The organism is Kitasatospora sp. SC0581 (genome assembly GCF_048159585.1).
Lineage (GTDB): Bacteria > Actinomycetota > Actinomycetes > Streptomycetales > Streptomycetaceae > Kitasatospora.
The window spans coordinates 111,668-169,338 of sequence record NZ_JBLRWA010000006.1; the positions used below are offsets into that span (position 1 = coordinate 111,668).

The window sequence follows — 57,671 nt, forward strand, 5'->3', positions numbered from 1 at the left end:
GTGCCCTGCATGGCGAACGAGCCCGTCGCGAACGTCACGTTCTGCGCGCCGCCCGTCCCGCCGACCCCGTTCCAGGAGCACTTGTCGGCGTTCTCGTACCCGGTCGAGTCGGTCCAGCCGCCCGCCGGGTTCTGGTCGGTGATGGTCTCCGAGTACTCGTGGCCGTACACGATGGTCACGCCGTCCAGGGTGCCCGCGCTGCCGCTGTTGACGTAGTTCTGGCCGCAGGAGCTGCCCATGTCGGTCACGTACGGGTCGTTGGTGAACGCCACGTCGCCGTACGGGGAGGAGGCCGCGCCGCCGCTCAGGGTGGTGTCGCCGTTCCAGTCGTGCCAGGCGCAGAAGCCCCCGTTCGGGGTGTTGAAGCCGTCCGGGTGGGTGCCGGTCGGCGACAGCACCACGTACTGCACGTTGCGGTTGGAGGCGGCGGTGGTGTTGCCGAAGTGCCCGGCCGCCTTCACGGCCTCGGCGGCCAGCTGGTTGCCGCTGGCCTGGCCCGGAGCGGCGGCGGACCCGTCGACCCAGACGCCGGCCAGCGCGCCGCCGGTCGGGTAGCCGACGTGCGTCGAACCGGTCGGGCAGCTGGTCGCGCCCGCGGCGACGCCCTCGCAGTACTGGGTCATGACGCCGGACCAGGTCTCGCTGTTGGTGCCGAGGCCCTTGAACAGCTGCTGTGCCCGGACGGCCTCGCCCTTCGGGTCGCCGGTCAGGGTGGTGTAGCCGCTGGAGTTGGTGCCCTGGGTGCCCCACTGGGAGCCCCAGAAGACCAGGTAGACCTTCGGCGCGCCGGTGGTGACGCCGATGCCGTCGACGCCACCGCCGTAGCTGAGGTTGTTGCCCGCGGCCTTCGCGGAGTTGCCGGCCTCCTTGGTCGGGTGCGCGCCGTGCCGGTAGGGGTGCGGCTGTCCGGCGAACTCGCCGGCCGGCCGGTTGTCCTGGGCGGCCTGGGCCGCCGGGGCGGCCGCGAAGCCGGCGGCGGCCAGCGCCAGGGCGCTGAGCCCGGTCAGGGCCCGCAGTCGCATCCGGCGGGAGGTGGGGGAGATGCCCATCGTGAGGGTTCCTCTCTGGTGCCGGCCGCGGCCGGGTACGGCGCGGCGGCACGGTGGGGGACGAAGGGGGAGGAGCACGACGACGGCGAGCCGGACCTGCCGGCGGCCCGTCAGGGACGACCAGCGGGGTGGGATGGGGGACCGGTTCACCGCCGACCGCCGGAAGCAAAGCACCGCCGCCGAAACCGCTTCAAGCACGCAAAGGGTAAGACCCGCCCCAAGGAACGCCCGGGCGGACGTAGCGAACGTCAAAAGCCCGCAGCTGGACGTGGGTTGATGCGCGTAGCGCAGCCGAATGCCAACAGTTGAGAGGCGCTTCTACACCGTATGCGCCGTCAGGTCGTCGCCGAAGGTCGACTCAGGGGCCCTCGACCTCGCCGATCCGCATGATCCGGCCGTGCGAGTCCAGCACCACGTCGTAGGCGTTGCCGTGGCAGCCGTACGGGTCGGCCGGTTCGCGCTCGGCCAGGCAGTCGTCGATGTGGGCGATCAGCTCGTCGAGGCGGACGGTCCTGGCCGGTTCGTCGTGGGTGACGTCGACCAGGGTCGCCGCCACGCCCGCCCCCGCGAAGCCGTAGTGGACGGGGCTGCCGACGGGCTCGTAGCGGGCGGAGCCGCAGCTGAAGCGGGCGGACCGGGCGGTGAGTTCGGCCGGTCCGGCGGAGACGACGACGAGGAACTCGTGGCCGGGGCGGCCGGTGGGAACGGCGCACCCGGGCCCGGCGGAAGACTCCGTGGAGGGCTCGGCTGAGGGTTCGTCGGGAGACGCGGGCGCGTCCGGCGAGTCCGGCGAGTCCGGCGGGGCGGGCACGTCGGGCGAAGCGGACGAGTCGGGCGAGGCGGAGGAGAAGGCGGCGGACGGCTCGGCCGAGCCGGAGTAGTACTCCTCCTCCTCGTAGAAGAGGCCGTCGTCCTCGTCCAGCAGGTCGTCCGCGCCCTCGTCGGCCAGCGCGGCGGCGGAGGCGGCGGCCACGGTGGGGCCGGAGTCGGCGGGCGTGCAGCCGGTGAGGGCGGCGGCGGCGCCGCAGGCCAGCAGGGCGGCGGCGAGGAGCATGCGGGGGGTGGCCATGACACAAGTCTCCCCGGGCGGCGGCGGTTGGCGGTACCCGCTTAACACGACCGGAGCCCGGCCCGTGGTTCCCGCCAGGGCCCCTCCCCCGCCGGATGTGCGGATCCGGCGGGGGAGGGGAGCCGATGAGCGGCCGTCAGGCGGCGGCAGGGGAGCAGGTGGCGGCCGTCAGGCGGCCACCGGCCGGCCCGCCTCGTACGCCTCGCGCACCCGGGCCTGCGCCCGCGCGCCCGCCGCCAGGTGGTCGAGGCCGAGCAGTGCCGCGCCGAGCACCGGCGGGGCGACGACGACGCGCGGCTCGGCCAGCGGCGCGGCCTCGGCGAGCCGCGCGGTCACGTTGTCCAGCAGCAGCGGATGCCGGGAGGCGAGAACGCCGCCGCCCAGCACCACCGGGGTGGGGGCGTCCAGCAGGTCCAGGCGGCGGAGCGCCACCACCGCGAGCCGGACGATCTCGTCGGCCTGGCGGTCGATCAGCCCCCGCGCCACCTCGTCGCCCTCGTCCGCGACGGCGAACAGCACCCGGACGATCTCGTGCAGCCGCGCGTGCGGCAGGTGCCCGAGGTGGACGGCCTCGGCGACGGCGCCGGCGCCGGGCAGGCCGAAGTGCTCGGCGATGGCGCGGGCGAGCCCGGTCGGCCCGCCGCGCCCGTCCTCCGCGCGGACGGCGTGCCACATGCTGGCGACGGCGAGTCCGGAGCCGCCGCCCCAGTCGCCGGTGAGCTCGCCGAGGGCGGGGAAGCGGGCGGTGCGGCCGTCCGGCAGCAGGCCGACGCAGTTGATCCCGGCGCCGCAGACCACCGCGACCCCGCGCGGGCCGTCGGTGCCGGCCCGCAGCAGGCCGAAGGTGTCGTTGACGACGGTGTTGCCGGCGCCCCAGGGGTGGGACTCCAGCGCCACCCGCAGCGCCTCCTCCTCGACCGGCAGGTCGGCGTTGGCCAGGCAGGCGCTGACGTGGCCGGTGAGCACGCCGCTCCAGGACGGGTGGCCGGCCTCGGCGGCGGCCTGCTCGACCAGCGGGGCGAGGCCGGCGACGGCCGCCGCGCCGCCGATCTTCTGCGGTTCGAAGCCGCCGCCGCGGGCGGTGCCGAGGATGCTGCCGTCGGTGCCGATCAGGGCGACGTCGGTCTTGGAGTTCCCCGCGTCGATGGCGAGGACGCCGGGCAGGAGTGGTTCGGGCTGGTGGGTCATCAGGTCCCCGCGGCTCGTACGTGGCCCGGGCCGTTGGTCGTCGGCCGGGTGCCCGGCGGTGGTCCCGGCCGGGTGGCCCGGCCGAAAGGTCCCCGGCCGGGGGTGGACGGTCTCCTCGCGGTGCCCGTCCGGCGACCGGGGGCGGTCGCCGGACGGCGCGGAGCGGGCCGGGTCAGGCCCAGGCGAGGTGCTCGCGGTTGTGGGCGAGCAGGCGGTCCGTGAGCTGGTCGGCGAGCTCGATCTGGCCGACCAGCGGGTGGGCGAGCAGGGCGTCGAAGACCCGGTCGCGGCCGCCGCGCAGGGCGGCGTCGAGGGCGAGCTGCTCGTACGAGGTGACGGCGGCGACCAGTCCGGCGTACAGCGGCTCGACGGGCCGCTGCGGCAGCGGGCGCACGCCCCGCGCGTCCACCTCGGCCGGCACCTCGATGACGGCGTCGTCCGGCAGGAACGGCAGCACGCCGTCGTTGCGGGTGTTCACCACCTGGACGGACGTGCCGCCGCCGGTGCCGAGCAGCGCGGCGATCAGCTGGACGGCCGCCTCCGAGTAGAAGGCGCCGCCGCGCTTGCCGAGCAGCTCGGGCTTGGTGTCCAGGGCCGGGTCGGCGTACAGCTCCAGCAGCTGCCGCTCGATCTCGGCGACCTGCGCGGCCCGCGAGCCCTGCTCCCTCAGCTCCGCCACCACGGCGTCGTGCTGGTAGAAGTACCGCAGGTAGTAGGACGGCACGACGCCGAGCCGCTCGATGACGGCCTGCGGCAGGTGCAGGTCCTCGGCGATCTCCTTGCCGTGCGAGGAGAGCAGCTCGGGGAGCACCTCGCGCCCGGTCGTGGCGCCCGGGGCGTCCAGCAGGGTCACCCCGCGCTCCCAGGTCAGGTGGTTGAGCCCGACGTGGTCCAGCCGGACCAGCTCCGGGTCCACGCCCAGGTGCCCGGCGAACTTGCGCTGGAAGCCGATCGCGACGTTGCACAGCCCGACGGCCTTGTGGCCGGCGGTCTGCAGCGCCCGGGTGACGATGCCGACCGGGTTGGTGAAGTCCACGATCCAGGCGTCCGGGTTGGTCCGGCGCACCTGCTCGGCGATGTCCAGCACCACCGGGACGGTGCGCAGCGCCTTGGCGAGCCCGCCGGCGCCGGTGGTCTCCTGCCCGACGCAGCCGCACTCCAGCGGCCAGGTCTCGTCCTGGTTGCGGGCCGCCTGCCCGCCGACGCGCAGCTGGAGCAGCACGGCGTCGGCGTCCGCGACGCCCGCCGCCAGGTCCGTGGTCACCGTGACGACCGCGGGGTGGCCCTGCCGGGCGAAGATCCGCCGGGCCAGGCCGCCGATCAGCTCCAGCCGCTCGGCGGCCGGGTCGATCAGCACCAGCTCGCCGACCGGCAGGGTGTCGCGCAGCCGGGCGAAGCCGTCGATCAGCTCCGGAGTGTACGTCGAACCCCCGCCGACGATTGCCAACTTCAGTGCGGACATCAGCCCTTGACCCCTGTCAGTGTCACGCCTTCGATGAAGGCCTTCTGAGCGAAGAAGAAGAGGACGATCACCGGGGCCATCACCATCATGGTGGCGGCCATGGTGAGGTTCCAGTTGGTGTGGTGGGCGGCCTTGAAGGACTCCAGCCCGTAACTGAGCGTCCAGGAGTCGTGGTTGTTGCTGGCGTAGATCTGCGGGCCGAAGTAGTCGTTCCAGCAGTAGAAGAACTGGAACAGCGCGACCGCGGCGATGGCCGGCTTGGCCATCGGCAGGACCACCCGCAGCAGGGTGCGCAGGTCGCCGCAGCCGTCGATCCGGGCGGCCTCGATGTACTCCCTGGGGATGGTCATCAGGAACTGGCGCAGCAGGAAGATGGTGAACGCGTCGCCGAAGGCCATCGGGATGATCAGCGGCCAGAGCGAGCTGCTCAGGCCCATCTGCTTGGACCAGAACAGGTACATCGGGATGACGGTGACCTGCGGCGGCAGCATCATCATCGCGATGACCGCCATCAGCGCCAGGTTGCGGCCGCGGAAGCGGAACTTGGCGAGCGCGTAGGCCACCGGCAGGCTGGAGACCACGGTCAGCACGGTGCCGGCCACGGCGTACAGCAGGGTGTTGCGCCACCAGGTGAGGAAGCCGGGGGTGTCCCAGACCTTGCCGTAGTTGCCCCAGTTCCAGCTGGTCGGCCAGTAGTCGGTGGTGAGCGCCTGCCGGTCCGACATCACCGAGGTGAGGAAGACGAACACGAAGGGCAGCAGGAAGAACAGCGCGGCGGCGATGGCCAGCGCGTGCACGGCCACCCAGTTGAGGGCCGCGCGGCGGCGGGCGGCCCGGGCGGCGGGTCCGCCGGGGCGGGAGGGGCCGGCCGCGGCCGGGGCCCTCGTGAGCGTGGAGCCAAGAGTCATGATCAGGTCCTCACGGGCCGCTAGTCGTCGCTCGCCATGAAGCCGGACCGGCGGCGGAGCAGGATCGAGGTGACGGCCATCGAGATGGCGAACAGCACCAGGGCGACGACGCAGGCCGCGCCGTAGTTGAAGCTCTGGAAGCCGAGCTTGTAGACCATCTGCGGCAGGGTCCAGGTGGAGCCGTTCGGGAAGCCGGGCTCGAAGGGCTGGCCGGAGCCGCCCGCGATGCCGCTGGCGACCTTCCCGGCGACGATCGCCTGGGTGTAGTACTGCATGGTCTGGATCACCCCGGTGACCACCGCGAACATGATGATCGGCGAGATGTTCGGCAGGGTGACGTACCGGAACCGCTGGAACGGGCCGGCGCCGTCCAGCGAGGCCGCCTCGTACTGCTCCCGGGGGACGTCCAGCAGCGAGGCCATGAAGATGACCATCAGGTCGCCGACGCCCCACATGGCGAGCAGGGTGAGCGCGGGCTTGGACCAGTCCGCGGAGGCGAACCAGCCGGGCTGCGGCAGGCCGAGCTCGCCCAGCAGGTGGTTGACCGGGCCGGTGCCGGGGTTGAACAGGAAGGCGAAGGCGACGGTGGCGGCCACCGGCGGGGCCAGGTACGGCAGGTAGAAGGCGGTGCGGAAGAAGCCGGCGCCGGTCTTCACCTTGGTGATCAGCATCCCGATGCCCAGGCCGAAGACGACCCGCAGGGTCACCATCACGACGACCAGCCACAGGGTGTTGCGCAGGCCCTGCCAGAAGGTCGGCAGGTGGTTGAAGACGTAGTCCCAGTTCTTCAGGCCGCTGAAGGTCGGGGCGCCGAAGCCGTTGTACGAGGTGAAGGAGAAGTAGGCGGTGGAGACGAGCGGGTAGGCGAAGAAGACGCTGAACCCGATCAGCCAGGGGGAGAGGAAGGCGAGGGTGCGGGCCGCCTCCCGGCGGCGCTTCCGGCGCAGCAGGTGCTGCGTGGAGGGCGCCGCCGGGCCGGTCGGTCCCGCGTCGGCCTCGTCGCTTCCCTTGCGGGTGCCGAACGCGAGTGACATGGGAGCTCCGTGGACCGTTCCCCGGCCTACTTGGCCTGGGCGATGTCGGTGTCGATCTGCTTGGCCGTGGCGGCCAGACCCGCCTGGAGGTCGCCCTGCTTGCCGGACTCGTAGTCGTAGCCGAGGTTCTGCAGGGTGATGAGGTAGCTGCCGCCGTTGACGGCCGGCGGGGTGGTGCCGGAGTGGGCGTTCTTGGCGACGTCCAGGAAGGTCTTGAAGTTCCGGTCGCTCACCAGCTTCGGCGAGTCCAGCGCCTCGAAGGTGCTCGGCACGTTGTGGATCGCGTTGGAGAAGTTCACCACCGCGTCGGTGTCCGTGGTCAGGTACTTGACGAACTCCCAGGCGGCGGCCTGCTTCTTGCTGGTGCTGGCGATGCCGATGATGGTGCCGGTCTGGTAGCCGCGGCCGTAGGTGTCGGCCTGGTCGTCCGGGACGGGGAAGGCGGCGGTGGCCCACTCGAAGTCGGGCTTGTCCTTGGCGAGCGAGGCGGTGCGCCATTCGCCGTCGAGGGCCATCGCGACCTGGCCGGTGTGGAAGGGGTTCTTGGCGCTGAACTCCTCGCCGAAGGTCGCGCGGTACTTCTCCAGCTTGTCGTAGCCGCCGAGCTGGTCGACCAGGCCCTTCTGCCACTTGAACATCGCGGCGACCTTCGGGTCGGTGGCGATGTTCGACTTGCCGTCGGCGCCGAAGTAGGTCGCGCCGTACTGGCCGAGGAAGTGCTCGGTGGTGGACTCGTAGCCGTGGTACAGCGGCATGTAGCCGAGCTGCTTGTACGAGTCGCCGTCGGCGACGGTCAGCTTGGCGGCGTCCTCGGCGAACTCGCTGAAGGTCTTCGGCGGGTTCGCGATGCCGGCGTCGGCGAAGGCCTTCTTGTTGTAGTACAGGCCGTACGCGTCGCCGAGCAGCGGCAGCGAGCACTGGTTGCCCTGGAACTGCGTGTAGTTGAGCATCGCGGCCGGGAAGGTCTTGACCGGGTCGATGCCGCTCTTCTGGAGCATCGGCTTGAGGTCGACGAAGGCCTTGGTCGAGCAGAACATGCCGACGTTGTTGGTGGTGAAGGAGGAGACCACGTCCGGCGCGTCCGAGCCGCCCGCCCGCAGGGCCTGGTTGACCTTGTCGTCCTCGAGGCCGTCCACGGACTTGACGTGGATGTTGGGGTGGGCCTTCTCGAAGGCGGCGATGTTGTCGTTGATCGCCTTCTTCTCGTTCTCCTGGCTCCAGCCGTGCCAGAAGGTGATGGTGACGTCCTTGCCGCTGGCCGAGTCGTCGGAGCCGCCCGAGTCGCTGGAACCGGTGCAGGCGGAGGCGAGCAGGGCCAGGACGGCGCTGCCGGCGACGGCGGCGATCGTGCGGCGGCCTCTGCGGGAGGTGGTGGCGTGCACTTCGGGATCCTCCTGGGGGTGCGCGGGCAGGCCTCGTTGCCTCGGGTCCCGCGTTCGGGGGTTGGGGAGAGGTGGGTGCAGGTGGCGAGGTGACAGGGGGAGCGTCAGTGGGGGCGTCGAGTCGATCGGGGGCGGGCGTCAGTGGGTGGAGAAGACCGCCTCGCGGGCGTCGGACAGGGCACGTTGCAGGGCGCCGAGCAGGACCGGCGAGCCGGACAGGGCGGTGCTGCGGACCTCCGGCCGGGCGATGGAGATCCGTGCCAGTTCGTCCTCGACCAGCGCGCGCAGCCGTTCGCCGCCCGCGCTCGGCACCACACCGGAGAGGACCACCAGCTGGGGGTCGACGACGGCGACGATCACCGCCAGCCCGACGGCGAGCCGCCCGGCCAGCTCGGCGAGGAAGGCGTCGCCGGCGCCGGGGGTGGCCAGCGCCCTGGCGATGGACTCCTGCGCGGTGGCCGCGCCGAGCCCGTGCTCACGGGCCAGCGACCGGACGGCGGGCGCGCCGACCAGCGCCTGGAACCCGCCGAACTTGCGGCGGCGGGCGTCCCACTCGACCGGGGAGTCGGGCAGCGGCATGTAGCCGACCTCCCCGGCGCCGCCGGTGAAGCCGCGGTGCAGCCGCCCGGCGATCACGATCGCCGCGCCGACCCCGGCCCCGGCCCAGAGCAGGACGAAGTCCTCGAAGCCGGCCGCGGCGCCCGAGGACCGCTCGGCGACGGCGGCCAGGTTCACGTCGTTCTCGATCGACACCGGCGCGCCGATCGCCTCGGTCAGCTCCTCGACCAGCCGCGGCGAGTGCCAGCCCGGCAGGTGGGAGGCGTAGCGCAGCTTGCCGGTGACCGGGTCGGGGGCGCCGCCGACCCCGATCGCGACGGTGCGCAGGGCGCCCTCCGGCAGACCGGCGGCCCGGACCGCCTCGGCCACCGCGGCGGCGACGGTGGGCACGGTCGCGGCCGCCGGCACGCCCTTGGTCGGCACAGTGTGCCCGGCCAGCGTGGTGCCGGTGATGTCGGCGACGGCGACCTCGATGCCGCTGTTGGTGACGTCCAGTCCGGCGACGTATCCGGCGGCCGGATTCACCTGGTACAGCCGGGCGTTGGGGCCGGGCCCGCCCGCCGTGGTACCGACCGGCAGGACCAGCCCGGCCGCCTCCAGCCGGGCCAGCAGCTGGGAGGCGGTGGGCTTGGACAGCCCGGTGAGGGTGCCGATCTGGGTACGGGAGAGCGGCCCGTTCTCCAGCAGCAGTTCGAGGGCGGCGCGGTCGTTGATGGCGCGCAGCAGACTGGGGGTGCCGGCGAGGGGGGCCTTGGCGGTGCTCTTGGTCATGCCCGGCATCCTCCTCTTCCGGCTGGTCGTCGACGTCCTGCGGGTGTCCCCGGTGTGGGGAGCGGGCGGGTTTCGGACGAACTGTTAGGAAACTTTCCAGTCGCTAGGGAAGGACCGTAAGCGCCCTGTCGTAGGGGTGTCAATGGTGGGCGGAGCGGAGGATGCCGAAGCGTTACCCGACACCACGAAGCCCCGCCCCCACCCAGACGGGAGCGGTGCCGACACCCACCCAGCCCCACACGGAAATCCGTATGAGGAAGAAAAACAAGCGCGTCACCCTCCCCGGAAGAGGAGGGTGACGCGCCAATGAATCAGGATTGAAAGCAGCGGAGATTCTGGTGTGGCCCCTCGATGATTCGAGGGGCCACACTGGAAGGGAAATGCTTCAACAAGATCGGGAAGGAGGAGGATTCTTGTGTTGCCCGCCTCGCTTGGGCGGCGAGGCGGGCAACACAAAAGGCATTCCGGCTATTGAGAACAGGTGCGGTGGCTTGCCTCGATGAGGTGTGGCCTGCGGATTCCTTGAGGAAGAAAGATGAGAATCTGGGTTCCGCTCCTCGACATGTCGAGGAGCGGAACCCGGAGAAAGTGCTGGATAGGGGTGGCACAACGGGGCCGGGGTGGCGGTATTTCTTGCCTTCTGCACAGGAAGTCGGCCCGATCGACTTCCTGTGCAGAAGGCAAGAAAGCGTGAGAAGACCGCGGTTTCTTGTGCCGTTCCGCCGCGATCGTGATCGCGGCGGAACGGAACCAATGCGGGGTGAACAGGGAACAGATGAGGAATGGGGCGTCCTGGTCCCGGTGCGAGACCGCAGCGGCTGACCGTTCCAAGTACCGACGAGCCGGTCGGCGCGGCACGGCGGAAACTACGGAGTGGCCAGGGCCTCCTCGAGGCGGTCATGTGCTGCCCCGGGCAGGACTTGCCGCAGGGCTTCGGCGCGGGTGCGGATCAATCCGCCGCGGTACGCGGGAGGCAGCTTCTCCCAGACGTCGACGGCCTTGTCCACGGCGCTGGTGGGGTCGCCGTCGGAGCACAGGCACGTGGCGGCGTCCATCTCCAGGAGCGCCCGGACCATGATCGACGGGGAATGGGTGAGTGCGAGTGCGGCTTCCTGCTCGGCGTAGGCGTCGCGGGTGTGGCCCATGAGGGTGAAGGCTTGGCTCAGGTGCACGTGGTGCTTCTGCATCGGGTAGCCGAACCAGGTGTCGGCAGCCTGGGTTCCGTCCAGACGCTCGGCGATGGTACGGGCGTCTGCGACGGCTTGCAGGGCGCCCTGGTGATCACCGGCGGAGGCGAGGGCGCGGGCGGTGACGGCGGCGGCCAGGGCCGCCGAGGCGGTCGGTGCGTCGCCGCTTTCGGCCCGCGCGCGGGCGGCGAGGTTGGCTGCGGCGTTCGAAGCGCCGTAGTTCAGGGGGACCATGGCGTGGCGGGCGAGTACCCAGGCGAGCATCTGCTTGTCACCGGATTCACGGGCGGCCTGCTCGGCGGTGGCGAACCAGCCGTGCGCGTCGCGCTGGTCGCCGCGGTCGTGTTGGATGATCGCGACCAGCCCGGTGATGCCGGCCGCCGTGCGCGCGAGGTCGGTACGGATGCCGGCGGGGTGCGGGCGTCCCAGTACGTCGCGCAGGAGGTTGAGGTCGGCCTTCATCTGGTCGAGGACGACGACTGGTGAGCGCCCGTGGTAGCCGCCGCGGTGGCGCTCGAAGGCCCCGTCGAGATAGGCGAGGTCGCCGGCATCGGAGCCGGAGAGTCCCGCATTGATACCCGTCCGCGCTTCGGCGATGCCGGGCACCGCCGTGATTCCCGTTGCCAGTGCTGCCACACTGAGAAAGCTCCGCCTTTTCACCGCTGTCTCCTCCTCTCCGTCAACGCCGTCAGCATGACGGGTTGCCCTGCGCCAGCGCCTGGAGGCGGTCACCGCCCGGACGATCTCCTGGACCGTCAGTTCGTAGCCTTCGGCGAGCAGTTGGTACCACCGGGGAGTCGGAAGCCGCTTCTCCTTCTCCCACCGCTTCAAGTTCCCCGCGTCGAACGGTTCCCCGTCCTGGAGCCGCACCAGGAACAGGGCCTGCTCTTCGCGCGAACGGCCAGTGGCTTCGCGGCGCTCCCGCAGCAGTACGCCGATGCCGTCCGGTGCCATCATGCCTGCTCCCTGCGCATCTGACTGTCCAGTGCCCGAACCTGGCCCCCCTAAGCGGCCCCCGCGGAGAAAATGGCCCCTTCAATGGCGCCAGCGCTGTTGGTGGATCCAGGAGTTGACTGTCTATCAGTAAGTCGGGCCGTCGAGCGAAGCCCTTGGCTTTCCCCACCCCGGGCCCGTTGACGCCTCCCGTCCGACCCTGCCCCTCGAAGGGTTTCCTCGCCATGCGCGTACTCGCCACCGCCTTCTCACCCATGCCTCGGATCGCCGCCGACCCGCTCGCCGGCGCGGCGCTTCTGCCCGGCACCACCCTGACCAGCGGTGTGTGCGGTCCCGCGCGCCCTGTTCCCGCCGACCACGACCGCCTCGGGGCGTTCGTCACCGTGTCCTGGGCCGCACTCAACGTCGTTGCCCTCGGTGTGCTCGGACTGCTGGTCCACCACGCCGAGACCCACCTCGAAGGGGCGGTCCCGACCAGCGCGCCGGACTGGTTCGTCGAGGACGGCCGCCGGTGAGGGCCCGTCCACTCGCCGTCCCCGGGACGTTCGCCTTCGAAGCGAACGCCCACCACGACGTCCGCGGCGAACTCCAGGAGTTCTTCCGGGAGGACGCGTTCCGTGCAGCCACCCGCCGGACATTCCGCCTGGCCCAGGTCAACACCGTGGTGTCCCGCCTCGGCGCGCTCCGCGGCATCAGCGTCGCCACCGCCGGCCACGCCAAGTACCTCACCTGCACCGACGGAGCGGTCCTCGACGCCTTGGTGGACCTGCGGACCGGATCGGCCGCATTTGGCAGCTGGCACCTGGAACGCCTCGACGCCGAGCGGCGGACCTCGCTGTTCGTGCCGCCTGGCGTCGGGCACGCCACCCTCGCTCTGGCGGACCGCTCCAGCGTCACCTACCTGCTCAGCGAGCTGCACCGTCCTGAGAAGTTCCTGACGATCGACCCGCTCGACGCGGACCTCGCCATCGAGTGGCCGCCCGAGCCCGCCTCCATCGTCGTGGGCAACAGCCTGAGCCTCGTCGAGGCCCTCGACCGCAACCTGCTGCCCGCCTACTCCGCCTGACCCTCGCGATACCTCACCCAGATTGGTGACTCCCATGGAGAACATCCTCGTCACCGGCGGTGCCGGCTTCATCGGATCGCACTTCGCCCGCCGCCTCGTCGACGCCGACGACATCGCCAAGGTGACCGTCCTGGACGCCCTCACCTACGCGGGAAACCTCGGCAATCTCGACGGCATCACCGACTCCAAGAAGTTCACCTTCGTCCAGGGCAACATCCTCGACCGCACCCTGGTCGACGCCCTGATGGAGACCCACGACGCCGTGGTCCACTTCGCCGCCGAGTCCCACGTCGACCGCTCCCTCACCGATGCCGGGAACTTCGTCTCCACCAACGTGCTCGGCACGCAGACGCTCCTCGACTCCGCCCGCCGCATCGGCACGCGCAAGTTCGTCCACATCTCGACCGACGAGGTGTACGGCTCCTTGCCCACCGGAACCGCCTTCGAATCCGATCCGCTGAACCCCACCGTGCCGTACTCGGCGTCCAAGGCCGCCTCCGACATGATCGCCCTGGCCTACCACTCCAGCTACGGCGTGCCGGTGTGCGTGACCCGCTCCTCCAACAACTACGGGCCCCGCCAGTACCCGGAGAAGCTGATCCCGCTGTTCGTCACCAGGTTGCTGGCCGGGGAGAAGGCCACCGTCCACGGCAACGGCGAGCACGTCCGCAACTGGCTGCACGTCACCGACAACTGCGCCGGAGTGGAGCTGGTCCTCCACAAGGGCATCCCCGGGCAGGCGTACAACATCGGCGGCGGAACCGACCTGACCACCATCGAGCTGACCGGCATGCTCCTGCGTGCCACCGGCGCCACCTGGAACCAGGTCACCTACGTGCCCGACCGGGCCGCCAACGACATCCGGTACTCCATGGACTGGGGCAAGCTCGCCCAGCTCGGCTACCAGCCCCGGCAGGACCTGGCGGCCGGCATCGCCGAGACCGTCGACTGGTACCGCAGCAACCCCGACTGGTGGCAGACCGCCACCGCGCGGGCCGCCGCGTGAAAGGCGGCGAGGTGAACACCCCTGACCCGGCGGAGCTCCGCCGCATCCTGGTGACCGGCATCGGCGGGGCCCCTGGCCTCGACCTCGCGCTCACCCTCCTCAAGCTCGGCCACGAGGTCATCGGCACCGACTCCAACCCCCTCGCGCCGGGCCTGCTCGCCCCCGGCATCACCGCCCGCACCATCGCCCGCGCCGACAGCCCGCTGTTCGCCGCGGACCTGATGGAGCTGGTGCACGACCTCAAGCCGGACGCCCTGATCTGCTGCGTCGAGAACGAGCTTCCGCAGCTGGTCCACCTGCGCGGCCATCTGGAACGTGCCGGAGTACGAACCTGGCTGCCGCCCGCGGCCAGCGTCACCACCGCGGGCGACAAGTGGGAGTTCCACCAGGCGATGCGCGCCGCGAGGGTGCCCACCCCGCAGACCTGGCTGCCCGACCGGATCGGCCAGACCCCCGACGGCACCGAGCTGGTCGTCAAGCCGCGCCGCGGCCAGGGCTCCAAGGACGTGCACTTCTGTCGGACCCGCGAACAGGCCCGCGTGCTGTGCGAGCTCGTGCCCGCCCCGATCGTCCAGCAGCGCGTCCGGGGCGTGGAGTTCTCCGCCGACTGCCTGACGGACCGCAACGGTCGCACCTCCGCGATCCTGCGACGGCGCTTGATGGTCCAGGCCGGCATGTCGATGGTCGCTGTCACGATCGACGACCCGGAGGCCACCAAGCGGGTCGCCGAGGCGATCCGGGCGATCGGCGCCGTCGGCCCGGTGGACGTCCAGGGCTTCATCACCGACGGCGCCGACCCGCGCGTGGTCATCACCGAGATCAACGCCCGGTTCGCCGCCGGATTCCTGCTCGCCGAGGAAGCCGGAGCCGACCTGGTCCGGCAGACCCTGAACGGCCTCTTCCGGCAGCCCGTCGACCATCGGCGGCTCACCTACCGCGGCGGCGTCTTCCTCACCAAGTACGTCGCCGTGATGTCCACCGAGTCCCGTGCCGTCTCCGGCACGCTCTGACGAAGGAGCACCCGCCTTGGCCTCGACCACCACGCGGCCCCCGGGCGTCGAGCGCAACGCCGCGCCGCTGCTGCACGGCACCGAAGCCGCCGCACTGGCCGCCGTCCTCCCCGGCGGCCAGTGGGGCCACGGCCCGGCCACCGACCAGTTCGAAGCCGGAGTCGCCGACCTGATCGGCGTCACCCACACCGTCGCCGTGAACTCCGGCACCACGGCACTCCACCTCGCTCTGCGCTCGATCGGCATCGGCCCCGGTGACGACGTCGTCCTCCCCTCCCTCACCTTCTGCGCCAGCGTCCAGGCCATCACCTGGAGCGGCGCCGCACCCCGCTTCGCCGAGATCGACCCCGGCATGCTGGCCGTCACCCCGGACACCGTGCTCGAAGCCCTCACTCCGAACACCCGCGCCGTCATGCCCGTGCTGTACGGCGGCCGGGCCGTGGACCTCACCCCGATCCGCGACCACCTGGCCGACCGGTGCATCCAGATCATCGAGGACGCCGCCCACGCCTTCGGCTCCCGCCGCCCGGACGGAACCATGGTCGGCGCCGACCCCGCCGTGCTGACCTGCTTCTCCCACGACCCGATCAAGAACCTCACCACCGGCCAGGGCGGCACGATCATTCCCCGCACCCGTGAGGAAGCCGACACCCTCCGCAGCCTGCGCCTGTTCGGAATCGTCCAGTCCAATGACGCCCGGGCCGCCATGACCTCCTACGAGGTCCAGGGCCCCGGGATGCGCTTCGACATGTCCCAGCTGAATGCCGCCATCGGCGTCGCCCAGCTGAAGCACTTCCCGCAGACCGCCGCACACCGCCAGCACCTGTGGCGCACGTACCAGGCCGAACTGGCCGGCCTGGACGGCGCCCGCCTGGTCGACGTGGACGTGGTGAACACCGTGCCGTTCAACTGCGTGGTGGTCCTCGACCACCACCGCGACGAGGTCTTCCGCCACCTGCGGGAGCACGGCATCGGCGTCGCCGTGCACTACCCGCCCAACCACACCCAAGCCGCGTTCTCGGCCTGGCACCGGGACCTGCCGGTCACCGAACAGGTCGCCGGCCGGATCCTCGGCCTGCCGTTCCACCCCGCCATGACCCACGACAGCGTCCGCTACACGGTCGCCGCGCTCGCCGACGCGATCAAGGCCGCCGCGTGACCGACACCAAGGAGCCGAAGATGAGCGAGATGTTCCGCCACCCGAAGCGCCACCGCATCCTGGTGGTCTGCCTGGGCAACCACAACCGCTCGCCGCTCGCCGCCGCGGTCCTCGCCCACACCGGCGGGGAGAAGGTCGAGGTCCGCTCGGCCGGGCTGCGCGAGCGCCACGTCGGCGGTCCGGCGCACAGCAACGCGATCCGCGCCGCCGAGGACGCCGGGTACGACATCCGTGACCACCGCGCGGTCAAGGTCAACCACCGCATGCTCGACTGGGCGGACGCCGTGCTGGCCATGGACCACGCCGTCCTCGCCGAACTCAGGACCATGGCGGACGGAACCCCGGCCGCAGGCAAGCTCGACCTCTACGTCAGCGGCGAGGACGTGCCCGACCCCTGGGAGAGCGACTACGCCGCCTACCAGGTGTGCGTGGACACCATCCAGGCCGGCGCCGTCCGGCACCTGCCGGACCTGGAGAACTAGCGGCCCACGACCGACAGCAGTACGTCCACGAGGCGGTCGGCGGCGTCCGGCCGGCCGTGCTCGGCGGCCCGTCGCGCGATGTCCGCGCGGCGGGCCGGGTCCGTCAGCAGCGGGGCGATCGCCGCCTGGAGGGTGTCCGGGGCGGCCCGGCCGAGGAGAGCCACCGCCGCGCCGGCATCGGCCAGGTGGCGGGCGTTGTGCTCCTGCTCGTTCCCGGCCGACGTCGCCAGCGGGATGAACACCGCGGCCCGCCCCAGCGCGGTCAGTTCGGCCAGTGTTCCCGCGCCGCTGCGGGAGACGACCACGTCCGCGAGGGCGAGCACGTCCGGCAGTTCCGGGCCGACGAAGCCGGTCACCAGGTACCGGGCGCGCAGGTGTTCCGGCAGTGCCGCAGCCCGCTCCCGAAGCCCCGCCTCGTGGCTGGGCCCGCACTGGTGGACCACGTTGGCGTGGCCGAGCAGCCACGGCAGGATCTCGCTCACCAGCTCGTTGATCTGCTGGGAGCCCTGCGCGCCGCCGGTGACGTACACGGTCGGCAGGGCGCGGTCGAAGCCCCACAGGCCGAGCGCCTGGATCGCCTTCTCACCCTGCCCGGTCAGCACCTCCGGGCGGACCGGGTTGCCGGTCACCACGGCGGTGGCACGGGCGGATTCGGGCAGGTACCGGAGCGTCGACTCGGAGGAGACCGCGACCCGGGTCGCCATCCGGGCCAGGGCCCGGTTGCCCAGGCCGAGTCGGACGGTCTGCTCGTGGACCACCAGCGGCCGGTGGCACATCCGGGCGGCCATCCCGACCGGAACGGCGACGTAGCCGCCCGTGCCGAGTACCACGTCCGGGCCGAACCCGGCGATCGCGGAACGGGCCTGCGCGACGCCCAGGGGGACGCGGCCCATGTCCTTGACGTTGGCGGGCGACACCAGCTTGAGCGGGTTGGCGGAGCGCCGGATCTTCCCGGTGGCGACGGTCCTGAACGGGATGTCCTCGGCGGCGGTGACCTTGGCCTCAAGGCCGGTGGCGGTGCCGATCCACAGCACGTCCAGGGCGCCGTCGACCCCGGCGAGACGCGAGCGCAGGGCGCGGATCGCGGTGAGGGCCGGATAGGTGTGGCCGCCCGTTCCACCGCCGGTGACGATCAGCCGAAGAGGCCGGCCAAGGCGGGAGACGAGATCGCTGGTGTCGCGGTTCACGCCTGGAACATACCAGCGCCGACAGAGCCGTCCGCCCACTCGATCTGACGTCCGATCAGAGAAAGACGTACCCGCGGCTGCCCGATCGCGGGTACGGCAGACCGAGGGCGTCGGCGGTCGGAGTCCAGCGGCTCCGGTCCGGTGTCGAGAGTGCGAGGAGGGCTCTGGCCGGACACCACGAAGCCCCGCCCCCACCGTGGTGGGAGCGGGGCTTCGTCCGTGTCCGTGCGGCCGAACCGCTACGGCTTCGACGCGTCGTCCGCCGCCCGGGCCGCCGCCGGGACCGGGGCCTGGGCCGGAACGGGCTCGGCCACCCGGTCGGCGGGTGCGGCCTGTTCGGCGGCCGGGACCGGGGAGGGGGCGATCACCACGCCGGTCGCCCCGGCGGCCACCGCGGCGACCTCCTCCTTGACCTTGATCCCGGCCCCGTCGAAGGCCGCCTTCAGCCGCTGGCGCAGCGCCCGGGAGACGGAGGCGGCCTTGCCCGGGGCGGTCCTGGCCTCGACCCGCAGCACCACCGAGTCCGAGGCGACCGACTCCACGCCCAGGATCGACACCGGAGCCCAGATCAGCTCGTCGTACGGGGCCTCCTTGGCCATCTCCTCGGCCGTCGCCAGGATCAGGTCCTCGACCCGGATCAGGTCCTCCTTGTACCCGACCTGGACGTCCACCGAGGCGGTCGCCCAGCCCTGGCTCATGTTGGCGATCCGCTTCACCTCGCCGTTGCGGATGTACCAGATCTCGCCGTTCCCGCCGCGCAGCTTGGTGACCCGCAGGCCGACCTCCAGCACCGTGCCGGTGGCGACACCGGTGTCGATCTCGTCGCCGACGCCGTACTGGTCCTCCATGATCATGAAGACCCCGGAGAGGAAGTCGGTGACCAGGTTCCGGGCGCCGAAACCGATCGCCACACCGGCCACACCGGCGCTCGCCAGCAGCGGCGCCAGGTTCACGCCCAGCGCGGAGAGCACCATCAGCGCCGCCGTGCCCAGGATGCTGAAGGAGGCCACGCTGCGCAGCACCGAGCCGATCGCCTCCGAGCGCTGCTGGCGCCGTTCGGTGTTCACCACCCCGGTGTTGGCCAGCAGCCCGCCCAGCCGGCTCTCCTCCTGGTGCTCGGAGGTGCGCGCCATCCGCCCTATCAGCTGGGTGATGAGCTTGCGCACGACGGCCCGGAGGACCAGCGCGAGCACGATGATGAAGACGATCCGCAGCCCGGAGGCCACCCAGCCCTGCCAGTGGGTGTCGAACCAGCTGGCGGCCTGCCGGGTGGTGTCCGAGACCTCCTGCGCGCTGGTCGGGATCCGCAGGTCGAGCTCGGGCAGCTGCGCGGTGGGGCTGGGGGCCGGGGTCGGGGTGGCGAGCGTCGAGGACGCGTCGGACGGACCGGTGGCACCGGAGCTGAACACGTGCGGACCTTCCTGGCTGGGGTGCGTGGTGGGCCCGCACCGCCGGCAAGCGGCCCGCGGACCGTGGGCGTCAGCCTATCCGCCGCCGCGGGCTGGCCCGGACACGCCGGAACCCCGCACGGGTGTGCCCAAGGGCGTACGGAGCGTGTCGAACGCCCCGTCAACGCCCCCGTACGCTCCCCCCGAACCGGGGCTCCGGGGCCGTCCGGGGCAGGAGGGGCGCTGCTCCGGACGGCCGAACCGTGCCCCCGGCGGGCGACCCGCCGGAGTCACCGGGACCCGTCGCACCGCCACCCGGGTGCAACCCGACCTTCCCCCGGGCATACCGGCTATGACAGAGACCACACCCGGAGTTCGCGTCAGGTCCGTTACACAGGAGTGGTGGCGCCGTACAAAGGCGTAAGGCGACACTGGGGGAGATCGCGCACGAGTGGCGCGATCCAACCGCTCGTCCCGGCGCGAGCCACGCGCCGCAGGCGTCCAAGGAGGCATCCGTGCCGCATGTCCTGGTCCTCAACGCGTCCTACGAGCCACTCGGCGTCGTATCGATGCGCCGCGCACTCATCCTGGTCCTCAACCACAAGGCGGTCAGCCTGGAGGACTCGGAAGTCACTCTGCACAGCGCCACCAGCGCCCTTCCGGCGCCGTCCGTCGTCCGTCTGACCCGCTTCGTCCGGGTCCCGTTCTGCGGGCCCGTCCCGCTCACCCGCCGGGCCCTGTTCGCCCGCGACCACGGCCGCTGCGTCTACTGCGGGGCCGCCGCCACCAGCGTCGACCACGTCATCCCGCGCAGCCGCGGTGGCCAGCACCGGTGGGACAACGTGGTGGCGGCCTGCCGCCGCTGCAACCACACCAAGGCCGACCGCCACCTCACCGAACTCGGCTGGCGGATGAAACGACCACCCGCGCCGCCCAGCGGCCTGGCCTGGCGCATCATCGGCACCGGGATCAAGGACCCGCGGTGGCGGCCCTACCTGGAGCCCTACGGCGGCGCGGACCAGCTGCGCGCCCCGCAGTGGGGCGAGTACGAGCACCACGACCGCACCGAGCAGCCGGTCCACCCGGTCCCGCTCGGCCGGGCCCACTCGGGCCACCCCGCCCCCGTCCGCCGCGGTGAGCAGCCCGAACCGCTCTCCGCCTGACCACAGCTCCACAAGGGCCCGCCCGTCACACCGTCGGTACGCGCCTCATGGGCCGCCGAGCCCCCCGCACCGGGGAGCCGGCGGCCCGCCGCGTTTCCGCCCACCCGTGACCGGGCCCGGCAACGGCCACCACGGCCACGGCCACGGCTACGGCTTGGGCGCGGTCCCGCCCGCCGCCGCCGGAGGTGTCGCCGGCGTCCCGGGCGCGCCGCCGGGCTGGGCGGCCTGGCCGCCTCCCTGGCCGGCCGGGGGCTGCGGCGCGGCCGGCGGGGTCACCGCGTACAGCTCGACGCCCCACAGCGAGTAGCCGTACTTGGTCGCCCGCGCCACGCCCTGCACCCGGAGGTACCGGACGTTGGGCGCGTCGAAGCGCACCGTCTCGTCGCCGCCCTTGCCGTTGTCCACCGTCGCGGCGTCGGTCCAGGTGTTCCCGTCCGCCGAGACCTGGATCTTGTACGAGGCGGCGTACGCGGCCTGCCAGTGCAGCACCGCCGAGCCCAGCCTGGTCGCCTGCGGCAGCTCCAGCCGCACCCAGGCGTCGTCCTTGGCCGGGGAGGACCAGCGGGTCTTCGGGTCGCCGTCGGTGACCGCCGAGGCCGGGAAGTTCGCCGTCTCGTCGCCCGAGGAGGTGGCCTTGGCGCCGAGCGCCAGGTCCGGGCCGCCGGTGGGGGGCACCACGTGGACCTGGAGCACCTGCCGGACGGTGGTGCCGCCGGCCACGAACTGCACCGGCACCCGGTACGTCCCGGACGGCGTCTCCGCGGTGGCGCTGACCAGCAGCGGCACGCCCACCCGGCCGCCGCGCGGCACGGTCACCGGGCCGGCCGGGGCAACGGTCAGGCCCTTGGCGGCGGCCGGCACCTCGGTGCGCAGCTCGCCGGTGGTGCCCTCGGGGCGGCCGGCCTCCACGGTGGCCCGGGTGGTCACGGGCGCGGAGGCGCCGGTGACCACGTCCAGGGCCGGGTCGGAGAGGCTGAGCCGGGCCGCCGGGGCGTCCGCGTACCAGGGGATCACCTGGTTGACCACCGGAGGGTCGCCGCCGGGCTTCCAGGTCAGCCGGAACGCGTCGGCGGGCTGGCCGCCGGCCGACAGCTCGTTGTAGCCGGGCTGCACGGTGCCGATGTCGGCCCAGGTGCCGTCGGCCCGGCGCACCGCGAGGGTGGCGGTGGCGCGCACGGACGGGTCGGTCAGCACGGTGAGCCGGTCCAGCGGGCGGGCCGCGCCGAGCTCGACGGTGAGCGGCTCGTCCATCGCGGTCGGCGCCTTGGCGGCCCGGTACGCGGTGTCCGGGTTGCCGTCCAGCACGGCGGCGGCGGAGGAGCCGGGCACCGCGTCGGGGCCGCCGCTGACGCTGGCCGGGGAATCGTCCGGGGCGGTGACGGTGAACTCGCGCACCGCGACGGCGGTCTTCTGCGCGGCGGTGGCCCGCAGCCGCACCGCCCGGACCACGGTGCCCGGCGGGAGCTGGGCGCTGACCGTCTTCTGGTTCTTGACGGTGGCGAGCTGCTTCCAGCCGCCCTCGCCGGTGGAGTACTCCAGCACGCCGTCGCGGATGTAGTCGTCGGCGGCGGTCCGGGCGTCCGGGCCGTTGCCCCAGCCGCCCATCAGCACGGTCACGCCGCTGACCGGGCGGCCCGCGCCGAGGTCCAGGCCGACGGCGTCGCCGGGCTGCGGGGGAGCGGAGCTCCAGTAGAAGGTGTCGGCCACGCCGTCGGTCATCAGCGCGGGCAGGTGGTCCTGGGCGGTGCCCAGGGTGGTGGTCGGGGTGGCGGCGCCGCCGCCCACGCCCGACCAGTTGTCGGCGGCGCGCACGGCGCGGTCCAGGAACGGGCCGAGCACCCCGGCGCCGACGGTGGCCGGGGCCCGGTCCAGCTGCTCGCGCAGCCGGTTGAGCTCGACCCGGGCCTTCCAGGCCGCCGTGCCGTCGCCGCCGTGCTGCGCCAGCAGCATGTCGAGGGCGGACTGCCCGGCCAGCCCGTAGTCGCGCAGCGGGCCCAGCCAGGGCGCGGCCTCGCCGGCCAGCTGGGTGGTGGCCGGGGTGCCGGCCAGGGTCTGCTGGGCGGTGGCCATGGTGGCGAAGGCGTCCCGCAGCGGGGCGGCGGCCTCGATCAGCCGGGCGAGGTCGGGGGCGGCGCCGGAGGTCGGCTCGGCGGCCGCCCAGAACCGGTCCAGCAGCGGTGCCAGGTAGCCGGACTCCTGCTTGGACAGCGGGGAGGAGGTGCTGTTCCCGGCCAGCGCGGTGACGGCGGACAGCGCCGTCCCGACGGGCGTCGGGGCGGCGCCGGTCGGCCCGGCCAGCGAGCGCACGGCGGCCTGCCAGGACTCGTCCGGCTTGTAGCCGGCCGGGTTCCAGGCGAAGTCGCCGGCCGTCGACACGGCGATCCGGGAGGCCACCGGCTGCTGCATCGCGCCGGTCAGCAGCGCCGCCGAGCGGGTGGCCACCTCCGGGTCGCGCCCGGTGTAGGCGCCGAGGAAGAGCCGGTCCGGGGTGGCGTCGTTGACCGGGTAGTTGTCCATGGTGAGCAGCGGGTGCCCGTACAGCCCGGCGGTGTCCGAGGCCTGGGCGCCGGTGATCTTCTCCGGGATCACCCCGACCCCGCTCCAGGCCACCTGCACGCCCTCCGGCAGGGCCGCCGCCAGCGCCTTGCGGTACGGGGTGGAGCCCTGCTGGTGGTACTCGGTGGGGACGACGGACAGCGGCGCCAGGCCCGGGTTCCTCGCGATCAGCCGGTCCTGCACCTTCTTCACCAGCTCGGCCTGGGCCTTGGCGGCCGCGGCGGGCCCGGTGCCGTACTCGTCGCGGTCGTCGCCGCAGTGCCACTCGTCGTAGCTGACGTCCAGGAACTGCAGCTGGAAGGCGGTGAAGCCGAGCTTGCGCAGCCCGTCCAGCTTGTTCACCAGGGCGTCCACGTCCTTGCCGGAGCTGAAGCAGAGGGACTGCCCCGGGTCGAGCGCGTAGCCGAGCGTGACGTGGTTCTGCCGTGCCCGGAAGCCCAGTTCGCGCAGCTCCTCGGCCTGGGCCGCGGGGTAGGCGGTGCGCCAGCGGGAGAGCCGGTACGGGTCGTCACCGGGCGCGTAGAGGTAGAAGTTCTGCTTGGAGCGGCCCAGGAAGTCGACCTGCTCCAGCCGCTGCTGCGCGGTCCACGGGGTGCCGTAGAAGCCCTCCGTGACGCCGCGCACCGGGGCGCCGGTCGGCCAGTCCCGCAGCGTGATCCCGGGCAGGCCGAGCCCGGCCGCACCCGGCGCCTGCCCCTGCCCGGCCGGTACGGCGGCGAGCAGCTGACGCAGGCTCTGCGCGGCGTAGAAGGTGCCGGTGGCGTCCACGCCGGCCAGCACCACGGCGCCGTACGTCCCGCCGCCCTGGGCGGGCAGCTGACCGGCCGACAGCACGTACCCGCCGGCCGGCATCCCCGCGGTCGTCGGCCCGGCGCCGTCCTTGCCGCCCGCGGCGGCGGACAGCTGCCGCAGCACCCGGTCCACCTCGCCGCCGGCGCCCTCGGCGGGCCCGCCGACGTACACCACCAGCGTCCCGGCGGTCGGCGTCCCGCCGTCCGGACGCGGCGTCACCTCGCCAGCCCCGGCGACCTCCAGCACCTCCTGGACGGCCCGCACCGCGCCGATGTCCGCCTTGGGCGCGCTCACCAGCGTCACGGCGGACGGCACCGCGACGGGCTTGCCCGCCACGGTCTGCTGCTGCGGCTTCGGGAACACCTTCGGGTCGGTCACGCTGCCCAGCGGCGTCTGCGGCGCGGTGCTCACCACGTCCGAGGCCGTCGAGGCGGCCGTGGCCGCCGCGTACGCCGCCGACGGCAGCGAGCCGGCCAGCAGCCCGCCGACCACCGCCGCGGCCGCGACCCCGGCCGCGATCTGCATCGCCCGCCGCCCCGGCCGCCCGGTCCGGTCCGCCCGGTCCGCGCGCTCCTCGCGCACCGACGCCAACAGCGGCTCGGTGCCCTTGAGATCGGCGATCAGCCGGTCCGCCGTCCGCGGCGCCAACTGACGGCACGTCCGCGCCGTGGCCCGCCGCGCCGCCTCCGCCGCGGGGTGCTGCAGCACCTCCCGCAACGCCGGACTCTGCTCCAGTTGCGACCTGAGCCGCCGCCCGGCCGCTACGGACACTCGGGCTTGCACAGGAGCCTCCTCGCCAGGCCACGACCACATCGTCCGCAACCCCACCAGCTGGCCGATCCGGTGTCAACGCCGCCGACTGCTATGACCGTTTTGCGCCATTTCATTGCATGTCGGACCAGCCCGGAAACACCCGCGAGCGCCGGGCTTCACGGCACATCCCAGGTGGCGGCCGTCCCCAGCCTGTACGGTCGGCCCCCGCGCTGACCCCCCGTCGCCTGCCGCCGCGGCCCAGCTCCAGACCCGGAGCGGCTGAAGGACGGCGAGGTCCTCACCTATGGACAAGGAGGGCGGCGACACGACCACGACGAACGCCGACACCTTCCACGCCGACGCCCTGAAGTCCTGCCGACCCGCCCCCACCCCCGAGGGTCCGCCCGCTGGCGCCGACGTGTCGCGCTGGGTGATCGTGGTGTCACGCGGGTAGGACTGTGGCTGTCCTGAACGGGCGTTGCCGAGACATCGCAGGAGCCGCGAGTGGCCGCTTACCACGACAGTGACGGAGCCGAGCAGGTACCGGCGCAGGATGCCCCGCCGCCGCCCGCCGAACTGGTGGCGCTGGCGCGGGCGTACGGGGTGGACGTCCGGTATCCGGGGCCGGGCGGGCAGGCGGTGGGGGCGCGGACGCTGGTGGCGGTGCTGGGGGCGATGGGGGTGGCGGCCGGGTCGCCGCAGGAGGTGGGGGAGGCGTTGGAGCGTCACCGGGCCGGGCAGCGGGCCCGGTTGCTGCCGCCGTGCGTGGTGGTCCGGCAGGGGCGGCGGACGGCGCTGGACGTGCCGGCGGACGCCCGGTTGCGGGTGGAGCTGGAGGACGGGGGGAGTTGGGAGCTGCCCCGGGGGCACTCGCACTGGGTGCCGGGGGACCTGCCGCTGGGGCGCCACGTGCTCACGGCGGAAACCGGCACGAGGACCGCGCGGGCCGCGCTGGTGGTCGCCCCCGAGCGGCTGCCGCAACTCCCGGGCCGCAGCTGGGGGTTCCTCGCCCAGCTGTACTCCGTGCTCTCCGAGCGCTCCTGGGGCATGGGCGACCTCGGGGACCTCGTCGAGCTGGCCCGGTGGGCGGGAGCCGGCCTCGGCGCGGGCTTCGTGCAGATCAACCCGCTGCACCAGGCCCTGCCCGGCGCCCCCTCCGACCCGTCCCCGTACCGCCCGTCCTCGCGCCGCTTCGCCGACCCGGTGCACCTGCGGATCGAGGCCGTCCCCGAGTACGCCTACCTGACCGGCGCCGGGCGCGAGCAGGCCGAGGAGCTGACCCGGCGGGCCGCCCGGCTGCGCGACGAGGTGCTGGTCCACGACGCCCTGATCGACCGGGACGCCGTCTGGCTGCTCAAGCGCGAGGCCCTGGAGCTGCTGCACGAGGTGCCGCGCGGCCCCGGGCGGCAGGCCGAGTACGACGCGTACCGGCTCCGCGAGGGCGAGTGGCTGTACCGGCACGCGCTGTGGAACGCCCTGGCCGAGGAGCACGGCACCGACTGGCACCACTGGCCGAAGGGGCTGCGTCACCCGGACGGCCCACAGGTCGAGCACGCCGCCAAGGAGCTGGAGGAGCGGGTCGAGTTCCACCGCTGGCTCGCCTGGCAGGTCGACCAGCAGCTCGCCCACGCCCAGCGGGCGGCCCGCGAGGCCGGCATGCCGGTCGGCCTGATCCACGACCTGGCCGTCGGCGTCCACCCGGACGGCGCGGACGCCTGGGCGCTGCGGGACGTGCTGGCCGGCGGCATCTCGGTCGGCGCCCCGCCGGACGCCTTCAACGCCCACGGCCAGGACTGGGGCCTGCCGCCCTGGCGCCCGGACGCGCTCGCCGAAGCCGGCTACGCCCCGTACGCGGAGCTGCTGCGGGCCACCGCCCGGCACGCGGGGGCCCTGCGGATCGACCACGTGATGGGCCTGTTCCGGCTCTGGTGGGTGCCGCAGGGGCACCCGCCGACCGAGGGCGCGTACGTGCGCTACGACGCCGAGGCGATGCTCGGCGTGCTGGCGCTGGAGGCGCACCGGGCCGGGACGGCGGTGATCGGCGAGGACCTCGGCACGGTGGAGCCGGGGGTGCGGGAGGAGCTGGCGGCGCGCGGGGTGCTCGGCACGTCCGTCCTCTGGTTCGAGCGGGACTGGCGGGGCGACGGCGCGATCCTCGGCCCGGACCGCTGGCGGTCCGGCTGCCTGGCCACCCTCACCACCCACGACCTGCCCAGCACCGCGGCCCGGCTCTCCGGCGAGCATGTCGAGCTGCGGCACCGGCTGGGCCTGCTGGCCCGGCCGCTGGGGGAGGAGCAGGGGCAGGCGGCGGCGGAGCTGGCGGACTGGCGGGCCGAGCTGGGCCGGCTCGGGCTGCTGGCCGAGGGCGAGCCGCTGACGATGCCGGTGCTGTACCGCTTCCTGCGGGCCACCCCGGCCGAGCTGGTCGGGGTCTGGCTGCCGGACCTGGTCGGCGACCCGCGCCCGCAGAACCTGCCCGGCACCTGGGACCAGTACCCGAACTGGCGCCTGCCGGTCGCGGACGGCTCCGGCGACCCGGTCACCCTCGAACGGCTGGCCACCGCCCCCGCCGCCGGCCTGCTCGCCCGGCTCCTGGCCCCGCGCGGTTCCGCCGGGTCGGCCCCGAGGCACGTCCTCCCGTCCCGCCCGACCGACCCCGACGAGCGCGCCCCCGTAAGCGGCGGGTAAGTTGGAAACGTGGACAAGAGGAACGCTTTGCGAGCCGGCGCGGTCTCCGCAACGGTCACGCTGATGATGCTGCTGTCGTCGCCCGCCATGGCCTTCACCAGGGACGACGGTGATGACCCCGGTTCCGGCCTGAGTGTGGGCCAGACCCTCGGCCTGTACGTGTTTCTCCCGCTGGTCGCCTTCGCGGTGATCGCCGGTCTGGCGGGCCTGCCCTACGGCAAGGGCAAGAAGAAGTAGCACCCGCGCAGACGTCCCCAGGACTCGCACGACCCGCAGGGCCCGCAGGTCCCGTACGACCTGCAGAGCCCGCACCACCCGCACCACCCGCAAGGCCCGCAAGACCCTGAAGGGGCGCCGGACGATCCCGTCCGGCGCCCCTTCGCGGTTGCGAGGAGACCGTCAGCGGCCGCCCGCCGCACGGTCGGCCGCCTGGGCCTTGAGCGCGCGCTCGACGCCCGCCCGGGCCTCGACGACCTGGCGCCGCAGCGCCGGGGCCGGCTCGGCCGAGGCCAGCCACGCGTCGGTGGCCTCCAGGGTCGCGGCCGTCACCTGGAGGGCCGGGTACAGCCCGACGATGATCTGCTGCGAGATCTCGTGGCTGCGGGTCTCCCAGACGCCCTTGACCGCCGCGAAGTACTTCGCCGCGTACGGCGCGAGCAGCTCGCGCTGGTCGGACTGCTGGAAGCCGGCGATGACGGCCTCCTGCACATAGTTCGTCAGCTTGTCGGACTCCACCACCGACACCCAGGCCTCCGCCTTGGCCCCGGCGGTCGGCCGGGCGGCGCGGCAGGTGGCCGCGTGCTCCTGGCCGGCCGCGGTGTTGTCCCGCTCCAGCTCGGCGGCGATGGCGGCCTCGTCGGCCCGGCCGGTGGCGGCGAGGCGCACCAGCAGGGTCCAGCGCAGCTCGGTGTCCACCGCGAGGCCCTTGATCTCGACCGAGCCGTCCAGCAGCCCGGCGAGCAGGCCCAGCTGACCGTCGGTACGGGCGACCGAGGCGAGGGCGCGGGCCCAGGCCAGCTGGTGGTCGCTGCCGGGCTCGGCGGCGCGCAGGTGCTCCTCCGCGGCGGCGGCCCAGCGGTCGAGGCCCTGCTCGCGCCACTGCGGGTCGGTGTAGGCGTCGAGGGCGAGCTTGACCTGGCGGTGCACGGACTGCACCACGCCGATGTCGCTCTCGCGCCCGATGCCGGACAGCGCCAGCGCCAGGTAGTCGCGGGCGGCCAGCTCGCCGTCGCGGGTCATGTCCCAGGCGGAGGCCCAGCACAGCGCGCGCGGCAGCGACTCGGTGAAGCCGCCGAGGTGCTCGGTGACGACGGCCAGCGAGTCCTCGTCCAGCCGGATCTTGGCGTACGAGAGGTCGTCGTCGTTCAGCAGCACGACGGCCGGGCGGTGCCGGCCGACCAGCTCGGGCACCTCGGTGCGCGGGCCGTCGACGTCCAGCTCGATCCGGTCGGTGCGCACCAGCGCGTCGCCGTTCAGCTCGTACAGGCCGATCGCGATGCGGTGCGGCCGCAGCACGGCCTCGCCCTTGGCGCCGGCGGGCAGCGCGGGGGCCTCCTGGAGCACCGCGAAGGACTCGATCTCGCCGTCGGTGTTGAGCACGATCGAGGGCCGCAGCACGTTGATGCCGGCGGTCTCCAGCCAGGCCTTGGACCAGGCCTTGAGGTCGCGGCCGCTGGCCTCCTCCAGGGCGCCGAGCAGGTCGCTGAGCCGGGTGTTGCCCCAGGCGTGGCGCTTGAAGTACGCCTGCACGCCCTGGAAGAAGGCGTCCTGGCCGACGTACGCCACCAGCTGCTTGAGCACCGAGGCGCCCTTGGCGTAGGTGATGCCGTCGAAGTTGACCTGGACGTCCTCCAGGTCGTTGATGTCCGCCATGATCGGGTGGGTGGACGGCAGCTGGTCCTGCCGGTACGCCCAGGTCTTCATCTGGTTGGCGAAGGTGGTCCAGGAGTGCGGCCACTTGGAGCCCGGGGCCTCGGCCTGGCAGACGGCCTCGGCGTAGGTCGCGAAGGACTCGTTGAGCCAGAGGTCGTTCCACCACTCCATGGTGACGAGGTCGCCGAACCACATGTGGGCGAGCTCGTGCAGGATCGTCGCGGCACGGGCCTCGTACGCGGCGTCGGTGACCTTGGAGCGGAACACGTACTGGTCGCGCAGGGTGACGGCGCCCGCGTTCTCCATCGCGCCGGCGTTGAACTCCGGGACGAAGAGCTGGTCGTACTTGGCGAACGGGTACGGGAAGTCGAACTTCTCCTGGAAGTAGTCGAAGCCCTGCTTGGTGACCTCGAAGACGGCCTCCGGGTCCAGGAACTCGCGCAGCGAGGGCCGGCAGTAGACGCCCAGCGGCACCTTCTGCTCGCCGTTCTCGTAGGTGTCGAAGACCCCGACGTACGGGCCGGCGACGAGCGCGGTGATGTAGGTGGAGATCCGGCCGGTGGGCTCGAACGTCCAGACCCGGGTGTCGCCCTCGCCGACCGGCTCCGGGGTCGGCGAGTTGGAGACCACGACCCAGCCCTCCGGCGCGGTCACGGTGAACGCGAACGCGGCCTTCAGGTCGGGCTGCTCGAAGTTGGCGAAGACCCGGCGGGCGTCCGGCACCTCGAACTGGGTGTACAGGTAGGTCTCGCCGTCGACCGGGTCGACGAACCGGTGCAGGCCCTCACCGGTGTTGGTGTACTCGCAGTTCGCGACGACCCGCAGCTCGTTCTCGGCGGCGAGGCCCGGCAGCGGGATGCGGCTGTCGGCGAAGGTCGCCGGGTCGAGCCGCACGCCGTTGAGGGTGATCTCCTCGACGCTCGGGGCGACGAGGTCGATGAAGGTCTCCGCCCCCGGGGTGGTGGCGGTGAACCGGACCACGGTGGTGGACCGGAAGGTACCGCCCTCGCGGGCCGAACCGAGGTCGAGCTCGATGTCGTACGCGTCCACGTGGAGGAGGTCGGCCCGGGTGCGGGCCTCCTCACGGGTCAGGTTTGTGCCGGGCACTCGCTGCACTCCTTTGTCAGACTGATGGTCCGAATCCTCGCACGTCCAACGGACGGGGCGGCCGAAAAATCACAGGCGGGGCGGGCCCGGGCGATCAGCCCGTGCCCGCCCCGCCCGTGTCGGTCGCCGCGCGGCCCGCGACGAGGGGTCACGCCCCCGGGATCAGCCCCGGAGGCGCCCCGGCGTCACTTCTTCCACTTGGTCAGCGGACCGTCGCTGGCGCTGTAGCGGCGGAACGCGTAGACGGCGGCGCCGTCGTCCGAGACCAGGTACTCGGAGGTGCTGCTGCCGATGCCCATGCTGCTCGGCATCGTCATGGTGCCGAGGTCGGACATCGAGCCGTCGGTCGGCGAGAGCGTCACCAGCCGGGCCGGCTTGTTGTAGCCCTGGTCGACGATCGCGCGGACCTTGCCGTCCTTGTCGGTCCCGGCCACCAGGCGCATGTCGTTGCTCGTCGAACCGGAGTTGGCCGACCACAGCCGCTTGCCGGTGTTCAGGTCGTAGGCGTTGATGCCCGGCTTGCCGCCGCTGACCTGGACGTACAGCGTGGTGCCGCTGACCACGTTGCGGGTGAGGGCCTCGTTCTGGCCGGAGAGGCGCAGGCTGTCCGCGCCGGGCTCCTTGACGGACATCTGGGTGCCCGGCTTGTTGTCCTTGTCGAACGGCAGGACGTAGTCGCCCTGCGGGCCGTTGCCCATCAGCAGCACCAGCGGCTTGTCCTGGACGACCGAGTCGACCTCCTCGATGTTGCCGGTGAGGGTGATCGGGGTGCTGGCCGGCTTGCCGGTCTCGGCGTTGACGATGACCAGCTGCGACTTCGGGCCGCTGGTGCCGTAGCAGCGGTCGCTGACCGCGATCTGGGCGCCGGCCGCCTTGCCGCGCAGGACGCAGTCCTTGTCGCGCGGCTGGTACTGCCAGGCCGGCTGGCCGTTGGCGATGTTCAGGGCGGCGACGGCGTTGCCGCCGACGGCGACGACGTTCTCGGTGACGCTGAGGGTCGGCGAGGACATCCGGTCGGCCGAGACCTTGACGCTCCAGAGCAGCTTGCCCTGGGTCAGGTCGATGGCGCCGACGGTGGAGCAGTCGCTGTCACCGGTGTTGAAGGAGACGGCGGCGACGCCCTTGGAGTTGGCGGCGTACGAGGCGGTGCACAGCTCCTTGCTGCCGGCCGGGGCGGCGATGGTCCACGCCTCCTTGCCGTCGGTCAGGTTGAAGGCCCTGATCCCGGAGCTGTCGACGCGCACCGCGAGCTTGTCGGTGCCCCAGACGCCGAGCATCTGGTTCGAGCTGTCCGCGTTGGCCGGCTTGGGGGCGCTCCAGGCGACGTTGAAGGTGGCGCCCTTGGGAGCGGGGGCGGGGGTGGGGCCGTTGCTGGTCCCGCCGTTGTCGGTGGTGCCGGTGCTGACCGGGTCCGGGCCCGGGTCGGGGGCGGGCTTGGGGTCCTTGAGCAGGACGACCAGGGCGACCACGATCGAGATCGCCAGCACACCGCCGATGATCCCGCCCCACAGCATCACCGGGTTGCGCTGCTTGGGCGCGACCGGCGCGACGGGGTAGCCGTACCCGGGCTGCTGCGGGTAGGCGTAGCCGCCCGGGTTGTAGGCCTGCCCGGCGTCCGGGGCACCGTACGGGGCACCGGGGACCGGGTCGTACGGGCCGACCGGCGCGGCACCGGGCGGCGGCGGGGCCTGGCTGGGGAACCCGGGCGCGGTCGGCGCGTACGCCGCGTACTCCGGGCTGCCGACCGACGGCTGCGCGGGCGGCTGCACGGGCGGTGCCGGCGGCTGGCCGGGCGGCGGGCCCGCGGGCGCGACCGGGCCCGGGGTGACCTGTCCCGGGACGGCGGCGCCGTCGAGCTGCGTCATCTGGTCCGCGACGGCGGCCGGATCGACCCCGCCGCCCGGCGGGCGCCCGAACGAGACGCCCCGGTTGTCCTGCGGACCGCTGCCGGGCGTTTCGCCTGCACCCGGCGTAGGGTGATCCCCTGCCATCTGATTCCCCGTCATGTCTGGATGCGTCCCCCTGGCGGTGCCGTCCACGGCCCCGATGGGACGGGTGAGAAGTGGCACCATGTTAGTGGTGCGTGGTTTTCGGCCGTCGCCAGGACAGCGGTTCCCCGTCCCCGCAGGTCCAGGCCGCGCAACACCTTCACCCCCCGATCACCGCGCCCCCACGCCCGCGCCCCCGCTCGCCGGCCCGCGCCGGGCGGCCGCCGTCCGCGCCCCCCTGCGCGCCCGCCCGCCGCAGCCGGGATCCCCGCCCGGGCCCCCGGGCCGTACCCTTCAGGAGTTGAAGGGGACGCCCGGCGGAGGGGTCCCCGCCCTGGGAGGGTGGATCATGTCGACGGACACACCGGGCTCGCAGTCGTCGCTGCACCGGGCGAACCTGGAACGGGTGCTCCGCGCGGTGCGGATGGCCGGCTCGCTGACCCAGGCCGAGATCGCCCGCGGCACCGGACTGTCCGCGGCCACCGTGTCCAACATCGTGCGGGAGTTGAAGGAGAGCGGCACCGTCGTGGTCGCCGACACCTCCTCCGGCGGCCGCCGCGCCCGCAGCGTCTCGCTCAGCGGGGACGCCGGCATCGTGGTCGGCATCGACTTCGGCCACACCCACCTGCGCGTCGCGGTCGGCAACCTGGCCCACCGGGTGCTGGCCGAGGAGAGCGCCCCGATCGACGTCGACGTCTCCGCCCAGCAGGGCTTCGACCGCGCCGAGGCGATGGTCGAGCGGCTGCTGACGCAGGCCGGCTTCCGTTCCGACAAGGTGATCGGCGTCGGCCTCGGCGTGCCCGGCCCGATCGACGTGGAGACCGGCGCGCTCGGCTCCACCGCGATCCTGCCCGGCTGGACGGGCATCGCCCCGGGCCGGGAGCTGGCCGAGCGGCTCGGCATGCCGGTGCACGTGGACAACGACGCCAACCTGGGCGCGCTCGGCGAGCTGGTCTGGGGCGCCGGCCGCGGGCTGAGCGACCTCGCCTACATCAAGGTCGCCAGCGGGGTCGGCGCCGGGCTGGTGGTGAACGGCCAGATCTACCGCGGCCCGGGCGGCACCGCGGGTGAGATCGGGCACATCACCCTGGACGAGGCGGGGCCGGTCTGCCGCTGCGGCAACCGCGGCTGCCTGGAGACCTTCGTCGGCTCCCGCTACCTGCTCTCGCTGCTCGCCCCCACCCTCGGCCAGGACCTCAGCCTGCCCCGGGTGGTCGAGCTGGCCCAGCAGGGCGACCTCGGCTGCCGCCGGGTGATCGCCGACGCGGGCCGGCAGATCGGCACCGGCGTCGCCACCCTCTGCAACCTGCTGAACCCCCGCCGGGTGATCCTCGGCGGGGACCTCGCCGAGGCCGGTGAGCTGGTGCTCGCCCCGATCCGGGACTCGGTGGCCCGGTACGCGATCCCGAGCGCCGCCCGTCAGCTCTCGGTCGTCCCCGGCACCCTCGGCGGCCGGGCCGAGGTGCTCGGCGCGCTGGCCCTGGTGATGAGCGAGATGGGGGAGTCGGGCGCGCTGGGCCGCGCCTGACACCGCCGTCCGGCCCGCCCGCGTATTCAAACGCCTGTACGTCAACCTGAGGTGACCCGGCTTCCCGGCCCGACCTCCCGGAATGGCGGTAACCGAACGGTGGCACCGGGCGCGCCGCTTGGTGTCCGGCAGGCGGACATTAGACTCGACCGGTCGCCACCGGCCGGACCGTCGGACTGCCGCCGGGCCGGGCAGCGACGCCCGTCGGACCGTCCGTGGTCCGCGAACACTGAACGAGGAGGAACGGGTGGCCCTGCTGACCCGCATTCGGGGACCGCGCGATCTCGACCGGCTCACGCCCGGACAGCTGGCCGCACTGGCCCAGGAGATCCGGACCTTCCTGGTGACCGAGGTCTCCAAGACGGGTGGCCACCTCGGGCCCAACCTCGGCGTGGTGGAGCTCACCATCGCGCTGCACCGGGTCTTCGACTCCCCGCGCGACCGCATCCTCTTCGACACCGGCCACCAGAGCTACGTCCACAAGCTGCTCACCGGCCGCCAGGACTTCTCCCGGCTGCGGATGAAGGGCGGCCTGTCCGGCTACCCGTCCCGGGCCGAGTCCGAGCACGACGTGATCGAGAACTCGCACGCCTCCACGGTCCTCTCGTACGCCGACGGCCTGGCCAAGGCCAACCAGATTCTGGGCAAGAACGACCCGGTCGTCGCGGTGATCGGCGACGGCGCGCTCACCGGCGGCATGGCCTGGGAGGCGCTCAACAACATCGCCGACGCCAAGGACCGTCCGCTCGTCATCGTCGTGAACGACAACGAGCGCTCGTACTCCCCGACCATCGGCGGCCTGGCCAACCACCTCGCCACCCTGCGCACCACCCAGGGCTACGAGCGCTTCCTGTCCTGGGGCAAGGACGCGCTCCAGCGCACCCCGGTGGTCGGCCAGCAGCTGTTCGAGACGCTGCACGGCGCCAAGAAGGGCCTCAAGGACTTCATCGCCCCGCAGGGCATGTTCGAGGACCTCGGCCTCAAGTACATCGGCCCGATCGACGGCCACGACATGGCCGCCCTGGAGTCCGCGCTGACCAAGGCGCGCGGCTTCGGCGGCCCGGTGATCGTGCACTGCCTCACCGAGAAGGGCCGCGGCTACCACGCCGCCGAGAACAACGACGAGGACCGCTTCCACGCGGTCGGCAAGATCCACCCGGAGACCGGCCTGCCGATCACGAGCGGTGGCGGCCGGAGCTGGACCTCGGTCTTCGCCGAGGAGATGGTCGCGCTCGGCCACGAGCGCGAGGACATCGTCGGCATCACCGCCGCGATGCTCCACCCGGTGGGCCTGGCCCCGTTCGCCGAGGCCTTCCCGGACCGGATCTTCGACGTCGGCATCGCCGAGCAGCACGCCGTCACCAGCGCGGCCGGCCTGGCCACCAACGGCCTGCACCCGGTGTTCGCGGTCTACGCGACCTTCCTCAACCGGGCCTTCGACCAGGTCCTGATGGACGTCGCCCTGCACAAGCTGGGCGTCACCTTCGTCCTGGACCGGGCCGGCGTCACCGGCGACGACGGCGCCTCGCACAACGGCATGTGGGACATGTCGATGCTGCAGATCATCCCGACCCTGCGGCTGGCCGCCCCGCGCGACGCCGACCAGGTCCGCGCCCAGCTGCGTGAGGCCGTCGAGGTCAAGGACGCCCCGACCGTGGTCCGCTACTCCAAGGGCACGGTCGGCCCGGCCGTCCCCGCGGTCGGCCGGATCGGCGGCATGGACGTGCTGCGCGCCGCCGAGGAGCCCTCCGGCGCCCACCGCGCCGACGTGCTGATCGTCTCGGTCGGCGCGATGGCCCCCACCAGCCTGGAGGTCGCCGACCTGCTGGCCGCCCAGGGCGTCACCGCCACCGTGGTGGACCCGCGCTGGGTCAAGCCGGTGGACGCGGCCCTGCCGGGCCTGGCCGCCGAGCACCGGGTGGTCGTCACGATCGAGGACAACGGCCGGGTGGGCGGCGTCGGCGCCGCCGTGGCGCAGGCGCTGCGGGACGCGGACGTGGACCTGCCGGTGCGCGACTTCGGCATCCCGCAGGAGTTCCTGGACCACGCCAGCCGGGCCGAGATCCTGGCCGAGATCGGCCTGAACGCCCCGGACATCGCCCGAAAGGTGACGGCTCTGGTCGCCAAGCTGGACGCGGCGCCGGTCAAGGCCTGACCGGAGACCGTCCGGGGGAGCGGTCACCCGTTCCGCAGACGACCGTTTGTCGTAACTCCGTAACAGTTCGTCACGGAACAAGCTGACAATCGCACTGAAAGGCGGGACCGGCGCCACCGGCGCCGATCCCGCCCGGTAGGTTGTCACCCGTGCCGACCCCCACCCGCCTCCGCCTCACCGGACTGGCCGAGCGCCTGCCCGAGCGCGTCCGTACCCGTGTTCTCACCGGGTACTGGACCAGGCTGGTGCCGGTGCTCGCGCTGGTCGCGCTGCTCACCCACATCCCCTCCTTCGCCCGGCCCGTCTGGAGCCCGGACGAGGGCTTCCTGGCCACCCAGGCCCGGATGCTGGCGGACGGCGGGGTGCTGTACGACACCGTGGTGGACCGCAAACCACCGCTGCTGCCCTGGCTCTACCAGGCCTGCTTCGCGGTCTTCGGCTCCGCCTCGCTCTGGCCGCTGCGCACCCTGGCGGTGGTGGCCCACCTGGTCACCGCGATCCTGCTGGCCTCGATCGCCCGCGGCCGCTGGGGCAACCGGGCCGGGGCCGGGGCCGGACTGCTCTACCTGCTGGTCTCCATCGGGCTCTCCCCGGAGGACACCCAGGCGGCGACCTTCGAGGTCTTCATGCTGCCCGCCATGGTGGCCGCCTTCCGGTACGCCGAACGGCGCCGCTGGCTGGCCGCGGGCATCGCGGTCGCCCTCTGCTCACTGACCAAGCAGACCGGCGGCGCGGTGCTGCTGCCGGTGCTCTGGATGCTGTTCCAGGACGCCCGCCGGCGCGGGGTGCGCTGGCCGCCCGCGCTGTTCAAGATCGGGTTCGGCTTCACCCTGCCGATAGCGCTGGTCGCGGTGATCCTCACCAAGCCCAAGGGCTTCCTCTTCTGGGTGGTCACCGGCAGCGGCGACTACGCCTCCTTCGGCGGCGCCTGGCTCCAGATGCTCGGCCGGGCCTTCGGCAACTCGGCCATCCTGGCCGCGGCCGGCCTGGGCTTCCTGCTCCCGGTCGGACGCCGGCTCTGGCTCAAGCACCGCCACCGCCCGCTGCCGGTGGCCGGCGAGGAGCACGGCTCGACCACCGACCTGTGGGTCTGGCTGCTCTCCTCGGTCGTCGCGGTCAGCGTGGGCTTCCACTTCTTCGGCCACTACTACCTCCAGCTGATCCCGCCGCTGGTGCTGCTGGGCACCGGGGCGGTCGCCACCTCGGCGATCCGCTGGAAGCCCGTCCTGCTGTACACCACGGCCGCCGCCACGGTGTTCTGGAGCCTGGCGCTGGCCTGGCCGGGGGAGCGGCTCAACCGCACCACCGAGGTCGCCACCGCCGTCGCCGCCCAGACCACCCCCAAGGACACCGTGCTGGTCTGGGGCATGCACCCCGAGCTGTACTGGCTGGCCGACCGCAAGCCCGCCACCCGCTACCTGACCGCCGGCTTCCTCACCAACTACAGCGGCGGCAAGGACGGCAACCAGAACGTCGGCGAGCAGTTCAGCGTCTCCAACGCCTGGCAGACCTTCGACAAGGAGCTGGCCAACGGCCTGCCCGAGGTCGTGGTCGACGACTCCGGCATCGCCCCGTACCAGCCGGTCATGGTCCCCCGGATCGAGAACCTGCTGGACACCCACTACGAGATGGTCGGCGTCTTCGCCGACACCGTGGTGTACCGCCTCAAGCACTGAGGCGGCCCGTACCCGGTTTCCTCGCGGCAACGCCGTACACGCCGGGTTCCCGGCGGCAGCGCCGTACACAGGACCTCGGGCGGAAACGCCGTACACGCCGCGTCCGGGTGGCAGCCCCGTACACACGGAGGAGCCCCGGTGACCAGGCGGTCACCGGGGCTCCTTCGTGTTCGGGTGCTGCGTTACGCGGGCACCGAGGCCACGCCGGGGGCGAGGAACGCCTTGCCGTTCACCCGCTCCGAGACGCCCTCACGGTCCAGGTACGGGGTGATCCCGCCCAGGTGGAAGGGCCAGCCGGCACCGGTGATCATGCAGAGGTCGATGTCCTGCGCCTCGGCGACGACACCCTCCTCCAGCATCAGGCCGATCTCCTGCGCCACGGCCTCCAGGGCGCGGGCGCGGACCTGCTCCCCGGTGAGCACCGAGTCGCCGAAGGTCAGCAGCTCCAGCACCTCGGGGTCGAGGACCTGCTGGCCGTCCGTCCAGGTGTAGAAGCCGCGCTTGCCGGCCTTGACCACCTTGGCGAGGTTCTCGGAGACGGTGAACCGCTCCGGGAAGGCGCCGTGCAGGGTCTCCGAGACGTGCAGGGCGATGGCCGGGCCGACCAGCTCCAGCAGCACGATCGGGGACATCGGCAGGCCGAGCGGCTCGACGGCCTTCTCGACGTCGGCGATCGGGGTGCCCTCGTCGATGATGCCCTGGATCTCGCCCATGAAGCGGGTCAGGATCCGGTTCACCACGAACGCGGGGCGGTCCTTGCAGAGCACCGAGGTCTTCTTCAGCTTCTTGGACACCGCGAAGGCGGTGGCCAGCGAGGCGTCGTCCGTCGAGTCGCCGCGGACGATCTCCAGCAGCGGCAGGATCGCGACCGGGTTGAAGAAGTGGAAGCCGACGACCCGCTCGGGGTGCTTCAGCTTCGAGGCCATCTCGGTGACCGACAGCGAGGAGGTGTTGGTCGCCAGCACGCAGGTCGGCGAGACCACGTTCTCCAGGTCCGCGAAGACGGCCTGCTTGACGCCCATCTCCTCGAACACGGCCTCGATGACGAAGTCCGCGTCGCCGAAGGCGGCGGCCTTGTCCAGCGAGCCGGAGACCAGGCCCTTGAGACGGTTGGCCTTGTCCTGGCCGATCCGGCCCTTGCCGAGCAGCTTGTCGATCTCGGCGTGGACGTAGCCGACGCCCTTGTCCACGCGCGCCTGGTCGATGTCGGTGAGGACCACCGGCACCTCCAGACGGCGGGCGAACAGCAGCGCCAGCTGCGAGGCCATCAGACCGGCGCCGACGACGCCGACCTTGGTGACCGGGCGGGCCAGCGACTTGTCCGGCGCGCCGACCGGGCGCTTGGCCCGGCGCTGCACCAGGTTGAAGGCGTAGATGCCGCTGCGCAGCTCGCCGCTCATGATGAGGTCGGCCAGGGCCGCGTCCTCGGCGTCGAAGCCGGCCTGGAGGCTCGCCTTGTCCGCGAGGTCGAAGTCCTTGGCGGCGGCGATGATGTCCAGCGCCCTGTAGGCGGCCGGAGCGGCGCCGTGCACCTTGGCGTCGGCGACCATGCGGCCCCAGAGGACGGCGTCGTCCCAGGCCTTGCCGCGGTCGATCGCCTCGCGCTCGACGACGACGTCGCCCTTGACGACCTTGGCGGCCCAGAGCAGCGACTGCTCCAGGAAGTCGGCCGGCTCGAAGATCGCGTCGGCGATCCCCAGCTCGAACACGTCCTTGCCCTTGAGCTGCTTGTTCTGGTTCATCGAGTTCTCGACGATGACCTTGACGGCCTTACCGGCACCCACCAGGTTCGGCAGGATGGTGCAGCCGCCCCAGCCGGGGACGAGGCCGAGGAAGACCTCGGGCAGCGAGAAGGCCGGGACGCCCGCCGACACCGTGCGGTAGTCGCAGTGCAGGCCGACCTCGACGCCGCCGCCCATCGCCGCGCCGTTGTAGAAGGCGAAGGTGGGGACGGGCAGCGTGGCGATCCGCTGGAAGACGTCGTGGCCGCCCTTGCCGATGGCCAGCGCGTCCGCGTGCTCCTTGAGAAGCTCGACGCCCTTGAGGTCGGCGCCGACCGCGAAGATGAACGGCTTGCCGGTGATCGCGGCACCGACGATCGTGCCCTCGGCGGCCTCGGCCGCGACCTGGTCCAGCGCCTCGTTCAGCTTGAGCAGCGAGCCCGGGCCGAAGGTGGTCGGCTTGGTGTGGTCGAAGCCGTTGTCCAGGGTGATCAGGGCCAGCCGGCCGGCCTGCAGCGGCAGGTCGAGGTGGCGGACGTGCGCGGTCGTGACGACCTCGCCCGGGAAGAGCTCGGCGCCGCGGGTCAGCAGCTCGGTGGTGTTCGTCATGGTCACTTACCACCCTCGAGCTCGGTGTTCTGGGTCGCTCCGCTCCAGTGGGGGTTCTCCCAGATGATGGTGCCGCCCATGCCGAAGCCGATGCACATCGTGGTGAGGCCGTAGCGGACGTCCGGGCGCTGCTCGAAGCGGCGGGCCAGCTGGTTCATCAGGCGCACGCCGGAGGAGGCCAGCGGGTGGCCGAAGGCGATCGCGCCGCCGTACGGGTTGACCCGCTCGTCGTCGTCCGCGATGCCGTAGTGGTCCAGGAAGGACAGGACCTGGACGGCGAAGGCCTCGTTGATCTCGAAGGCCTGGATGTCGTCGATGGTCAGACCGGCCTTGGCCAGCGCCTTCTCGGTGGCCGGCACCGGGCCGATGCCCATGACCTCGGGCTCGACGCCCGCGAAGGCGAAGGAGACCAGGCGCATCTTGACCGGGAGGCCGAGCTCCTCGGCGACGTCCTCGGCGGCCAGCAGCGAGGCGGTGGCGCCGTCGTTCAGACCGGCCGAGTTGCCCGCGGTGATGTTGCCGTGCGGGCGGAACGGGGTCTTCAGGCCGGCCAGCGACTCCATCGTGGTGCCCGGGCGCAGCGGCTCGTCCACGGTGGCCAGGCCCCAGCCGGTCTCGCCGACCTCGGGGTTGGTGTTGCGGATCGAGATCGGCACCAGGTCGGGCTGGATGTCGCCGTTGGCGTACGCCTTGGCGGCCTTCTCCTGGGAGCGCACGGCGTAGGCGTCGCAGCGCTCCTTGGTCAGGTGCGGGAACCGGTCGTGCAGGTTCTCCGCGGTCATGCCCATGAACAGGGCGGACTCGTCGACCAGCTTCTCGGAGACGAAGCGCGGGTTCGGGTCGACGCCCTCGCCCATCGGGTGGCGGCCCATGTGCTCGACACCGCCGGCCACGACCACGTCGTACGCGCCGAAGGCGATGCCGCCGGCGGTGGTGGTCACGGCGGTCAGCGCACCGGCGCACATGCGGTCGATCGCGTAGCCGGGGACGGACTTCGGCAGGCCGGACAGCAGGGCGGCGGTGCGCCCGATGGTCAGGCCCTGGTCGCCGATCTGCGTGGTGGCCGCGACGGCGACCTCGTCGATGCGCTCGACGGGCAGGTTCGGGTTACGGCGCACGAGCTCCCGGATGCACTTGACGACGAGGTCGTCGGCGCGCGTCTCGTGGTAGATGCCCTTCGGGCCTGCCTTGCCGAACGGGGTGCGGACGCCATCGACGAAGACGACGTCCCTCGCGGTACGAGGCACGGGGGCTCTCCTCCCAGGGACCAACATGACGATTGGGCGGGCTGCCGCCGTCGAAGACCCGAGCGGCGCCGCATCACCGCCATGCTACCCGCCGGTAACCAGCCTGCCCAGGCCCCTCGGAGGGATCTGACCATGTGTCCCCCGACACGTTCCCCGGGCCGTCCGACCAGGAGCGTCGTTCCCGGGTGCGACGGGCGGTGCGACGAACGGGTACGACGGACGGGTGCGACGAAGGGGATGCCACCCGTACGGATGACATCCCCTTCCACGTGTTGCCGTGATCGGTCCTGGAGCGTGATCAGTCCTGGGCCGCGGCCGCGGCGAACGCGGCGGCCACCGCCGGCGCCACCAGGTCCACCTGCCACTGCCGGGCGCCGAACCCGCGCAGGGCGGCGGCCACGGCCTCGGGGCCCGGCTCGGTCGGCGGGTGCCAGCAGACCCGGCGGACGGTGTCCGGGGTCATCAGGTTCTCGGCCGGCACGTGGTACCGCTCGGCCAGCTCGCTGATCGCGGCGCGCGCGCCGGACAGCCGGGCGGCGGCCACCGGGTCCTTCTCGGCCCAGGCCCGCGGCGGCGGCGGTCCGTCGTGCGGCGCGGTGGCCGGCGGCAGCATGTTCTCCGGGATCTCCCGGGCGCGCTGCACGGCCGCCAGCCACTGCTCCAGCTGGCGCCGGTGCACCCGCGGGCCGAAGCCCTGGACGGCCTGCAGGGCGGCGATGTTCAGCGGCATGGCCAGCGCGGCGTTGACGATCGCCGCGTCGGCGAGCACCCGGCCGGGGGAGACGTCGCGGTCCTGCGCCATCCGGTCGCGGACCAGCCACAGCTCGCGCACCACGGCCAGCTGACGGCGGCGGCGGATCTTGTGCAGCTGCGAGGTGCGGCGCCACGGGTCGTTGCGCGGGCCCGGGCGGGGCGCGGCGGCGATCGAGGCGAACTCCTCCATCGCCCAGCCGAGCTTGCCCTGGGCGTCCAGCTCCTGTTCGAGTGCGTCGCGCAGCTCGACCAGCACCTCGACGTCCAGAGCGGCGTAGCGCAGCCACGGCTCGGGCAGCGGGCGGGTGGACCAGTCGACCGCGGAGTGCTCCTTGGACAGGCTCAGCCCGAGCACGTTCTCGGTCATCGGCCCGAGGCCGACCCGGGCGAAGCCGGCGATCCGCCCGGCCAGCTCGGTGTCGAACAGGCGCTGGGGTCTCATGCCGACGTCGGACAGGCAGGGCAGGTCCTGGCTGGCCGCGTGGACGACCCACTCGGCGTCCTCGACGGCCTTGCCGAGCGCACTGAGGTCCGGGCAGGCGATCGGGTCGATCAGGGCGGAGCCGGAACCCGCGCGGCGCAGCTGGATGAGGTAGGCGCGCTGCCCGTAGCGGTAGCCGGAGGCCCGTTCGGCATCGACGGCCACCGGTCCGGTGCCCGCGGCGAAGGCGGCGACGACGGCGCCCAGCGCCTGTTCGTCCGCCACGACGGGCGGGATCCCCTCCCTCGGCTCAAGGAGCGGGACCGGGGCTGCTTCTTCTGGGATGGCTGCTACGGCGTCGGTCACCCCCCAAGGGTACGACGGTCCTCGCGGCCGGGAGTGTTGTCGGACTGGTCAGACTGTTGATCGCCCGGGGGCGGCCCGCCCCGCTCCGGGGCGCGGTTCACCCGCCGCGGGCCCTCCGGGGGTGACGGGAGTTCGGCGGCGGGAGGTTGACGTCGGGAGTTCGACGGCGGGCCCCGGAACAGCGCCGCGGCGGCCGAGGAGGAAACGTTCCTCCTCGGCCGCCGCAGCGGTCCGGAGCGTCCGGCTCAGTGGATGATGCCGGTGCGCAGCGCGACCGCGACCATGCCGGCGCGGTCGCCGGTGCCCAGCTTGCGGGCGATCCGGGCGAGGTGGCTCTTCACGGTGAGCGCCGACAGGCCCATCGCCACGCCGATCGCCTTGTTGGACTGGCCCTCGGCGACCAGCCGCAGCACCTCGACCTCGCGGCCGGAAAGCTCGCGGTAGGCGGCCTGCTGCGCGCCGGGCGCACCAGGGGCTCCGGGGGCGCCCGGCGCTCCGGCCGCGCCCGGCATGCCCGGCATCCCGGGGCGGCGCATCCGGCCGGCCAGCCCGGCGGCGCCGAGCGGCATCCCGGGGCGGCCCGGCATCGCGACGTTCGTCCGGGTGCCGGTCACCACGTATCCCTTGACGCCGCCGGCCAGCGCGCTGCGGACCGCGCCGATGTCGTCGGCGGCGGACAGTGCCAGGCCGTTGGGCCAGCCCGCGGCGCGGGTCTCGGCGAGGATGGTCAGCCCGGATCCGTCCGGAAGGTGGACGTCGGCGACGCAGATGTCGCGGGGGGTGGAGACCCGTGGGCGGGCCTCGGCGATGGAGGACACCTCGATCACGTCCCGGACACCGAGGGCCCACAGGTGGCGGGTGACGGTGTTTCGGACACGGGGATCGGCGATGACCACCATGGCGGTGGGCTTGGTCGGCCGGTAGGCGACCACGTTTGCGGGGTGCTCAAGAAGGACCGACACCAGGCCTCCTGCGGGGAGTGGCGGACGGAACCCCGATGGGGGCGGTCGGAGTGTTCCGCGTTGGGAAAGGGTCACAGACTGCTTCGGCAGCATCCGTGCCCGGCTTTAGCGAAAGATCACGATCTAGTGAGTAACAATACGGACAAATCGCGCAAATGATTGATGCGACATGCCTGGTATTCGCACAAAATCGATCAGATTCGGTGCCGATCGGTCGGTATCGACCGATGAATTGACGCAGAGCGGGTCCGAAGTCACACTCCGTCAGCCCTGGGGGTGGCGTCCGGCCCCCGGGTGCCGCCGGAGCCGCACACCACCCGTCAGTGCGACCGCGGGCGTCGCCGGGCCGGCATCGGGACCACTCCACCGAGTGAAGGAACCTCGGCGGGACCCTGCGGAGCCGGGGCGGCCGGCGGCAGGCCGGCGCTGACACACAGCAGGTCCCCCCAGGCCGCCAGGTGCCGCTCGAAACGGCCGTCGGCCGGGGTCCAGGAGGCCCGGATCTCGATCTCCGTCGAGGACGGGCGGTCCGCCAGGCCCCCGAAGTACTGGGAGGAGGCCAGCGTCACCGTGCCGGACGGCTCCGCGAACCCGGCGGCGTGCGCCTGCAGGGAGTCCAGCAGCCAGGCCCAGCCCACCTCGGAGAGCATCGGGTCGCCGGCCATCTCCGGCTCCAGCTCGGCCCGGGTCATCGTGACCACCCGGAACTCCCCGTTCCAGGCCTCCTGCCCGGCCGGGTCGTACAGCAGCACCAGCCGGCCGTCCGCCAGCTCCTCGCCGTCCACCTCGACCGAGGCGGTCACCGCGAACGAGTACGGGGCGAGCCGGCGCGGCGCCGGCGCGGGGGAGAGCTGCACCTCGGGCCGCAACCGGGCCCCGTCCAGGGCCGCCACGGCCGCCCGGAACTCGCTCGGCGCCCCCTCGCGACCCGCTCCGCCACCTGCTCCGCCACCCTGTGCGGGGTGCCCTCCGACCGCTGCCATGTCCCGAAGACTAGGTCGAAGAACGGGGTTATCGCCGCAACTTCTCTCCCAGCGGCGTGCCGGAACGGCAAACCCGGACAGATCTTGGAGGAACCGACGAGACCGGCCGGGAAACCGGGCCCGGCACGCGTGCGAAGATTTGACGGTGAGCGAGACTACGGCAGACAGCACGGCGGCCACCCACGACGGCCCGACCACCCCCGGGCGCCGCGGCGCCGCGCACGACTCGGCGTTCCTGCGCGCCTGCCGGCACGAGCCCGTGCCGCACACCCCGGTGTGGTTCATGCGCCAGGCCGGCCGCTCGCTGCCCGAGTACCTGAAGGTCCGCGAGGGCATCCCCATGCTGGAGTCCTGCATGCGGCCCGAGCTGGTCAAGGAGATCACCCTCCAGCCGGTGCGCCGGCACAAGGTGGACGCCGCGATCTTCTTCAGCGACATCGTGGTGCCGCTCAAGGCCGTCGGCATCGACGTCGACATCAAGCCCGGCATCGGCCCGGTCATCGCCGACCCGATCCGCACCGCCGAGGACCTGAAGCGGCTGCGCCCGCTGGAGCCCGACGACGTCCCCTACATCACCGAGGCCGTCGGCCTGCTGGTGGACGAGCTCGGCGAGACCCCGCTGATCGGCTTCGCCGGCGCGCCGTACACGCTGGCCAGCTACCTGATCGAGGGCGGCCCGTCCAAGAACCACGAGAACACCAAGGCCATGATGTACGGGCAGCCCGAGCTGTGGGCCGCCCTGGTGGACCGGCTCGCGGACATCACCTCGGCCTTCCTCAAGGTGCAGATCGAGGCCGGCGCCTCCGCGGTCCAGCTGTTCGACTCCTGGGTCGGCGCCCTCGCGCCGGACGACTACCGCCGCTCGGTGATGCCGTCCAGCACCAAGGTCTTCGACGCCGTCGCCGGGTACGGCGTGCCGCGGATCCACTTCGGCGTCGGCACCGGCGAGCTGCTCGGCCTGATGGGCCAGGCCGGCGCCGACATCGTCGGCGTCGACTGGCGGGTCCCGCTGAACGTCGCCGCCGAGCGGGTCGGCCAGGGCAAGGGCCTCCAGGGCAACCTCGACCCGGCGGTGCTGTACGCGCCCACCAAGGTCGTCGAGACCAAGGCCCGCGAGGTGCTGCACGCCGCCCAGGCGCTCGGCACCAGCGGCCACATCTTCAACCTCGGCCACGGCGTGCTGCCGTCCATGGACCCGGACGCGCTCAGCCGCCTCGTCGCCTTCGTCCACGAGGCCAGCGCACGCTGATCTCAGGGCGGTGGGCCCCCGGACTCCGGGGGCCCACTACCCGGCCGTGACCTCGATCCCGGCCCGGCGCAGCAGCGCCGCCGTCACCCCGTCACCCGGGCGCAGCTCCCCGGAGAACGTCCCGTCGTACACCTGACCGCAGCCGCAGGACGGGCTGCGCGCCATCAGCACCGCCCGCCGGGCCCCCGCCTCCTCGGCGGCGGACAGCGCCGCCCGGGCACCGGCCAGGAACTCCGCGGTGCAGTCCGCGCCCGTCGCGTCCACCACCCGGGCCCGCCCGTCCAGCACGTCCGCGCCGTCCCCGCCCACGATCTCCGCCGGCGGCCGCGGCGTGGGCAGCCCGCCCGCCCCCTCCGGGCACACCACCACGGCCCGCCCCTCCTCGACCAGCCGCACGGCGCCGTCGGAGGTCTTCGCCCGCCCGTCGTACCGACAGGGAATCCCGGCCAGACACGCACTCACCACGATCGGTTCCATGCGGTGGAGCCTACGGCGGCCGGCTCACTCCTCGAAGAGCTGGTCCCTCCGCATCGGGAACTCCCGCCGCCCGCACACGGTTTGGAGATGGTGCGGCTGCCAGATGGACACCGTGACGACCTCGTCCGCGCGCCCGGCGGCCGGGCCCAGCACGGTGCAGTCGATGTCGGCCGGGAACGGGAACGGCGAGTCCGCTTCGATCCACGCGCCGGGCCCGAGGGCCTGGTCCGTCCCGAACATCGCGGTCTTCCCGATGATCGACCACCGTCGGCCGTCCGCGTCCGTGAAACAGACCTCCACCACCCCGGGCTGCGGCTCGTCGTCCACCCACCGGACCGCCTCGCCCCACAGGTACACCACAGGGCACCCTCCTCTCGGTCGGGACCGTACCGGGAGCGACGGTCACCGGCCTGCTCTTTTCGGGTGTGCAGCGGATTGAGGGTCCGGTGTAAGGGTCTGCGAGACTGCGGAGCATGTCGGATGCACAGGTCGTCGTCGTCGGTGGTGGGATCGCGGGGCTGGCTGCGGCCGCCTTCCTGAGCGGGGCGGCCGGGGGGCCGGCGCGGGCGCGGGTGACGGTGCTGGAGGCGTCCGGGCGGGTCGGCGGGAAGCTGTGGGGCGGGGAGGTCGGCGGGGTCCGGGTGGACCTCGGGGCCGAGTCGGTACTGGCCCGGCGGCCGGAGGCGGTGGAGCTGGCGCGGGCGGTCGGGCTCGGCGGGGAGCTGGAGCCGCCGACCACCGCGAAGGCCGCGATCTGGACCCGCGGCGCGCTGCGGCCGCTGCCCGGCGGGCAGGTGATGGGCGTCCCCGGTGACCTGGAGGCGCTGGCCGCCTCCGGGGTGCTGACCGACGAGGGCCTGGAGCGGGCCCGGCACGAGCGGAGCACCGAGGTCGGCGAGGACGTCGCGATCGGCCGCTACGTCGCCGACCGGCTGGGCCAGGAGGTGGTGGACCGGCTGGTCGAGCCGCTGCTCGGCGGCGTCTACGCGGGCCGCGCCGAGGAGATCTCGCTGCGCGCCGCCGTGCCGCAGCTGCTGTCGATCGCGCGTGACGGCGGCTCGCTGGTCGCGGGGGTGCACGAGCTGGCCTCGCGGCCGAAGGTGGTCGGCACCCCGGTGTTCCAGGGCCTGCGCGGCGGTCTCGGCACGCTGCCCGGCGCGGTCGCCGCGGCCTGTGTGCGGGCGGGGGTGGACCTGCGCACCGACGCCCCGGTGGACGAGCTGTGCCGCACCCCCGACGGCTGGCGGGTGGTGACCGGCGGCGAGGTGCTGCACGCGGACGCCGTGGTGCTGGCCGTCCCGGCGCCCGCCGCGGCCCGGCTGCTGCGCGAGGACGCCCCGGCGGCCGCCACCGAGCTGGACGCCGTCGAGTACGCGGGCATGGCCCTGGTCACCCTGGCCTTCCGCCGCGCCGACCTGGCCGAGCCGCCGAGCGGCAGCGGCTTCCTGGTGCCGCCGGTGGACGGGCGGCAGATCAAGGCGTCGACCTTCTCCTCGAACAAGTGGGGCTGGCTGGAGCGCTCCGCGCCGGACGCGTTCCTGCTGCGCACCTCGCTGGGCCGGTACCGCGAGGAGGAGGCGCTGGGGCTGCCGGACGAGGAGCTGGTGGCGCGGTCGCTGGCCGATCTCAGGGAGGCGATCGGGCTGACCGCCCGGCCGTACGACACCTTCGTCTCGCGGTTCTCGGCCGGTCTGCCGCAGTACCCGGTGGGGCACCTGGACCGGGTGGCCCGGGTGCGGGCGGCGGCGGGGCGGGTGGGCAAGCTGGCGCTGTGCGGCGCCGCGTACGACGGGGTGGGCATTCCGGCGTGCATCGGTTCGGCGGCCGCCGCCGCGGCCGCCGTCGACAGACTGCTGACCCCGGCGACCGGGGAAGGTTCCACGGAGAGGACAATGGGCGCATGACTGAGAGCGTTGAGCGGGAGCCGGAGCAGCGGCCCGAGAAGAAGAAGGCGCGCGACCTGAACCAGGTCATCCGCTACACCATGTGGTCGGTGTTCAAGCTCAAGGGTGGCCTGCCCGAGGACCGCACCGCCCTGGCCGCCGAGGTGGACGAGCTGTTCGCGCAGCTGGACGCCAAGGACGTGACCGTGCGCGGTACGTACGACGTCTCCGGTCTGCGTGCGGACGCCGACATCCTGGTCTGGTGGCACGCCGCCGACTCGGACGACCTCCAGGAGGCGTACAACCGCTTCCGCCGCACCGGCCTCGGCCGGCTGCTGGAGCCGGTCTGGTCGAACATGGCGCTGCACCGCCCGGCCGAGTTCAACAAGTCGCACATCCCGGCCTTCCTGGCCGACGAGCGCCCGCGCGACTACGTCTGCGTGTACCCGTTCGTCCGCTCCTACGAGTGGTACCTGCTGCCGGACGCCGAGCGGCGCGCGATGCTCGCCGAGCACGGCCAGATGGCGCGCGGCTACCCGGACGTGCGGGCCAACACGGTGGCCTCGTTCGCGCTCGGCGACTACGAGTGGCTGCTCGCCTTCGAGGCGGACGAGCTGCACCGGATCGTCGACCTGATGCGCGACCTGCGCCCCTCCCGGGCCCGGCTGCACGTCCGCGAGGAGGTGCCGTTCTTCACCGGGCGCCGCAAGCCGGTGAGCGAGCTGCTGAACGGCCTGGTCTGAGCGACCCGGCCGGAGCGGCCCACGACTCCCGGAGGCCGGTTCCCCCCTGTCACACGGGGGAGCCGGCCTCCGTGCCGTCGCGGTCCGGTCGCGGACCGGCGAACTCGCGCAGCACGGAGGTGTAGTGGTCGCCGAGGCCGACCCGGGTGACGTCGCGGAGCCGGTACTTGGTCGGCTCCGGGTACCAGCGGGCCTCGGTGTCGACCTCGTGCAGCCGCAGTGAGCGGGGGCGCAGCCCGGTGACGGTGCCGACCCGGCAGACGTCCGGATCCAGCTGTTCGGTGTGCAGGGTGATCAGGCCGTACTCGGCGCAGGCGGCGGTGAGCAGCCCGGGCAGGTCGTCCAGCGGCAGGTCGGCGCCGGGCGGGCGGACCGGCCACAGGCCGCGGCCCTAGCCGCGGTGCGGGCGCAGGGCGGCGCGGAGCCGGGCGTCGGGCAGGGCGGCGGGGCCGTTCATGGCGACGGCGGTGAGCAGTTCGCGCTCCTCGTCGTCGGCCAGGCCGCGCTGGCGGGCCGGGCGGACCTCGCGCAGTACCTCCTGCCCGATCGGGGAGGCCCAGCGGGTGTACGGGTAGACGTCGACGCGGGCCATCAGCAGGGTGCCGGAGGTGAGCACCAGCGGCAGCGAGAACCAGGCGAGCGGGGCGAGGGTGTCACCGCCGGTGAAGCCGTCGAGGGCCAGCGAGGCGGCCAGCAGGAGCAGGGACAGCAGCAGCGCGTGCCGGACCTGCCGGATCACCACCACGGTGTTGCGCTGCACCAGGGCCGGGGTGGCCAGGCCGGCCAGGGCGAGCCGGGCGCCGATCTCCAGCACGTTGGGGTGCTCGGCGACCGCCTGGCGCAGCTCGTCGGTGCGGCACTGGCCCTCGGGGCCGACGGTGGCGATGACCGCCCGCTCCAGGCGGCTGCGGCCCCTGGGGTCGACCACGGTGGTCCAGCCGGTGTGCGCCAGGTGGAGCCGTCCGCGGCCGGCCATCAGGACGAGGGCGAGTTCGACCACCCGGCCCGGGCCGCCGGCCAGGTAGGCGGTCTCGTACAGGCCGATGCCCACGGCTTCGGGGGGCCGCAGGCCGTTCTGGTCGGCGAGGGCGTCGGCGGTGGCGGTCATCCGGACCAGTCGGACGCAGGACAGGACAGCCGCGACACAGGCCGGTATGAGGAACAGCAACCACATGGGCTTGTTGTATGCCTGTGCCGACTGCGCGCGGAACGCCTTCCCGGTTCGCGATACCGAACTGTGACTTCCGCCGGGTGCCGCCGGAGTCAGGAGCCGCAGCCGCCACCGCCGCAGCTCGACCCGCAGCTGGAGGACGACGAGGAGCCGCAACTCGACGAGCTGGAGCCGCAGCTGGAGGAAGAGGAGCCGCAGCTCGACGAGGAGGACCCGCAGCCGGACGAGCCGCAGCCGGACCCGGAGGAGCCGGAGGAACCGGAGTCGGAGGAGCCGCACCAGGCGGCGGAGCCGCCGTCGGAGCCGGAGGAGCAGGAGGAGGACGACGAGGACGAGGAGGTCGCGGAGCCGTTCGCGGCGGTGGCCTGCCGGAAGAACTCCTCGTCGTCGGTCGACGCGGCCAGCATCGCGGCCTCCAGCTCCGGCTCCCCCAGCCCGGCGGCGGCCAGGCCGCCGAGCGCGAGCGCGCCCAGCAGCGCGCCGCCGGCCAGCCGCGGCGACACCCCGGCATTGGGCTTCCACGGCCCCTGCATCAGGGACAACTGGCGCTGCCCGGCCGGGGTGATCCGGCTCTTGACGAGCGGGGTGACGAGCAGCGAGACGACGCCCACGATCAGCAGGATGACCGGGATCCAGAGCTTCGGGCGCTCGTGGCCGGCGGCGCCGTCGTCGAGCAGCGGGGCGGCCACCATGGAGGCCGCCACCAGGAGCAGCGCGAGCCAGAGCAGCCGGCGGGCGGTGCGGGCCCGCCGCAGCCGCTCGGGGCGGCGCATCAGGCCGCGGTCGGCGAGCCGGTCGCCGATCTCCTGGACGGCGGTGGAGCGCATCACGGTGCGGCGCAGCGGGCCGAGCTGACGGCTCCCGGTCGGTCCGACGGCGTCCTGGACCGCCTTGTCGACCGCGTCGTACGGCTTGGCGCCGGTGAGCGTGACCAGGCCAGAGCGGCTGACCACGGCCTGCTCGCTCATGTGCATCCGGACCAGGGCGGTGTCGAACACCCGCGCCGGCCCGCCGGACAGGAACGCGGTGTCGAGCAGCGGCAGGCCGCGGCCGGGCAGGCCCTTGGCGTACCGGACCTGGCCGATGCGCTGCCGGGTCCGGACCGCGTGGACCGCGGCGGCCGCCAGCAGGACGGCCGGGACGATGAAGTAGCTGTTGTGCCACATGGGCGGTTCCCCCCGAGGTGGTGATGGTTCGTCAGGGCCCGGTGGCCCCGCGGTCGCCGACGGCCGGCCGGGTGTCCGACAGTCGACGGCTACCGGCTACCGGCTACCGGCTACCGGCTACCGGTTACCGGTTACCGGTTACCGGTTACCGGCGCAGGGCCCGGCGCAGGCGGGTGAGCGGGCCCGGCGGTCGTACGGGGGCCGGGTGGAGCCACTGCTCCAGGGCCCGGCGGTGGTCGGCGGCGAGCGGGCCGCCGTCGGTGAGCACCCACTGCGCGAAGGCCCGGGCGTCGGCCCGGTAGCCGCCGGTCTGCGGGTGGGAGCGGGCGTAGTCGAGGAAGAGCGGCCCGTACCCCGCCCCGAGCGTACGGGGCAGGTCGGGGGCCACCTTGGCGGTGGTGTCCCGCCGCTTGGCGGCCAGGCCGGTGGACTGGGCGCGGACCTGGCGTTCGTCGAAGCCGGGCGGGACGGGGCCGCCGGCCACCAGGGCGGCCAGCAGTTCCTCCTGGCGCCGGGCCAGGCGCCGCCGGGCGGCGGCGAGGTCCTGGTCGGCGGTGTCCCGCGCGGTCCCGGTCAGGTCGGTCATCGCCGGGTGCTCCCCTCCAGCACCCGGCGGATGGCGTCCAGTTCACCGGCCAGCTCGCTGGGCGGCGGGAAGTTGGCGTCCCGCTCCAGCAGGACCCCGGGCGGGGCGGTCCGCGCGCACAGCTCGGCCAGCACCTCCAGCACCGGCTCGGTGACGGGGTGGGCGTGGGTGTCGTGCCAGACGCCGTCGACCAGGGTGCCGCCCGCGACGTGGACGTAGGCGAGCGCCTCCAGCGGCAGGAGGTCGAGCTCGGCGGCCGGGTCGATGCCGAGGTTGACCCGGTTGGTGTGCAGGTTGGCGACGTCGATCAGCAGCCGGACGCCGGTGCGCTCGACCAGCTCGGCGAGGAACTGGCCCTCGGTGAACTCGTCGTCCGGCCAGGCGAGCTGGGCGGCGATGTTCTCCAGGGCGAGCGGCACCGGCAGCTGGTCCTGGGCGATCCGGACGTTCTCGGCGATCACCCGCAGCGAGTCCCGGGTGCGGGGGACGGGCAGCAGGTGGCCGGCCTCCAGGCCGCCGGCCCGGACGAACGCCAGGTGCTCGGTGACCAACGGGGAGCCGAGCGCCAGCGCGGCCTCGGCGAGCCGGGCGAGGCGGGCGGGGTCGGGCAGGTCGGCGCCGCCGAGGCCGAGGCCGACGCCGTGCGGGACGACGGTGACGCCGCGTCCGCGCAGGACGGTCAGGGAGTCGGGCAGGTGGTCGGCGCAGATGTTCTCGGCGACCACCTCGACCCAGTCCAGGCCGGGCTGGCGCTCGACCACGGTGTCGATCTCGCCGCGCCAGCCGAGGCCGACGCCCAGGCGGGGCGCGGCGTCCCGGGAGGCGGTGTCCCGGGGCGCGGTCGCCAGCGGTGCGGCGTCCTGGGGCGCGGTGTCCCGGGGTGCGGTGGCCAGGGCAGGGGAAGTCATCGGTTCGCCCCCTTCGGAGGGCCGGGTGGGAGGGCCGTCGACCGGTGCGGCGTCGTCGCCGGACCCGTGCGGCCGTGTTGCTGAGGATGTCCCCGGGTGGGGTGGCTGCCAAGCCTCACCCGGTCTTCTCAGAGCATTATTTGAGCATGTCGTTCCGGTCGTGAGGGACTTGGGTCCCGAGCCCGGGCCGTCCCCCGCAGGTGGGGGTGCCCTCCGGCGGATAAATCGGAGGCGCCGGGCGGGTGGGCGCGGCTAGCGTGGGAATCCATGACTTCTTCGAATTCCTCCCCCCTGACGATCCGGGACTTCCGTCCCGAGGACGCCGAGGCCGTGGCCGCGGCCCACCGGGCCGGGCGCGAGCACCTGGTGCTCTCCGCCGAGACCCTGCTCTGGCTGAACGGCCGGCCGAGCCCCGAGGAGCACTTCCGCACCTTCGTCGCCGAGCTGGACGGCCGGGTGGTCGGCGCGGTGCGCTGCGGGGTGGTGCTCGGGACGTCGGTCGCGGGCGTCGGCTACGCCAACGGCAGTGTGCTGCCCGGGTTCCGGCGGCGCGGCGCGGCCACCGCGCTGCTGGCCGCGGCCGAACGGCACCTGGTCGGGCACGGGGTGACGGAACTGCACACCTGGATGGACGACGAGCCCGCCTCGGTGGCCTTCGCCACCGCCCGGGGGTACCGGCTCGGGCGCACCATGCAGTTCGCCGGACGGGACCTGGCGCTGCCGCTGCCGCCGGCGTCCGTACTGCCGCCCGGCGTCGAGCTGCGTCCGGCCGCGGACTGGGCGGCCGACCCGCATCCGGTGTTCCTGGTCGAGGCGGACGCCATCCTGGACGAGCCCGGCAGCGAGGTGCCGATGGACGCCCTGGAGTACGAGGACTGGCTGCGCGACGACTGGAACCGGCCGGACCGGGACCTGGCCCTGAGCATCGTCGCCGTGGTGGACGGCCGGCCGGCCGCGTTCAGCATGGCGCAGACCGACGGGGTGGACCGCTACTGGTCCGCGTTCACCGCCTGCCACCGGGAGTTCCGCGGCCGCGGGCTGACCAAGTCGGCCAAGCTGGAGTCCCTGCGGCTCGCCGCCGCGGCGGGCCTCCGGCACGCGTACACCAGCAACGACACGACCAACGGGCCGATGCTGGCGATCAACGCCTGGCTGGGCTACGAGCGCTGCGCGGCGGAGCGCAAGGGGATCAAGCGGCTGGGGCGGCCGTCGGAGCAGGACGCCTGACGCCGCCGGGCCGCGTCCCCGGACGCGGCCCGCGCCCGTACCTGTGGCCGTGCCCGTTTCGCCCCCGGTTTCGACAGGGGCCGGGGCCGGGCCACTTCGGCCAGATGTGGTCCAGACCACGTGGGACGAATCGGGACAGCCCGGGCTGCTTCGGGCGCGAAGTGGCTTGAACTGTAATGGTTTTGCTCCACTCCTGTCACGACCTGGGCATAATCGCGCACATGACGATCAGCCGTGCGAACGTGAGCGCGATTGCCGAGGACCTGTACGTGTGGCTCCCGCCGAAGCGGGGGTGGGGCCTGGCCAACTGCGGCCTGCTGGCCTCGGAGACCACCGCGCTCTGGATCGACACGCCGTACGACCCCTCGATGGCCGGCGAGTTCCTCGCCGCGAGCCGGCGGCTGCTGCCGGACGGGGTCGGGGTCGACCGGGTGGTCGTCACCCACGCCAACGGGGACCACCTGTGGGGCGCCGGGGTGCTGCCGGACGCCGAGGTGATCGCCACCCGCGAGGCGCTGGAGCACATCCACTGGGAGCCCACCCCGCAGCAGCAGCACGCGCTGGTCACCAACAGCGACCCGGACTCGCCGCTCGGCGGCTACCTGAAGGAGCACTTCGGGCAGTTCGACTGGTCCGGTACCGAGCCGGTGCGCCCCGACACCGTCTTCACCGGCGAGCTGGAACTGACCGTCGGCCGCTACCCGGTGCGGATCACCAGCCTGCCCGCCGCCCACACCGGCGGCGACCTGCTGGTCCACCTCCCGCACCAGCGCGCGGTGTTCACCGGCGACGTGATCTTCTCCTCGACGCCCGAGCAGCCCGGCGACCACCCCTCGCACTGGGCCGGACCGCTGGAGAACGTCATCGGCGCCTGCGAGCAGGCCCTGGCCACCGGCGCGGAGATCTTCGTCCCCGGCCACGGCCCGGTGCTCGACCGCGACGGCGTCCGCGAGCACATCGGCTACCTCACCTACGTCCGCGAGCGCGCCCACGCCCTGCACGCCGCCGGGATACCCGCGCTGGACGCCGCCCGGCGGGTGATAGCCGAGCAGCGCCACCCCGAACTCGGCCTGCCCGAGCGGCTGGTGATCACCGTCGCGGCCGAGTACCGGCACCTGGACGGCTCGGCGGCCCCGGGCGCCCTGGAGGCCCTGGGCCAGGTCGCCCTGGTGGCCCGGGAACTGGCCGAGGACGAGGCCCGCGCCCAGCGCCCGCGCACCGCCCGGCCCTGATCCCGCCAGGGCCCGGCACCGCCCGATCCTGATCTCGTCCGGCCCCGTCGCCCGGTCGTCCCGGCCGCACCACCCGGTCCACCCCGCAAGCACCCCCGAGGACTTCGATGACGCAGATCGCGCTGATCGTCCTGGCGCTGGTCGCCGCCGCGGCCGCGGCCGTGCTCGCCCGCGGCCGGGCCGTCGCCGTCACCCGGGCGACGACCGCCGAGACCGCGCTCGGCCGGGGCGAGGAGCGCGCCCGGACCGCCGAGGGCCGGCTCGCCCGCGCGGAGCAGCAGCAGCGCGACGCGCAGGAGGCCGCCCGGCGCTCAGCCGAGGAGGCCCGGCGGGCTGAGGAGCGCACCCGGGCCGCCGAGGACAGCGTCCGCGAGGCGCAGGAGGCGGCCCGGCAGGCGCAGGACACCGTCCGGGACGCCATGCAGCAGGGCTCCGCCGCGACCGCCCGGGCCGAGCAGGCCGAGCGCGCGCTCGCCGAGGCCGAGGCGCGCGGCACCGCGCTGCTCGCCGAGATCGGCCACCTCGCCCAGGAGCGGGTCGCCGCCACCGCCGTACGGCTCACCCACGGCAACGCCCCGCTGGTCGGCCCGCTGGACCCGCAGGCCGTCGGCCCGGAGGCGGTCCGGGCGCTGCAAGGCGTCCTGGACGCCGCCCAGGCCGCCCTCGCCGACGAGCGCGAGCGGGTGGACGCCGCCGCCCGCGCCGCCATGCGCGGCGCCACCTCCCGGATCCAGACCCTGCTGTACCAGATCCAGAGCCTGGTCCAGCAGCTCCAGCACGAGAACGACGACCCCCGGCTGCTGGAGGTCGACTTCCGCAACGAGGTCGCGCTGCGCCGGATCCAGACCATCGCGGTGCTCTGCGAGGCCTGGCCGGGACTGGCCCGCACCGACTCGCCGCTCGCCGAGGTGGTCGTCGGCGCGCTCTCCCGGGTGCCCGGCTACGCCCGGATCAAGGTCGCCAACCACCTGCGCGAGCAGCGCCTCGCCGTGGTCGCCCGGGCCGCCGAGCCGATCGCCGTCACCATCGCCGAGCTGCTCGCCAACGCCACCGCCTGCTCCCACCCGGAGACCGACGTCCCGGTCACCGTCCAGCAGGGCGGCCGCGGCGCGCTGGTGATCATCGACGACAGCGGCATCGGCATGGACGAGGACCAGCTGCGCCGCGCCCGCCGGCTGCTGGCCGGCCCGCCCGACATGCTGCTCACCGAGCTCGGCAACCCGCCCAAGACCGGCTTCGCGGTGATCGGCAAGCTGGCCCGCCAGTACGGCTTCTCCTGTCACATCGAGCCCTCGCCGTACGGCGGCATGCGGACCATCCTGCGCATCCCGGCCGCGCTGGTGACCGTCGTGGACGACGAGCAGCCGCTGTCGGTGCTCACCCCGCTGCCGCTGCGGGCCGGCTCCGGCCCGGCCCCGGCGCCCACCGTCGCGGCCGTCCCGCCGATGCGCGACGCGGACGAGCAGGACGGCCCGCGGCTCGCCGACCGCCACAACCAGCCGGGCCCGCACCCGGCCCCGGCCATCCGCGTGGTGCCCGACCCGGTCGCGGACGGCCCGGCGGGGGAGGGCCAGGCGGGTGCGTCCGTCCCGGCCGAGCCCGGCCCGGACGCCCCCGCGACGGACACCCCCGCGACGGACGCGTCCGCGGCCGACGACGGCACCGGCCTGCCGACCCGGCGCCGCCGCCGTCCGCTGGCCGCCGAGCAGCCCGCCGCCGTACGGCCGGCCGCCGCGAAACCCGTCCCCGCCCGCGCCGCCGCGCGCACCCCCGAGCAGGCCGCCGCCCACTGGCAGGCGCTGCAGCAGGGCACCGACTCCGGCCGGGCCGCCGTGGCCCGGGCCGAGCGCGAGGAGGCCGCCGGCTCCGCACCCGGCCGGACCGCCCCCGGAAACAGCGACAGCACCACCGGTACGACCGCCACCACCCCCGGCGACACCACCGCCGACCGCGACCCCGGTGACCCGAGCACCGGTCCGACCTCAGAAGGAGCCGAGCAGTGAGCAGCACGCCCAGCCCGACCGCCACCGACGAGATCTCGTGGGTGCTGACCCCGCTGCTGGAGCTCCCGGGGGTGCTGCACGCCGTCATCGCCACCGGGGACGGCCTGGTCGAGGGCGCCTCGGACGGCCTGGAGCGCGCCTCGGCCGAGCGGGTCGCCGCGATGACCGCCACCGTGCACGCCGCCGCCCGGGCCTTCACCGCCGCGTTCACCGACGTCGAGCGGCCCCGGCTGGCCCAGACCGTGGTGGAGTCCGACCTCGGCTACGCCGTCGTGGTGCCCGCCGGGGAGAACACCTCGCTCGCCGTCTTCACCTCGCCGGACGCCCAACTCGGCAACGTCGCCTACCAGATGCAGCTGCAGGTCGCCGCCCTCGGTCGCGCGCTCGCGAGCCCGACCCGGCGGCAGGACGACGACGTCCGGTCATGACCGCCGTCCCCCGCAGGCGGATGGTGCCCGCCTACCTGGCCACCGGCGGCCGCAGCCGCCCCGGCACCAAGGGCTTCGAGCGGCTGACCGTGCTGTTCGCCGACCGCGCGGACCCGCCGGAGGCGCTCGACCCCGAACACCGCCGGCTCTGGGAACTGCTGCGCCCCGGCGCGCTGACCGTGGTGGAGGCCGCCGCGCACCTGAGCCTGCCGGTCAGCGCCACCGTCTTCCTCGCGGCCGACCTGGTCGAGGCGGGCTGCCTGCACGCCCGCGCGCCGATCCCGCGCGCCCAGCAGACCGACCGCTCCATCGTCGAGAGGCTCCTCGTTGGACTCCGTGCGCTCCGGTGACCCGGCCGCCCGGCCGGAACCGGAAGACCAGAGCCGGGTGGGCTACCT

43 protein-coding genes and 2 pseudogenes (1 of these 45 cut by a window edge) are annotated in these 57,671 nt (G+C 73.4%); 21 read left to right on the plus strand and 24 right to left on the minus strand.

All coding sequences use genetic code 11. The features are described from left to right. The 9 genes from ACLWS4_RS13020 to ACLWS4_RS13060 form a co-directional block, all read right to left on the minus strand. Positions 1-1,049, minus strand: partial view of a hypothetical protein gene (locus ACLWS4_RS13020; RefSeq protein ID WP_198959494.1) — the 5' portion only. Its footprint begins 52 nt before the window's first position; only the first 1,049 of its 1,101 coding nucleotides appear in the window; its start codon is at positions 1,047-1,049; its stop codon lies beyond the left edge, outside the window. A gap of 358 nt (positions 1,050-1,407) precedes the next feature. Continuing rightward, the gene (locus ACLWS4_RS13025) at positions 1,408-2,118 is read right to left on the minus strand and encodes a hypothetical protein (protein ID WP_416874197.1); all 711 of its coding nucleotides are present in this window, start codon (positions 2,116-2,118) and stop codon (positions 1,408-1,410) included. 168 nt (positions 2,119-2,286) lie between these two features. After that, positions 2,287-3,306, minus strand: coding sequence for an N-acetylglucosamine kinase (locus tag ACLWS4_RS13030; protein ID WP_074005610.1), 1,020 nt, complete (start codon positions 3,304-3,306; stop codon positions 2,287-2,289). A 172-nt stretch (positions 3,307-3,478) separates the two neighbouring features. Further along, positions 3,479-4,768, minus strand: coding sequence for a 6-phospho-beta-glucosidase (locus tag ACLWS4_RS13035; RefSeq protein ID WP_380781835.1), 1,290 nt, complete (start codon positions 4,766-4,768; stop codon positions 3,479-3,481). Next, a complete protein-coding gene (locus ACLWS4_RS13040; protein WP_049651466.1) occupies positions 4,768-5,676 on the minus strand; it encodes a carbohydrate ABC transporter permease in 909 nt (302 codons plus the stop codon). The genes ACLWS4_RS13035 and ACLWS4_RS13040 overlap by 1 nt, the downstream gene beginning before the upstream one ends. 20 nt (positions 5,677-5,696) lie before the next feature. After that, on the minus strand, positions 5,697-6,710 hold the full coding sequence (locus ACLWS4_RS13045; protein WP_117489905.1) for a carbohydrate ABC transporter permease: 1,014 nt from the start codon (positions 6,708-6,710) through the stop codon (positions 5,697-5,699). A 26-nt stretch (positions 6,711-6,736) separates the two neighbouring features. Then, positions 6,737-8,092, minus strand: coding sequence for an ABC transporter substrate-binding protein (locus ACLWS4_RS13050; protein ID WP_049651467.1), 1,356 nt, complete (start codon positions 8,090-8,092; stop codon positions 6,737-6,739). Between the two features lie 138 nt (positions 8,093-8,230). Beyond that, positions 8,231-9,421: an ROK family transcriptional regulator gene (locus ACLWS4_RS13055; protein ID WP_049651468.1), complete on the minus strand. Its 1,191-nt coding sequence runs from the start codon at positions 9,419-9,421 to the stop codon at positions 8,231-8,233. A gap of 866 nt (positions 9,422-10,287) precedes the next feature. Then, positions 10,288-11,565 carry a transcriptional regulator gene (locus tag ACLWS4_RS13060; RefSeq protein WP_416874198.1) on the minus strand — a complete coding sequence of 426 codons (1,278 nt, stop codon included), beginning with the start codon at positions 11,563-11,565 and terminating at the stop codon, positions 10,288-10,290. A gap of 221 nt (positions 11,566-11,786) precedes the next feature. On the opposite strand from ACLWS4_RS13060, the gene ACLWS4_RS13065 reads away from it, so the two are divergent. The 6 genes from ACLWS4_RS13065 to ACLWS4_RS13090 are packed head-to-tail and all read left to right on the plus strand — an operon-like array spanning position 11,787 to position 16,285. After that, complete coding sequence (locus ACLWS4_RS13065) at positions 11,787-12,077, plus strand: hypothetical protein (RefSeq protein WP_416874199.1); 291 nt, start codon at positions 11,787-11,789, stop codon at positions 12,075-12,077. Beyond that, positions 12,074-12,628 carry a dTDP-4-dehydrorhamnose 3,5-epimerase family protein gene (locus ACLWS4_RS13070; RefSeq protein ID WP_416874200.1) on the plus strand — a complete coding sequence of 185 codons (555 nt, stop codon included), beginning with the start codon at positions 12,074-12,076 and terminating at the stop codon, positions 12,626-12,628. Before ACLWS4_RS13065 ends, ACLWS4_RS13070 begins: the two co-directional genes overlap by 4 nt. A 34-nt stretch (positions 12,629-12,662) precedes the next feature. Further along, a complete protein-coding gene (gene rfbB / locus ACLWS4_RS13075) occupies positions 12,663-13,634 on the plus strand; it encodes a dTDP-glucose 4,6-dehydratase (protein ID WP_074005612.1) in 972 nt (323 codons plus the stop codon). Between the two features lie 11 nt (positions 13,635-13,645). Further along, complete coding sequence (locus tag ACLWS4_RS13080) at positions 13,646-14,644, plus strand: ATP-grasp domain-containing protein (protein WP_416874201.1); 999 nt, start codon at positions 13,646-13,648, stop codon at positions 14,642-14,644. Between the two features lie 16 nt (positions 14,645-14,660). Beyond that, positions 14,661-15,803, plus strand: a complete 1,143-nt coding sequence (locus ACLWS4_RS13085; RefSeq protein WP_416874202.1) for a DegT/DnrJ/EryC1/StrS family aminotransferase — start codon at positions 14,661-14,663, stop codon at positions 15,801-15,803. A 20-nt stretch (positions 15,804-15,823) separates the two neighbouring features. After that, a complete protein-coding gene (locus ACLWS4_RS13090) occupies positions 15,824-16,285 on the plus strand; it encodes a low molecular weight phosphotyrosine protein phosphatase (RefSeq protein WP_259316758.1) in 462 nt (153 codons plus the stop codon). Here the strand turns inward: ACLWS4_RS13090 and ACLWS4_RS13095 are convergent. Continuing rightward, a complete protein-coding gene (locus ACLWS4_RS13095) occupies positions 16,282-17,472 on the minus strand; it encodes a UDP-N-acetylglucosamine--N-acetylmuramyl-(pentapeptide) pyrophosphoryl-undecaprenol N-acetylglucosamine transferase (RefSeq protein WP_380779339.1) in 1,191 nt (396 codons plus the stop codon). The two genes, ACLWS4_RS13090 and ACLWS4_RS13095, sit on opposite strands and share 4 nt — an antisense overlap. 239 nt (positions 17,473-17,711) lie before the next feature. Next, entirely contained in the window at positions 17,712-18,881 is a 1,170-nt protein-coding gene (locus tag ACLWS4_RS13100; protein WP_380779341.1) for a mechanosensitive ion channel family protein, read from the minus strand. A 494-nt stretch (positions 18,882-19,375) separates the two neighbouring features. Between ACLWS4_RS13100 and ACLWS4_RS13105 the strand changes: the two are divergent. Then, positions 19,376-19,885: pseudogene (locus ACLWS4_RS13105) on the plus strand (HNH endonuclease); the annotation flags it as partial. Between the two features lie 285 nt (positions 19,886-20,170). On the opposite strand, the gene ACLWS4_RS13110 reads toward ACLWS4_RS13105, so the two are convergent. Next, the gene (locus ACLWS4_RS13110) at positions 20,171-24,079 is read right to left on the minus strand and encodes a beta-N-acetylglucosaminidase domain-containing protein (RefSeq protein WP_416874261.1); all 3,909 of its coding nucleotides are present in this window, start codon (positions 24,077-24,079) and stop codon (positions 20,171-20,173) included. 349 nt (positions 24,080-24,428) lie between these two features. Between ACLWS4_RS13110 and ACLWS4_RS13115 the strand changes: the two genes are divergently transcribed. Genes ACLWS4_RS13115 through ACLWS4_RS13125 form a run of 3 tightly spaced genes read left to right on the plus strand, consistent with a single transcriptional unit; the run spans position 24,429 to position 27,049 of the window. Further along, positions 24,429-24,578, plus strand: coding sequence for a hypothetical protein (locus tag ACLWS4_RS13115; protein ID WP_416874203.1), 150 nt, complete (start codon positions 24,429-24,431; stop codon positions 24,576-24,578). A gap of 50 nt (positions 24,579-24,628) precedes the next feature. Further along, the gene (gene malQ, locus ACLWS4_RS13120) at positions 24,629-26,812 is read left to right on the plus strand and encodes a 4-alpha-glucanotransferase (protein ID WP_416874204.1); all 2,184 of its coding nucleotides are present in this window, start codon (positions 24,629-24,631) and stop codon (positions 26,810-26,812) included. 9 nt (positions 26,813-26,821) lie between these two features. Continuing rightward, positions 26,822-27,049 (plus strand): hypothetical protein, encoded by a 228-nt coding sequence (locus ACLWS4_RS13125; RefSeq protein ID WP_030238515.1) that lies wholly within the window; start codon positions 26,822-26,824, stop codon positions 27,047-27,049. Positions 27,050-27,211: 162 nt separating this feature from the next. On the opposite strand, the gene pepN is transcribed toward ACLWS4_RS13125, so the two are convergent. Further along, positions 27,212-29,791: an aminopeptidase N gene (pepN, locus tag ACLWS4_RS13130; protein ID WP_416874205.1), complete on the minus strand. Its 2,580-nt coding sequence runs from the start codon at positions 29,789-29,791 to the stop codon at positions 27,212-27,214. Between the two features lie 185 nt (positions 29,792-29,976). Continuing rightward, on the minus strand, positions 29,977-31,656 hold the full coding sequence (locus tag ACLWS4_RS13135; protein ID WP_416874206.1) for a PQQ-binding-like beta-propeller repeat protein: 1,680 nt from the start codon (positions 31,654-31,656) through the stop codon (positions 29,977-29,979). Positions 31,657-32,128: 472 nt separating this feature from the next. Here ACLWS4_RS13135 and ACLWS4_RS13140 point away from each other — a divergent pair, with 472 nt between their 5' ends. From ACLWS4_RS13140 to ACLWS4_RS13150, 3 genes are all read left to right on the plus strand, one after another. Beyond that, positions 32,129-33,307 (plus strand): ROK family transcriptional regulator, encoded by a 1,179-nt coding sequence (locus tag ACLWS4_RS13140; protein ID WP_049651274.1) that lies wholly within the window; start codon positions 32,129-32,131, stop codon positions 33,305-33,307. Between the two features lie 247 nt (positions 33,308-33,554). Next, positions 33,555-35,462, plus strand: coding sequence for a 1-deoxy-D-xylulose-5-phosphate synthase (gene dxs, locus ACLWS4_RS13145; RefSeq protein ID WP_387825953.1), 1,908 nt, complete (start codon positions 33,555-33,557; stop codon positions 35,460-35,462). Between the two features lie 149 nt (positions 35,463-35,611). Continuing rightward, entirely contained in the window at positions 35,612-37,138 is a 1,527-nt protein-coding gene (locus ACLWS4_RS13150; RefSeq protein WP_234348350.1) for an ArnT family glycosyltransferase, read from the plus strand. A gap of 182 nt (positions 37,139-37,320) precedes the next feature. On the opposite strand, the gene ACLWS4_RS13155 is transcribed toward ACLWS4_RS13150, so the two are convergent. The 5 genes from ACLWS4_RS13155 to ACLWS4_RS13175 all read right to left on the minus strand — a co-directional run bounded on the left by ACLWS4_RS13155 (position 37,321) and on the right by ACLWS4_RS13175 (position 44,200). Continuing rightward, the gene (locus tag ACLWS4_RS13155) at positions 37,321-39,468 is read right to left on the minus strand and encodes a 3-hydroxyacyl-CoA dehydrogenase NAD-binding domain-containing protein (protein WP_375873232.1); all 2,148 of its coding nucleotides are present in this window, start codon (positions 39,466-39,468) and stop codon (positions 37,321-37,323) included. A 2-nt stretch (positions 39,469-39,470) separates the two neighbouring features. Next, complete coding sequence (locus ACLWS4_RS13160; protein ID WP_049651277.1) at positions 39,471-40,715, minus strand: thiolase family protein; 1,245 nt, start codon at positions 40,713-40,715, stop codon at positions 39,471-39,473. A gap of 298 nt (positions 40,716-41,013) precedes the next feature. After that, positions 41,014-42,255, minus strand: coding sequence for a ribonuclease D (locus ACLWS4_RS13165; RefSeq protein ID WP_416874207.1), 1,242 nt, complete (start codon positions 42,253-42,255; stop codon positions 41,014-41,016). Between the two features lie 245 nt (positions 42,256-42,500). Next, the gene (locus tag ACLWS4_RS13170) at positions 42,501-43,217 is read right to left on the minus strand and encodes a response regulator transcription factor (protein ID WP_049651279.1); all 717 of its coding nucleotides are present in this window, start codon (positions 43,215-43,217) and stop codon (positions 42,501-42,503) included. Positions 43,218-43,537: 320 nt separating this feature from the next. Then, positions 43,538-44,200 (minus strand): DUF3000 domain-containing protein, encoded by a 663-nt coding sequence (locus tag ACLWS4_RS13175; protein WP_074005620.1) that lies wholly within the window; start codon positions 44,198-44,200, stop codon positions 43,538-43,540. A 235-nt stretch (positions 44,201-44,435) separates the two neighbouring features. Between ACLWS4_RS13175 and hemE the strand changes: the two genes are divergently transcribed. Further along, positions 44,436-45,449 (plus strand): uroporphyrinogen decarboxylase, encoded by a 1,014-nt coding sequence (gene hemE / locus ACLWS4_RS13180; protein WP_234348351.1) that lies wholly within the window; start codon positions 44,436-44,438, stop codon positions 45,447-45,449. Between the two features lie 36 nt (positions 45,450-45,485). On the opposite strand, the gene ACLWS4_RS13185 is transcribed toward hemE, so the two are convergent. After that, a complete protein-coding gene (locus ACLWS4_RS13185) occupies positions 45,486-45,926 on the minus strand; it encodes a DUF523 domain-containing protein (RefSeq protein WP_049651282.1) in 441 nt (146 codons plus the stop codon). 24 nt (positions 45,927-45,950) lie between these two features. After that, complete coding sequence (locus ACLWS4_RS13190; protein ID WP_416874208.1) at positions 45,951-46,286, minus strand: hypothetical protein; 336 nt, start codon at positions 46,284-46,286, stop codon at positions 45,951-45,953. A gap of 113 nt (positions 46,287-46,399) precedes the next feature. On the opposite strand from ACLWS4_RS13190, the gene hemG reads away from it, so the two are divergent. Next, positions 46,400-47,830 carry a protoporphyrinogen oxidase gene (gene hemG, locus ACLWS4_RS13195; RefSeq protein WP_416874209.1) on the plus strand — a complete coding sequence of 477 codons (1,431 nt, stop codon included), beginning with the start codon at positions 46,400-46,402 and terminating at the stop codon, positions 47,828-47,830. Beyond that, a complete protein-coding gene (gene hemQ / locus ACLWS4_RS13200) occupies positions 47,827-48,552 on the plus strand; it encodes a hydrogen peroxide-dependent heme synthase (RefSeq protein ID WP_049651284.1) in 726 nt (241 codons plus the stop codon). Before hemG ends, hemQ begins: the two co-directional genes overlap by 4 nt. A gap of 391 nt (positions 48,553-48,943) precedes the next feature. Here the strand turns inward: hemQ and ACLWS4_RS13205 are convergent, their stop codons facing one another. The 3 genes and pseudogenes from ACLWS4_RS13205 to ACLWS4_RS13215 form a co-directional block, all read right to left on the minus strand. Continuing rightward, positions 48,944-49,726 (minus strand): TIGR04222 domain-containing membrane protein, encoded by a 783-nt coding sequence (locus ACLWS4_RS13205; protein ID WP_074001688.1) that lies wholly within the window; start codon positions 49,724-49,726, stop codon positions 48,944-48,946. An 89-nt stretch (positions 49,727-49,815) separates the two neighbouring features. Further along, the gene (locus tag ACLWS4_RS13210; protein ID WP_416874210.1) at positions 49,816-50,889 is read right to left on the minus strand and encodes a TIGR04222 domain-containing membrane protein; all 1,074 of its coding nucleotides are present in this window, start codon (positions 50,887-50,889) and stop codon (positions 49,816-49,818) included. Positions 50,890-51,034: 145 nt separating this feature from the next. Then, positions 51,035-52,323, minus strand: a pseudogene (locus ACLWS4_RS13215) (DUF692 domain-containing protein). A 327-nt stretch (positions 52,324-52,650) separates the two neighbouring features. Here ACLWS4_RS13215 and ACLWS4_RS13220 point away from each other — a divergent pair. The 5 genes from ACLWS4_RS13220 to ACLWS4_RS13240 all read left to right on the plus strand — a co-directional run bounded on the left by ACLWS4_RS13220 (position 52,651) and on the right by ACLWS4_RS13240 (position 57,623). Further along, entirely contained in the window at positions 52,651-53,610 is a 960-nt protein-coding gene (locus ACLWS4_RS13220) for a GNAT family N-acetyltransferase (RefSeq protein ID WP_416874211.1), read from the plus strand. A gap of 221 nt (positions 53,611-53,831) precedes the next feature. Further along, entirely contained in the window at positions 53,832-54,842 is a 1,011-nt protein-coding gene (locus tag ACLWS4_RS13225; RefSeq protein ID WP_416874212.1) for an MBL fold metallo-hydrolase, read from the plus strand. A 107-nt stretch (positions 54,843-54,949) separates the two neighbouring features. After that, positions 54,950-56,845, plus strand: a complete 1,896-nt coding sequence (locus ACLWS4_RS13230) for an ATP-binding protein (protein ID WP_416874213.1) — start codon at positions 54,950-54,952, stop codon at positions 56,843-56,845. After that, positions 56,842-57,273 carry a roadblock/LC7 domain-containing protein gene (locus ACLWS4_RS13235; RefSeq protein WP_049649591.1) on the plus strand — a complete coding sequence of 144 codons (432 nt, stop codon included), beginning with the start codon at positions 56,842-56,844 and terminating at the stop codon, positions 57,271-57,273. Before ACLWS4_RS13230 ends, ACLWS4_RS13235 begins: the two co-directional genes overlap by 4 nt. Then, a complete protein-coding gene (locus ACLWS4_RS13240; protein WP_049649592.1) occupies positions 57,270-57,623 on the plus strand; it encodes a DUF742 domain-containing protein in 354 nt (117 codons plus the stop codon). Before ACLWS4_RS13235 ends, ACLWS4_RS13240 begins: the two co-directional genes overlap by 4 nt. Positions 57,624-57,671 lie beyond the last annotated feature (48 nt).

Coding starts and splice junctions, on each gene's coding strand:
- hemG (WP_416874209.1), top strand. CDS start 46,400: ATGTCGGATGCACAGGTCGTCGTCGTCGGTGGTGGGATCGCGGGGCTG.
- ACLWS4_RS13025 (WP_416874197.1), bottom strand. CDS start 2,118: ATGGCCACCCCCCGCATGCTCCTCGCCGCCGCCCTGCTGGCCTGCGGC.
- ACLWS4_RS13045 (WP_117489905.1), bottom strand. CDS start 6,710: ATGTCACTCGCGTTCGGCACCCGCAAGGGAAGCGACGAGGCCGACGCG.
- ACLWS4_RS13205 (WP_074001688.1), bottom strand. CDS start 49,726: ATGTGGTTGCTGTTCCTCATACCGGCCTGTGTCGCGGCTGTCCTGTCC.
- ACLWS4_RS13060 (WP_416874198.1), bottom strand. CDS start 11,565: ATGATGGCACCGGACGGCATCGGCGTACTGCTGCGGGAGCGCCGCGAA.
- ACLWS4_RS13035 (WP_380781835.1), bottom strand. CDS start 4,768: ATGTCCGCACTGAAGTTGGCAATCGTCGGCGGGGGTTCGACGTACACT.
- ACLWS4_RS13040 (WP_049651466.1), bottom strand. CDS start 5,676: ATGACTCTTGGCTCCACGCTCACGAGGGCCCCGGCCGCGGCCGGCCCC.
- ACLWS4_RS13065 (WP_416874199.1), top strand. CDS start 11,787: ATGCGCGTACTCGCCACCGCCTTCTCACCCATGCCTCGGATCGCCGCC.
- ACLWS4_RS13210 (WP_416874210.1), bottom strand. CDS start 50,889: ATGTGGCACAACAGCTACTTCATCGTCCCGGCCGTCCTGCTGGCGGCC.
- ACLWS4_RS13230 (WP_416874213.1), top strand. CDS start 54,950: ATGACGCAGATCGCGCTGATCGTCCTGGCGCTGGTCGCCGCCGCGGCC.
- ACLWS4_RS13155 (WP_375873232.1), bottom strand. CDS start 39,468: ATGACGAACACCACCGAGCTGCTGACCCGCGGCGCCGAGCTCTTCCCG.
- ACLWS4_RS13055 (WP_049651468.1), bottom strand. CDS start 9,421: ATGACCAAGAGCACCGCCAAGGCCCCCCTCGCCGGCACCCCCAGTCTG.
- ACLWS4_RS13220 (WP_416874211.1), top strand. CDS start 52,651: ATGACTTCTTCGAATTCCTCCCCCCTGACGATCCGGGACTTCCGTCCC.
- hemQ (WP_049651284.1), top strand. CDS start 47,827: ATGACTGAGAGCGTTGAGCGGGAGCCGGAGCAGCGGCCCGAGAAGAAG.
- ACLWS4_RS13030 (WP_074005610.1), bottom strand. CDS start 3,306: ATGACCCACCAGCCCGAACCACTCCTGCCCGGCGTCCTCGCCATCGAC.
- ACLWS4_RS13175 (WP_074005620.1), bottom strand. CDS start 44,200: ATGGCAGCGGTCGGAGGGCACCCCGCACAGGGTGGCGGAGCAGGTGGC.
- ACLWS4_RS13185 (WP_049651282.1), bottom strand. CDS start 45,926: ATGGAACCGATCGTGGTGAGTGCGTGTCTGGCCGGGATTCCCTGTCGG.
- ACLWS4_RS13090 (WP_259316758.1), top strand. CDS start 15,824: ATGAGCGAGATGTTCCGCCACCCGAAGCGCCACCGCATCCTGGTGGTC.
- ACLWS4_RS13240 (WP_049649592.1), top strand. CDS start 57,270: ATGACCGCCGTCCCCCGCAGGCGGATGGTGCCCGCCTACCTGGCCACC.
- ACLWS4_RS13140 (WP_049651274.1), top strand. CDS start 32,129: ATGTCGACGGACACACCGGGCTCGCAGTCGTCGCTGCACCGGGCGAAC.
- ACLWS4_RS13225 (WP_416874212.1), top strand. CDS start 53,832: ATGACGATCAGCCGTGCGAACGTGAGCGCGATTGCCGAGGACCTGTAC.
- rfbB (WP_074005612.1), top strand. CDS start 12,663: ATGGAGAACATCCTCGTCACCGGCGGTGCCGGCTTCATCGGATCGCAC.
- ACLWS4_RS13135 (WP_416874206.1), bottom strand. CDS start 31,656: ATGACGCAGCTCGACGGCGCCGCCGTCCCGGGACAGGTCACCCCGGGC.
- ACLWS4_RS13115 (WP_416874203.1), top strand. CDS start 24,429: ATGGACAAGGAGGGCGGCGACACGACCACGACGAACGCCGACACCTTC.